Source organism: Litchfieldella anticariensis FP35 = DSM 16096 (genome assembly GCF_000409775.1).
In the GTDB taxonomy this organism is placed as follows: Bacteria; Pseudomonadota; Gammaproteobacteria; order Pseudomonadales; family Halomonadaceae; genus Litchfieldella; species Litchfieldella anticariensis.
The window spans coordinates 230592-287156 of sequence record NZ_KE332394.1; the positions used below are offsets into that span (position 1 = coordinate 230592).

Genomic DNA, 56565 nt, shown 5'->3' on the forward strand with positions numbered 1-56565 from the left:
CCCGCTGACCTACGTTCTATCCACCCACCACGGGGAAAGACTTCCCCGGTGGGGCAGGTGTTTCCCCATGGTTTCCATGTCCAGGAGAAACACCATGTCGTCCACTCATGATATGTCGGCCCTGGCACAACGCCACGGCTGGACCCGTAGCGTGCGGGTCTCCGAGTCACTACTGTCGGATTGTCTGTGTGTTGCCCTCACGGTGGCCACGGATATCCATCCGGTGGACCGACTCGAACACCTGCTGCGGGAGGCCGCCATTCAGTTGGCTGGTTATCCCCCAGGGACGCGTGCCGCGCGGTTCTGTCACTATCGGTTGCCGCCTGACGGCAATCCTTCTGCACCACTGGGCATCATGGTCGATGCCATTGTCATTGATGATGACCCGCAGCGAGGTCCTTACCTCCTGCTGGCCCGTCATGACGATACCTCTGTCGCACTGCCGATAACGGCAGCGTAAGTCGTTACCTACTTTCCCGGCCGGGACTTCTTTCCCGGTGGGAGAGGGGCCCGGCCATTTTCCGGAGGATCCGAAAATGGCTGATATTCAGACCGGTGCCGGCTATGGCACCAATCTACCTGTCGATGCCTCACTGTTCGTTCGCGATACGGGGGGAGGTTATCTGGCGGCATCGCCGGAGCAGATACTTCAAGCTGCACGGAAAGTGATTGACCTTCGCCTGTCGCGTGGCGATAGCTTGACCTCTCCGTCGTTGGCTACGGACTACTTACAGGCAAAGCTGGCTGGCTACGATCATGAGGTGTTCGGGGCAATCTTCCTGGATACCCAGCACCGCATGATCGAGTACAACGAGCTATTCCACGGCACCCTGGACTCGGCCTCGGTCTATCCGCGGGAAGTGGTGAAGGTAGTGCTGCATCATAACGCTGGCGCTGTGATCTTCACGCACAATCACCCCAGTGGTGTACCTGACCCCAGCGAGGCGGACAAGCGGATCACCCAGCGATTGATGGAAGTCCTGGATCTGATCGACGTTCGTGTGCTGGACCACATCATCGTGGCTGGTAATGACACCCTGTCATTTGCGGAGCACGGACTCATATGAGTCCGCGCACCACATCTTACTCAACGACGGGCACGTAAGTACTGCCCAACATGATCACCACCCCAAGGGGAAGCGTCTTCCCCTTGGGGACGGTGCTTCCCCTTTTTCCGTTAGAGGAGAAGCACCATGACTGATATCTACCAGACGGTCACCGACCGCATCATTCAGTCGCTGGAACAGGGCGTGGCGCCCTGGATCAAGCCCTGGGACGAAGCGCGACAGCCAGGGCAACCGGTGATGCCACAAAACGCCATTACAGGACGGCCCTATCACGGCATCAACATCGTCCTGCTGTGGCTGGCTGCCGCGGAGAAGGGCTACCACCAGGATCGTTGGCTGACCTTCAACCAAGCCAGGCAGACCGGCGGCACAGTTAGCAAGGGGGAGACGTCGACCCTGGTCTGTTTCTACAAGCCCATGGTACGCGAAGTGCTCGACGATGATGGCCGTCCCGTTCTCGACGCGGAGGGCAGGCCCGAGGAAAAGCACTTCGCCATCCTCAAGGGCTTCAACCTTTTCAATGTCGTCCAGTGCGAGGGATTGCCGGCAGAGGTATTCCAACCAGGGAAGCCCGATGTCTGGGCAACCTTCGACCCCGTCGACGAGGCCGAACGGCTGATCGCGGCTAGCGGTGCCCGGATCGATCATGTGGCGGGTGAGGACGCCTTCTACTCACCCATCCAGGATCGTATCCAGTTGCCGGCGAGGCATCAGTTTGCCGCGGCGGATCGCTACTACAGCACGGCGTTGCATGAGCTCGTGCACTGGACAGGCCATCGATCGCGGTTGAGTCGCGAGGCGGTCCTAAACGGGGCGGCGTACGGTTCCGAGGAGTATGCCTTCGAGGAGCTGATCGCCGAGATGGGCATGGCCTTTCTCTGTGGTCAGCTGGGCGTGCAGGGCGAATTGCAGCATGAACGCTATATCGCCAGCTGGCTGATGGCGCTGAAGAACGATAAGCGCATGATATTCAAGGCATCGGGCGGTGCCCGTGAAGCGACGGAATTTCTGTTGCAACGGGCAGGCATGATGCCAGAAGGGATGACGCATGTGCAGGCATGTGCCTGACATCTTGACGACACAAAGTGGCCCTCCTTTCGTGAACTGCACCTCATGTTTGACGGTTGGTTCTCTCAGCCGGCGGCCATGGCCTGAGTTCTGTGTTCCACAGGGCTCAGGCCTTTCAGTTTTACCTTAATGCGTTTGTGGTTGTCGTAATGGATGGCTAGCCCATCAACAGGAAGCTGGCCAGCCAGCCACCCACTAACAGCAGTACGAACAGGGTCAGGGCCAGGATGAAAGGCCGGATACCCAGCGCCTTGAGCTTCTCCAACCGCGTCTCGAAGCCCAGCGCCGCCATGGCCATGGTCAGGGCGATCTGGCCGGCCAACACCATCGCCTGGTGCAGTGCGGCAGGTAGGACGACGACGCTGTTGACCCCCACCATGGCCATGAAACCGAAGGCGAACCAGGGAATCACCAGCTTGCCGGCGGCGGGTTCGGCCTCGCCGGCATGACGGCGTAGCCACCACTGTCCGACGATCAGAAGGAAGGGCACCAGCAACAGCACCCGCACTAGCTTGACGATGACCGCATTGGCTAGGGCTTCAGGGCCCACGGCGTCACCAGCGGCGACCACCTGGGCGACCTCGTGCACGGTGGCGCCGATGTAGATGCCATAAAGGCCTTCGGGCATGCCGGAGAGTGGATACAACAGCGGGTAGACCAACATCGCCAGGCTGCCGAAAAGTACCACCGTTGCCACCGCCATCGATGCCGCGGCGGGGCGCGAGCGGATGGTGGTCTCGGTGGCGAGTACCGCGGCGGCGCCGCAGATGGCACTGCCGGCGCTGGTCAACAAGGTCGTCTCACGGTCCATGCCCAACAACCGGGTGCCGATCTGGTAGCCGGCCACCAGTACGGTGCTGATCACCAGCAGGTCAAGCAGCAATACCCGCGGGCCCAAGGCAAAGATCTGCTGCATCGTCAGCGACAGCCCGAACAGTACAATGCCACCGCGCAACAGCCAGCGAGTGGCGAACTTGAGCCCTGGCTGGACCCCGGAAAGGCGGTGAGAAAAGGGGAGATTGCCGACCAAGAGTCCCAGCAGCAGGGCGAAGACTAGTGGACTGATACCGCTCTCTGCCAAACCCGGCAACTGGGTCAGGGCGAAGCCGGTCAGAGTCAGAGTGGTGCAGAGTATCAGGCCTTGCCACATGGCGTTGTACCTCTTGCTGGTGTCTGGCACTAGGCTAGGCACTTATATGCCAAATGGTTATCATGTAATAACAATATGGCTTTTCGGTAGAACCGATATATGACCCCGCACGTGACCTTCCGCCAGCTCCAGATCTTCGTCGCGGTGGCCCGTGACGGCACGGTGAGCGCTGCCGCGCGGCAACTCAGCTTGTCGCAATCCGCTACCAGTCAGGGGCTGTCCGACATGGAGAATCAACTCGGTGTCGCTTTGTTCGAGCGACTGGGGCGACGATTACGGCTCAACGATATGGGGCGCCACCTGTTACCGCACGCCGAACGTCTACTGGATGGTATGGCGGACTTCGTGGCGGCCGCCCAAGAGCCCGAAGGGCGGCTGCGGGGCACGCTCAATGTATCGGCGAGTGCGACCATCGGTACCTATTTGTTACCGCCGTTGGCGGGACGCTTCAGCGAAGATCACCCAGCAGTCGACCTGCGTCTGCGACTGCGCAACACCGGGGAGGTGATCACGGATGTACTGCGTTTTGATGCCGACCTTGGCTTGATCGAAGGCCAGTGTCATGAGCCACGGTTGGTCAGCGAGGCATGGTGTGAGGACCGCATGGTGATTGTCTGTGCGCCACAGCACTCGCTGGCTGCCAAGGGGCGGCTCGAAGATAGCGACCTTCAGCAAGCGCACTGGATCCTGCGTGAACCAGGTTCGGGATCGCGTGAGATTTTCGAGGCCGCATTACTGCATCATGTCGAGCGCTTGCATATACGTATGGAGCTCAGCCAGCACGAAGCCATCAAACAGGCAGTGCGGGCCGGCCTGGGTTTGGGTTGCCTGTCGTGGCTCAGCGTAGCGGGGGAACTCGAACGAGGGGAGCTGGCGCAACTGTCCTGTGGGCTGCATCTGACCCGGACCTTCTCTCTGGTGTGGCATCCCGAGCGTTATCGCAGCCCACTATGGCAAGCCTTCAAGGTGTACCTTCGGGAAAATGAAGGAGCCTCACCGGTGCCTTGGTGAACCTATAACTCATTCAAATAGTAGTGATGCTGCGTTTCGCATCGTGAAACGCGATATTCCAAAGGGTTACCTTGCAGGTCCTTGGCAATGCGGCGAATCTCGAGGAGTGGGGTATTCACTTCAACGCCGAGGTGTTCTTGTTCCTCGGAGCCAGCGGCAATCGCAAAAAGCCGTTCCTCGGCATGGGCAACGCTGACTCCAAACCGTTGTTGATAGAGATGATACAGGGTGTTGGGAAGGGGCTGAGGCTCCTCTTCCAAGCCTGTGAACCGTGTTGCCGAGACGACCACGTCTTCCAGCAGGGCGGGGCGCTCATCCAGTTCGCGGATCCTGCGTATGTGGATCACCTCATCCCCCGGTTCCATCCCTAACGCTTCTGCCTCGATGGCTTCTGCTTTTCGACGTTCCCTGACCAGTACGCGAGAGATGGGCAAACTACGCTCGCCATCCAGCCGTACCAGATGAAAGAACTGGAACAGGGAGCGGTCACTGTCATGGGTGGCCACCACCGTTCCCTTGCCCTGACGACGTATCACCACGTTCTCATTGGCGAGTGCATCCAGTGCCTTACGCAGGGTGCCAACGCTTACCCCGTATTGCTGTGACAACGCCGACTCGCTGGGGATGAAGGTCCCGGGTGGCCATTCTCCCGAAACGATCCGGGAAAGGAGGACCTCCTTGATCTGTTGATATAACGGCCGAAAGTTAGGGGTCACTTGGTCGTTCATGTCTCGGTCCCTGTGCTTACTGGTCATGTCGCGTGATGAGACGCGCCTTATGAAGTCGGTGTTCAGTATACCGTAGTGAAACCTATGGAAGATACTTGACTATCATATATACTATATCATATACATGAGTTGTGGTTGGCAGGAATAACGTCTTCGGAATGCTCTTGTCTTCAGGCAAGCAGCGTGACAAAGCCAATAAACCTCTGAAGAGAGGAGACATCGATGAGTATCGACTTCGTGGTACACGATGCCGACGACAGCGTTGGCGTGGCGGTAGTCGAGGGGATCCAGGCAGGACAGACATTGACCGGCTGGGTAATGCAGCAAGACCAGACGATCACCTTCGAGGTGAGAGACCCGATCCCCATTGGCCACAAGCTGGCAATCCGTGATCTGGCCGAAGGTGACACTGTGATCAAGTACGGCGTCGACATCGGCCGCGTAGTCAAGCCGATCAACAAGGGTGAGCACCTACACGTCCATAACGTCAAAACCAAGAGGTGGTAAGCATGGAACTCAAGGGTCGCAAGTTCATGGGCTATCGTCGCGACAACGGACGTGTCGGAGTCCGCAACCATGTCATCGTGTTACCGGTCGACGATATCTCGAATGCCGCCGCTGAGGCGGTCGCCAACAATATCAAGGGGACTCTCGCGCTGCCCCATCCGTACGGTCGCCTGCAGTTCGGTGCGGACCTTGATCTGCACTTTCGGACCCTGATTGGTACGGGCTGTAATCCCAACGTGGCAGCAGTCGTCGTCATTGGCATAGAGCCGGGCTGGACCCAAAAAGTGGTTGACGGCATCAAGGCCACCGGTAAGCCGGTCGAAGGGTTCTGGATCGAGCAGAATGGTGATCACAACACCATCTGCGCCGCCTCCAAGAAGGCCCGCGAATACGTGCAGTACGCGACCGAATTACAGCGCGAAGAGTGTGATGTAAGCGAGCTATGGGTATCGACGAAGTGTGGGGAATCCGATACCACGTCGGGCTGCGGGGCCAACCCCACTGTCGGTGATGCCTTCGACAAGCTGTACGAGGTGGGGTGTACCCTGGTGTTCGGCGAGACGTCGGAACTGACCGGCGGAGAGCATCTGGTAGCCGAGCGCTGTGCCACACCTGAGGTGCGCGAGCAGTTCCAGGCAATGTTCGATCGCTACAGTGCGATGATCGATCGTCACAAGACCAGCGATCTCTCCGAGTCACAGCCCACCAAGGGGAACATCGAAGGCGGGCTGACGACCATCGAGGAAAAGGCCCTGGGCAACATCCAGAAGATCGGCCATCGCTGCCGTGTCGATGGGGTGCTCGACAAGGCAGAAATGCCTGACAAGCCGGGGCTGTGGTTCATGGATTCTTCTTCGGCAGCGGCGGAGATGGTCACGCTATGTGCTGCCTCGGGGTATGTCGTGCATTTTTTCCCTACCGGCCAGGGCAATGTCATCGGCAACCCGATCCTGCCGGTCATCAAGATTTGTGCCAACCCCAGGACATTGCGAACCATGGGTGAGCATATCGATGTCGATGTGACGGGGCTGCTTAGCCGCGAGATCAACATGAATCAGGCGGGTGACCAACTGCTTGACATGATGTTGCGTACCGCCAACGGACGTAACACCGCAGCCGAGGCTTTGGGCCATCGCGAATTCGTGCTGACCCGTCTTTATGAAAGTGCTTGATAGTTAGCCAGTACACCTCCGCCTGCCGGTGGGGGTGTCGGCTTGTTAGCCCGCTTTCGACACCAGGAGGATCCTTTCGCTTCACCAGGACGTCGGGTGCACGCCGTTCACGACGTCACTATGCATGACAGCTCAGTACGACAACGACAACATCCGGAGGTAAGCCATGCGAGTCTCTCTATCTCACGCCTTGGTAACAGGCATCAGTATCGCCCTCGTCTCTGCATTGTCTACGATGGCGTCGGCGGACGAGTTTCCCTCTCACGATGTACAGTATGTGATTCCTTTCGGGCCTGGCGGTGAGTCCGACATCAGCGCCCGATTGCAACAGAAGTACTTCGAGGAGATCACCGGCGAACAACTGGTTGTCCAGTATATGCCAGGTGGTGGTGGCGCAGTGGGGTGGTCTCAACTCAATGATAAGAGTGCCGATGGCTACACCATCATGGGCTCCAACCTGCCCCACATCATCCTGAAGCCTATGGGTAAGGATGTCGGCTTTCAGACTGATGACCTCAACAACTTTTTCTACTTTCACTATTCCCCTGACGCCATCCTGGTACGTAACGACAGTCCCTTCGAAACCCTCGACGACCTGATTCAGGCGGCGGAAGAAGCGCCTGGCGCGGTAACCCTGTCAGGAAGTGGAACCTACAGCGCGAACGATGTGGCTAACACGCGCTTCCAGCAGTTGGCCGGCGTCACTACGACGTATATTCCCTTCAAGGGTACGGGAGCCGCGGTGACGGCCTTGCTCGGGGGACAGGTCCAGGCTGAGTGGGGCTATACCACCGTAGCCGCCAACCACCAGGACAAGGTGCGCATGCTGGCGGTAGCGACCGAGGAACGCCACCCCCTGTTCCCTGACGTGCCGACTTTCAAGGAGCTTGGCTACGACATGGTGGGCGGCGCCTATCGGGGCATGGCAGTGCCGGAAGGCACTCCCGAGGAGACCCAACAACGGCTTTCCGACATCTTCCAGCAGATCAACGAAAACCCTGACTTCCAGCAAGAGATGCAGGATCTCGGCTTTGTGTTGATGGATGTCCCGCTCGACGAGATGCCGGATTTCATGGCCGAGCAACGCCAGACCTACGAGGCGACTGCACGTGAACTCGGCCTGATCGACTGAGCCGCGGAGGAACCGCATGGATATTCTCACCTATGCGCTTGGCGCCCTGTCTCCGCTAAATCTGGGATTGGCGCTGGTGGGGGTGGCCGCGGGCATTATCATCGGCGCCCTGCCAGGGCTCTCGGCTACCATGGCCGTGGCGGTGCTGGTACCGGTCACCTTTGGCATGTCGCCGGAGTCGGCGTTGATCATGCTTGGAGCCATCTATACGGGGGCCATCTATGGTGGCTCCTACTCCGCCATCCTGGTCAACACGCCGGGGACCCCCTCGGCGATCGCCACCACCTTCGACGGATTTCCGATGGCCAAGCGTGGCGATGGCGACCTGGCGGTAACGCTTTCAACGCTGGCATCGGTGACAGGAGGATTGGTTGGTGTCCTGGCGCTGCTCACCGTGGCGCCGTTGCTGGCCCAGGTGGCCCTGAGTTTCGGGCCGGTGGAGTATTTTTGGCTGGCGGTCTTCGGGCTGACGCTGATATCAGCGCTGTCCGAGGGCTCGACACTCAAGGGCTTCATGGGCGCAGGATTCGGCCTGCTACTGTCGACCATCGGCGTCGCCGTGGTCGGTGGCGACACACGCTACACCTTCGGTTCCCAAGTGCTCTTGGGTGGCATCGAGATAGTCTCCGCGCTCATCGGCCTCTACTGTATCCCGGTACTCATCGATCTGGTGGCGACCCCTGAGGCCCATCTCAAGATCGAGGAGGAGCAGCGAGGCATTCGCCTGCGGGAAGGATTGGGCCTGGCCTGGTTGGGCAAGCTCAACCTATTGCGCTCGGCATCCATCGGCACGCTGGTGGCCATCCTGCCAGGGGCCGGGGGGTCCATCGCCAGCCTGGTATCCTACTCCGAGGCGCGGCGTGCTTCGCATGAGCCCAAGACCTTCGGCAAGGGCAATCCTCAGGGAGTGCTGGCGACCGAGGCTGCCAATAACGCCACCGTGGGTGGTGGTTTCATCCCCACCTTGGTGCTGGGAATCCCCGGCACACCTCCTGATGCCGTGATTCTGGGAGCCCTCCTGGTGCAAGGATTCCGCACCGGGCCGGAGTTATTCACTACCAATGCGAGCATCACCTACACTTTCGTCGCCGGGCTGTTCCTGGCCACCTGCCTGCTGCTGCCGCTTGGTCTGTTGATCGGCCGCTATGCGTTCAAGTCGATCATCACGATACCCAAGGCACTCTTGGTACCGACCATTGCCTTCATGACCGTGATCGGAACCTACGCTATCCGCAACAGCGCCAGCGATGTGGTGATCATGTTAGTTCTCGGGGTAGTCGGGTGGGGGCTCAATCGCTACGGCTTCCGGCCGTCGCCCATTGTCTTGGGCCTGATCCTGGGGCCCATCGCCGAACAGGGCTTCGTCCAGGGCTTTCTTATGGGGCGCGCCAGCGGCTCGCTCTCCATGACGTTCTTCGGTAGTCCTATTTCCATAACCATCATTGCCTTGTCGGTGCTCAGCGTCTTCTATCCGGTGATTAAGGCTCGCTGGGCACAGCGCCGCGGTAGGGTGCAGGGTGACGATTCGCATCAGGAGGCGTCCTCATGAACGATGCAACCCAAAAGCGAGGGGAAATCGAAGCCGCCTGCTCGGCGCATTCCGAGTACCTGCTTCCAATACTATTCATTGCTCTGGGGAGCCTGTTTATCTGGCAGTCCCGGGACATGAGCCAGTTGGGATCGATATTTCCTGTGACAATCGCCGTGGTGACCCTCCTGGCCGCTGTGCTGCGGTTGGGTCAGTTAGTCCTGCACCGGGTTCGAGACAATACCGAGCGTCAGAAGGGGTCGACATCTCGTCGGGTGTTGCTGGTCGTGGCCATGAGCGCCTGGGCTCTGATCATGCCCTGGGTGGGGTTCCTGATAGCGGGAGTGGCAGGGTTCTTCACTCTGATGATGATCGCCCAGTACCAGCCCTGGACAGCGCGCCGATTGCTGGGACACCTGGTGACCGGGGTCGTGCTGGTGGCCGGTTTTTATGGCCTTTTCGCCATGCTGCTTAACGTCCCCCTTCCAGTAGGCAAGTGGTGGATCGGTTGAGGGCATTACCCCCTTCCGCCTGACCAATAACTAACGCCGGGATTTGTCCGGCGAGAGGAGATGCGTTTCGATGCCCAAGATCGTGATTTCTGAGTTCATGGACGAGCGGGTCGTTGCCAACCTGGAGGACGGCTTCGCCGTGGTTTTCGACACCACTCTGGTAGACGACCGGGGCGCCCTTCTTGCAGCGGTAGCCGATGCTGACGGTATCATTGTGCGCAATCGTACCCAGGTAAATGCCGAGCTACTGGATGCTGCCCCAGGCTTGAAGGTGGTGGGGCGTCTCGGCGTGGGGCTCGACAACATCGACCTGGCCGCCTGTGGGGCTAGAGGGGTGACGGTCAAACCGGCCCATGGTGGCAACGCTGGCTCGGTGGCGGAATACGTCCTGACGGGTGCGTTGATACTACGCCGCCAAGCCTTCTTCTCCAGCCAAGCCATGCTGGCGGGAGAGTGGCCTCGCCAGGCACTGATTGGCCGAGAGATAGCCGGCAGTATCCTGGCACTGGTCGGCTTCGGTGCCATCGCTCGGGAAACGGCTCGGCGGGCGATGGCCCTGGGCATGCGGGTGGCGGCTTACGATCCTCATCTCGATCCCGGTGCTCCCGAATGGGCCGGCATCGAGCGTCACGACAGCCTGTTCTCCCTGCTGGCGGTCGCCGACGTGGTCAGCCTCCATGTACCACTGACCGAGGCGACCCGGCATCTCATCGATGGCGATACCTTGGGCCGCTTGAAACCTGATGCCGTGCTGATCAATGCCGCCCGTGGTGGCACTGTCGATGAGACGGCCTTGGCCCACGCCCTGCGTGATGGACGGCTGGCCGGTGCCATGCTGGATGTCTTCGAGCAGGAGCCTTTGCCCGCGGGATCAGTGCTCGAGGGCGTACCGAATCTGATCCTGACACCGCACATCGCCGGTGTCACCGAGGAATCCAACGCCCGTATCAGTCAGATGACAGCCGACAACGTACGCTCAGTACTCGAGCAGCCGGCGGAGGTGCACTCATGAGTGAGACTGTCGAACTGGGTTTCGAGCAGGCACGAGAGTTGGCTCTAGAGGCCATGCACGGGCGGGGCTTCGGTGAGGCAGAGGCGGAGGCTACCGTCGATGCCCTGCTGGCGGCGGAACGTGATGGGCTGCCATCGCATGGGCTGTCGCGGCTACCTTTTTACCTGGACCAGGCAGCAAGCGGCAAGGTGGATGCGGGGGCAGTTCCGAGTGTCGAGATCGACGGCGCCGTGGTGCGGGTTGACGCTGGTTATGGACTTGCCTTTCCGGCCGTTGCCCGTGGCCTGGAAGCTGGCTACGAGTGTGTTGCGCGGCTTGGCGTGGCGGCGGTGTCCATTGCCCGCTCGCACCATTTCGGTGTGGCTGGCGCGCCGGTGGAGGCGGCGGCCCGTCGGGGATATCTGGCCATGGCCTTCAGCAACTCGCCATCGGCCCTGGCGCCCTGGGGCGGAAGTCGGCCGCTGTTTGGCACCAATCCCATTGCTTTCGCCTGCCCGCGCCGGGGCACCGATCCCCTGCTACTGGATCTGTCGCTGTCCAAGGTGGCGCGCGGTAAGGTGATGCTGGCCAAGAAGCGTGGGGAGCCCATCCCCGAAGGATGGGCCCTCGACGTCGAGGGGCAGCCGACCACTGATCCTGATGCGGCCCTGGCAGGCAGCATGGTGCCGGCGGGTGATGCCAAGGGCGCGGCTCTGGCATTGATGGTGGAGCTGCTCACGGCGGGGCTCGCGGGGAGTCATTTCGGCTTTCAAGCCACTTCGTTCTTTGACGCTGAGGGCGACCCCCCTGGCATCGGCCAGCTTATCCTCCTGTTCGACCCGGGACGTTTTACGCCGCAGTTCATCGAGCAAGCAGAGACTCTCTTCGCCGCCATGCAGGATCAGCCGGGCGTGCGACTGCCCGGTGACCGACGGTATCGACTTCGCCGTGAGGGCGGTGATCAACTGACGCTGCCCGCCGCCCTGGTGGCAGAATTGGAGGCCCATGTGGCGGCGGGATGCAGCTAGTCCGTGGGTGCGGGACCGGTCGATTCCCTGAGTACCAACGGGGCATCGAGCAGTCGACGGTGAGGCGTGGTCACGCCGTCGATTCTCGCGATCAGGCCATCGGCGACTTGGCGACCGATCTCTCCTGCGGGCACAGCAACCGTCGTCAGGGGTGGGGACATGAAACGGGCCTGGGGAAGATCATCGAAGCCGGTTATCGAGATCTCCCTGGGGACTTGCAGGCCAGCTCGCTGAGCGGCCAACATCACGCCGAAAGCCAGGGTGTCATTGCCGCAAAGGATTGCGGTGGGTCGCCTGTCCAGCCCCATCAGCGACTCGAAGGCCTCGGCGCCCTCGGCGATCCCGTAATCCACCTTGACGATCCGCTCCGGGGGTAGGGGGCATCCGGCTGCTTCAGCCGCCTGTCGGAAGCCTTCAAGCCGCGCCCGAGCCCGGTCATTGCCGTCGGTGGGAGCGCTGACAACGGCCAAGCGTCGATGGCCTAGCATCAAGAGGTGCTCCGCCAGATGGCGTGCAGGGGCGGTGTTGTCAAAGCCGATGCCGGGCCAGTCGGGGTCATCCTCGGCGTGCCAACAGGTCAGGAAGGGGAGTTGACGTCGCTGCAACAGGGTCAGGGCGGCCGGTCGATGATCATGGCCGACCAACACGACACCATCCACACCTTGTTGGATCAGGGTTCTCAGGGCCTGGAGTTCGTCATCCAGGTCGTAGCGATAGGTGGCGATCAACAAACGACAATCGTGGCGCTTGAGACGTCGTTCCAGGCTGTCGATCATGGCGCTGAAGATGGGATTGTCCAGCGTCGGAACCAGGGCACCAATGGCTCCGATCCGTCTCGAAGCTAGAGCTCGGGCAGTCCCATCGGGGACGTAACCAAGTCGGTCGATGGCCGCCTCGACGCGTTCTCGAAGTCGTTTGCTGACATGAGGAGCCCGGTTGAGGACCCGCGATACCGAGGCTGTCGACACTTCCGCTTCCCGAGCCACATCCTCCAGCAGCGTCCGCTGCATCTCCTTGTTCATGACATCTCTCGCTTCCATTGGTCCCCTACGTAATGCCCGTCATGATGAGGGCATTTTTTTCTGGACAAGTCATATAGAGGAGTCTAGGTTGAAGTCATATTGTTGTAAGCGCTTACAATAGATTTTCTGAGTATAGACCCCAAGAGGCGATAGGCAAGCAGGACATCACACCGTGGGGCGGATGTGAGCATTGCCCCTTCGTCGAGACAACGACAACAACGACACACTGGAGCCACTGATATGTCGGATTCTCCAAACAAGGCAAGCACGCCAAAGACCATGGGCGGCCTGATGTGGCTGGCCCTAGGGCTGTTCATTGCCTTCTTCCTCAATGTCGCCGTGCAACGCTTTCGTCCAGGACTGCTGGATATCTCAGCAGCTCAGGAGGCGATGTTGCTGGTGGCCGCGACTGCCTGTTTTATCTCCGCCTGTCTCAGGCTCGAGTCGCGACAGTCCTCCACGCCATGACTTCCGATCTGGCTGAGGTTCAACAATAATCAAGAGGAGTATGCTGATGTCACTTTTCAAGATCCCTTTCACTCGTGAATCTGATGCTATCGGGGAGCCCAGCCGACCGGAGCGTCGCCGGTTCATGGGGGCTGTGACACGATATGGCTTTACCGCTGCAGTGATTGGCGCCGTGGGAGGTAGCCTATTCTCGGAACGCGCCATGGCAGCGACTTCCCAGGAGGAAAGCGAACGCGAGGCTGCCGCCGAGACCACCCTGGTCATGGCCACCGGCTACACGGCGGGGGCATCGCGTGCCTATCCGATCATGCAGCTCAACTTCAAGGAAAACCTGCAGAACTTCACTGGTGGACGACTCTATGTGAAGCTGGCACCGGGTGGGCAGTTGGGGGCCGGGGGTGCCCTTATCACCAAGGTGCAGAATGGCACCATCGCCATGGCTCAGCACTCCATCTCCAACCTCTCGGCCTTTGCGCCTGAGGTCGATCTCATCAACATCCCTTACTGGTGTGGTGAGAACCAGCGCCTGGTCAACCTGGTCACCTCTCAAGCCTGGCGTGATGTCGTCCATCACAAGGTAGAGGAGCGTGGTTTCAAGGTCCTTACCTATATCTGCATCGATCCGCGGACGGTGGCAGTGCGTAACGGTCTCCTCGATGGCCCCGTACGCACTCCCGATGACATCGCCGGTATCAAGTTCCGGGTGCCGTCCTCACAGATCCTCCAGAAGGTGTATCGCCTGGCCGGTGCCAACCCCACGCCAGTAGCCTGGGGCGAGACCTCCTCGGCCATGAAGCAGGGCGTTGCCGATGCCCTCGACCCCAGCGTTCAGGCGTTACTGGTGTTTGGCTTCACCGACGTGCTGTCGAGCATCTCCACCATCCAGTCGGTACCCGACGCGCAGGTGTACACCTGCAACAAGGAATGGTTCGATGCCCAGCCCGCTGAGATTCAGGAAGGCATCCTCCAGGCCGCCGACGTCACCTTCCGGGAGAACCTGGCCAAGGTGCCAGCGGCACGCGCCTACGCTTACTACGAGATGCGTCAGGCTGGTGTTACGGTGTATTCGCCCACCGAGGACGAGGTTGCCCAGTGGAAGGAACGCTGCGGTCACCAACTGCCGGCCTGGGATGACACCAAGCGCGAACTGGCGGGATCCTTGGAGGCGTTTGACAAGCTGCTGGCGGCTACGGAGGTGTCGAATGGCTACTTCGTCGACAGCAATGCCTAAAAAGAACTCCTGGCGAGCCTTCCGTCTGCGCTGCGACAGTATCGACCGCAAGAGTGAGCGTTGGCTGCTGTTGACCTTCTATGCGTTGATCATCCTGACGGTCGCCATCGAGGTCATCCGCCGCTTCGTGCTGAACTACTCCTCGGTGTGGGGCGAGGAACTGGCCCGTTACTCCTTCATCTATCTCGCCTGGATCGCCGCCGCGGCGGCAGTCCGCGATCGCGCCCACATTCGCATCGATGTCTTGGTCAATCTAGGGGGGCCCGGGATGCGGCGCCTGGCCTGGTGGATCTCGGACATCGCCACTCTGGTGCTGGCCATTTGGGCGCTGTGGCTGTCAATGTCGCCAGTGCTCACATCGTTGCACTTTGGTTCGGTGACCCCAGGCCTGCGTCTGTCCCAGGCACTGTTCCTGGCGGCGATTCCCATCGGCTTCCTGCTGATCGCCTCTCGGGTATTGCAGTCGATGCTGGCGGATATCCGCCGCATGCGACGTGGAGAGCCACCGTTCGACGGACACAAGTTGTTCGACTGAGGAGGTCTGTCATGGAATTCCTGGCTATACAGCAGGCCGCCGCGGATCTGGGCTGGACCTTTTACGTGCCTTTGGCAGTTCTGGTGGGCCTGATCGTGCTGGGTGTGCCGATCTGGGTGGCCATCGGCCTGGGCGCTCTGGGCATGCTGACCCTAACCGAGACGCTGCCACTCTCGGTGTTCGGAGAGTCGTTGTTCGAGGGGATCAACGCCTTTGCCTTGATCGCTGTACCGCTGTTCATCCTCACTGGCGATGCCTTGGTGCGATCCGGGTTGTCGGACAAGCTCCTCGACGTGGCCGAGGCCTCTGTAGGCGGTTTGCGCACCGGACTCGGTAACTCAACCACCCTAGGCTGCGGTTTCTTCGCTTGCATCTCTGGTTCCGATGCCGCGGGTGCGGCGGCGGTAGGGCGGATGACCATCCACCGCCTGGTGGAACGGGGCTATCCCTTGCCGGCGGCCTGTGCGCTGGTAGCTTCAGGAGCCTGTACCGGTATCCTGATTCCGCCATCGATTGCCTATATCGTGATCGGTCTGGTGCTTGGCATGTCGGCTTCGACCCTATTCCTCGCCGCTGCCATTCCCGGCGTGCTGGTGATGCTGTCGGTCATGGTCACCAACATGGTGCTCAACCGGATCCATGGCTTTGAGGGTGACCGTGCCCGTTTTTCCTGGCGACGTTGGGGCGCCACGGTCTGGGATGCCCGGTGGGCGCTGTTCGTGCCGGTGGTAATCCTCGGTGGCATCTACTCGGGCATCTTCACGCCGACCGAAGCGGCTTCCGTCGCGGTGGTGGTGGTAGTGATCATTGGCTTCCATCAAGGACGTCTGACGCTCGGCGACATCCCACGAATGCTGGAGTCATCGGCCAGGGTCTGTGGTGTGATCGTGCCGATCATAGCAGTATCGCTACCCCTGGCGCAGACCCTGGCCAGTCTGGATATTCCCCAGACCCTGGTCAGCGGTATCGGTAGCCTGACCGATTCGCCAACAGTGATCATCCTGTTGATGATCGGCATCCTGGTCCTGGCAGGCTGCGTGATGGAAACCACTCCCAATATCGTGATTCTGTCGCCGCTGCTGCTGCCCCTGGCTCAACAGGTGGGGATGAACGAGTTCCACTTCGCGATCCTGATGGTGACCACTCTGGGACTGGGCTTTATTACGCCACCACTGGGTCTCAACCTCTTCGTGGTCTCGGGACTAACGCGTTGTTCGGTGCTGGCCATTGCTCGCTATGCCTTCCCGTTCGTGCTGGGCATGCTGCTAGTGGTTCTGCTGATTGCATTCGTCCCCTGGCTGTCGACTTGGGGATTAAGTTAAGGCTAGAAGGACTACCCAATGGAGGAAGATTTTCCAAAAAAATTGTAAGCGCTTACAAAATTAGCATGAGAGATTAACAGAAAGCATCCGGCCTCAGGATGTCGTGGCAACGCCCCGACCATACCAGAGAGGTCGGTGGCCCGGATGCTCACTGCTGGTCAATTTTGCGACCGACCGGGCAGGAATAAACCAACGACCTTGCAATAACCACGAGAGGAAAAGCCAGATGGCGATCAGTTACTACAAGAAGGCAGACAAGAACGCATCCACTGGTTACGACCAGACACAGGAGATCGTTTCCCGAATGCTGGCTGAGATCGAAGCCGAAGGAGAGGCCAAGGCCAAGGAGTACTGCCGAACACTGGACGGCTGGGAAGGGGACGTGGTGGTCAGTCGCGAGCAGATCGAGGCTGCCAAGGCCAAGGTGCCCGATCAGCTCAAGCAGGACATCCACTTCGCCTATGAACGGGTCAGTCGTTTCGCCACCGCCCAGCGTGACAGCATTCAGGAGTTCGAGACTGAGCTCTCGCCGGGACTCTTTGCCGGTCAGAAGCTGATCCCCATGGAGACCGCCGGCTGCTACGTCCCGGGTGGGCGCTATGCTCATATCGCCTCGGCGATCATGAGTGTAGCCACGGCCAAGGTAGCTGGGGTCAGGAACGTAGTGGCGTGTTCGGTGCCGCGTGACGAGAAGGGCATCCATCCGGCGATCCTTTACGCCATGGACTTGGCCGGGGCCGACATTATCCTGCAGATGGGCGGTGTCCAGGGCATTGCTTCCATGGCCTTCGGACTCTTCACTGGCAAGCCGGCGGACATCCTGGTTGGCCCGGGGAACCGCTTCGTGGCGGAGGCCAAGCGCCAGCTTTTCGGCCGCTGTGGTATCGATATGTTTGCCGGTCCCACCGAGATCGGCATCATTGCCGACCATACCGCCGATCCCGACATCGTCGCAGCCGACCTGGTAGGGCAGGCCGAGCACGGTCCGGACTCCCCGGCTTGGCTTTTCACCACCTCTCGGGCGTTGGCCGATGCCGTCACCGAGCGCATGCCCGACCTGATCGGTGCACTGCCCGAGACCCAGCGCAAGGCAGCAGATGCGGCCTGGCGCGACTACGGCGAAATCATCCTCTGTGATAGCCGGGAAGAGGTGGTCGAGGTCAGCGACCGCTACGCCTCCGAGCATCTGGAGCTGCAAGCCAAGGATCTCGATTGGTGGATGGACCACCTCTCCAGCTACGGCTCGTTGTTCGTCGGCGAGGAGGCCACCGTGGCATTCGGCGACAAGTGCTCCGGAACCAACCATATCCTGCCCACCAAGGGAGCAGCCCGTTACACAGGCGGGCTGTGTGCCCAGAAATTCCTCAAGATCGTCACCTACCAGCGCCAGAGCCGAGAGGCTACTCGCGGCGTGGCCTCGGCCGCGGCACGCCTGTCCCGTTGCGAGGGGATGGAAGGGCATGCGCGTACCGGTGATGCCCGTCTGGCCAAATACTACCCGGACGAGACTTTCGAGCTGGTCATCACGGAGGAGGTGTGAGATGCAGCCTTCCTTCGATCTCGATGGTCAGGTAGCCCTGGTCACCGGGGGGAGTAGCGGTCTGGGGCGTGCTATGGCACAGGCCCTGGCCAGCGCTGGTGCCCGGGTGGTCGTTGTCGCTCGACGGCGAGGGGCCCTGGAGGAGAGCGTGGCACAGATCGAGGCACAGGGCGGCCGGGCGGCTGCTCTCGTCGCTGATCTCGCCGAACCCAAGGCAGTAGACGACATTGCCAGCCAGGCGGCAAAGCCCTTCGGGTCACTCACCATCCTGGTCAACGCCGCAGGCGTCAACCTCCGTCAGCCCATTGAGGAGGTTGACCAGACCTCATGGCAACTGACTCTGCAGTTGCATCTGGGAACCCCTTTCTTTCTCTCTCGCGCCCTGGTGCCTGGCATGAGATCCAAGGGTTACGGTCGAATCATCAACCTGGCCTCGTTGCAGTCGCAGCGAGCCTTCCCGGACAGTGCGCCATATGGCGCTGGCAAGGGAGGCATCGTGCAGCTTACCCGAGCTATGGCCGAGGCCTGGTCTCGTCATGGAATCAATGTTAACGCCATCGCCCCGGGATTCTTCCCCACCGAACTGACGGCACCAGTTTTCGAGGATCCGACTTCGTCTGATCAACTGGCGAGACGTACCGCCATCGGGCGTAACGGCACCATGGCGGATATCGCCGGACCCACCGTCTTTCTGGCATCTTCGGCGGCTGGCTATGTCACCGGACAGACCCTTTATGTCGACGGCGGCTTTACCGCCAAGTGAATCACGACTCAGGAGATCGAATCATGCAGGCACTCTATTATGTCGGGCCTGAACGGCTCGAAATGCGCGATACCGAGGAGCCGCCACTGGCTGAGGGTGAGTCGCGGGTTCGCATTCAGGCTACCGGGATTTGTGGCTCGGATCTTCACGCTTACCACGGACATGATCCACGCCGTCAGCCCCCCTTGATTCTTGGTCACGAGGCTGCCGGCGAGGTGGTGGAAGGGGCGCTCGCGGGAAAACGGGTGACGATGAATCCTCTGATTGTCTGTGGTCGCTGCGACTACTGTTTGGGAGGGCGGCAGAACTTGTGCAGTCACCGCACCATGATCGGGATGACTCGGCCAGGGTCCTTTGCCGACTTCCTGACCATTCCCGATCACTGCTTGATCGAATTACCGGATACGCTGTCATCGGTAACCGCAGCATTGACCGAACCGGCGGCAACCGCCTTGCATGGGATTCAGCGACTCGAACGAACGTTGCCCCGTCCCTTGGCTGAAGCTGCGGTGCTGGTGATTGGTGCCGGGGCAGTTGGGCTCTTGGTGGGACTCATGCTGCATCAACGAGGGGTTCGTAAACTGCGGCTGGCAGATACGAATCCATTGCGGCGTCAAACGGCACTGGAGTTGGGGCTGGATGTCTTCGATCCCGGTAAGGAAAAGCCCGGCGATGATACTTTCGAAGCCGTGTTCGACTGTGTTGGAGCTGCCGTAACGCGAGACATGGCAATATCAGCCATTCGTCCTGGCGGCGCCATCATGCACCTGGGACTTCAGGATAACAACGGTGGGCTTGATGTCCGTGCCATCACCTTGAAAGAAATCACCTTCCTCGGTGGCTATACCTATACCGCGACAGATCTCCTGGCCACGGTTGACCTATTGGACTCAGGGGCGCTCGGGGATCTGTCCTGGGTGGAAACCCGCAGCCTGGATGAGGGGGCCCAGGCCTTTGCTGATCTTGTGGCTGGCCGCACGGCTGCCGCTAAGGTGATATTGCTACCATCCTGATCACCTCCTGATGGTTGACTGAGATAGAGGAGATCTAGTGGTGCTGTCAAACCTGGAGCTTGGCGTCTTTCCGGGCAAGCTCCAGCAAGGTCATTGAACAATCTTGACAAGCCACAAAGGCAAGCGTTGCTGCCCTCAGGGAGGAAACCGCGACCCTGGTCCGTTTCCACAAGTCCATGGTGTGTGAGGTACTCGATGAAGAGGGCCATCCCATCTTGGACGAAGAGAGCGAAGATCCCCATAGCCACTAGTATTGTCCTTGTGAAGGTCGAGGGAAATATCGTAAAGTCATTTGGAATGACAGTCCTTTTTCCATTGATGGAAGAAGGGCTTTTTTCGTTGATTGGCCAGTGATCGGGTAAGGCATTGATCTGGCACAAGGAGAGTCTCATGCAAACACGCCCTGACATTATCATCAATCGATTGGATGCCGAACGGCTGCAGCACTTGATTGACAATGCCGAGGAAAAGGACATGTCAGTCGCGACAGCCTTGGAAGCTGAGTTACTGCGTGGGGAGATCATCGAACCAGAGGAAATGCCAATGGATGCGGTTAGCATGAATAGCCAAGTGCGTTTTACTGATCTGAGTCGCAATCGTCAGATTGTCCGCACTCTTGTCTATCCCCATGGCCTGTCATCCACACCGGACGCGATCTCGATATTGGCTCCTATTGGTGCGGCCATGCTGGGTCTTCGGACAGGCGACACTATTGACTGGCAATTACCTGATGGCAGCGTATCTCAATTGCGCATTGATGAAATCCTTTGGCAACCGGAGCGAGAAAAGCAGTATCACCGTTAGGGATTCATCCTGTCGCCAGGAATAACGCACAACGATCCAGCGTAAGCCGTGATCTTCCCTCCACTGGCAAACAGCACGCTCTTATCTTTCCGCCGAGCAGGTGAAACCTGACACTGTAGGAAGCATGAATGATTGCCTTGCTCGGCAAGTCCGAAAGTCTATATGAGTAATATAACCTATTGAGATGCAAAGTCATTAGCTAGGCCAATGGCGGCATTTGGACTTGTTATTTGCTCTCTGATTGTTCTATGCCGATAGTCCTTACGACAACATTTCGGTGAAGTCGAATGAAAATTTGGAAACTGATTTTTAGAGTAAAAAAATCTGCGCCCAATGGAGTGATGCCGAGAGGATTGAAGAAAGAGGTAGCGTCCATTTTTAGGGTCAAACAATCCTATGCGGTGAATTTGTCGGGGGTCAGACTGATCGGTCTTGAAATAATGGTGTCGAATGAGGAGTTTTTTCATGTCACCAGAATAATAAGGATTTTAGAAGAGCGATATAAGTTGTCGCTGTTTGAGTTTTCTGAAAAAGAGTCAGCGGATAGTAATGGTATTTCTATCAAGGTGGGCTCCAAGCCAATCTTGCAGGTGGCATAACACAATCAAAGGAGAATAACATGGATATTCCATCTCTTATTAATATTCCCAACGGCGAGAAAGTCGTACCAACTTTTTCTGATGATGAAATGCGGGGGCGACTTGACAAGTTGCGTAGCCACATGGCCGCAAGTGGTGTCGAGGCCGTGGTTCTGACCTCTTATCACAACATCAACTACTTCAGTGACTTCGTGTACTGCAAGTTTGGACGCGATTATGGCCTGGTGGTAACCCAGGACAACTTCACCACTGTAACGGCCAACATCGATGGCGGGCAGCCGTATCGGCGTAATCGCCTAGGCGACAACATCGTCTACACCGACTGGCAGAAGGACAATTTCTTCAAGGCCGTCAAGCAGCTGTGCGAGGGCAAGAAGCGAGTCGGCGTCGAGTTCGACCACCTCACCCTTCAGAATCAGCAGAAGCTGCTCGATGCCCTTGGCGACGTCGAACTGATCGATATCGGCGTGCCGACCATGAAGATGCGCATGATCAAGTCAGCCGAGGAAATCGCCTTGATCCGCCAGGGGGCGCGTATCGCGGACGTGGGGGGTGTTGCGGTGCGTGATGCGATCGCTGTCGGCGTGCCGGAGTACGAGGTGGCACTGGCCGGACAGCGGGCCATGGTCCGTGAGATCGCCAAGACCTACCCCAACAGTGAGTTGATGGATACCTGGGTCTGGTTTCAGTCCGGCATCAACACCGACGGTGCCCATAACCCGGTGACCAGTCGGCGCATGCAGCCGGGAGACATTCTGAGTCTCAACACCTTCCCCATGATATCTGGCTACTACACGGCGCTGGAACGGACCCTGTTCTGTGAATATGCCTCGGATGAACATCTGCGATTGTGGGAAGTGAACTGCAAGGTACACAAGCGGGGGCAGGAGCTGATCAAGCCGGGAACTCGTTGCTGTGACATCGCTCATGAACTCAACGAGATCTTCGCCGAACATGACTTGCTCAAGTATCGGACGTTTGGTTATGGCCACTCCTTCGGCACTCTGAGTCATTACTATGGCCGAGAGGCCGGCCTGGAGCTGCGCGAAGATATCGAAACGGTGCTCGAGCCCAATATGGTGGTCTCCATGGAGCCGATGATCATGGTTCCCGAAGGTCAACCTGGCGCCGGCGGCTACCGCGAGCACGACATCCTGGTAGTCAATGAGCACGGAGCAGAGAACATTACCGGGTTTCCGTATGGACCGGACCACAACATCATCAAGTAGCATCTAAGGGGGCCTAGCCCCCTTTTTGCGTACAAGAATAAATACTATAGGAGTGTTTGGTATGGTTCTTCACTCAGGACCCTTTAGGGGGGTGAATCCACTGGTAACCATGGTGTCAGTACTGGTCATGGTTGCCTTTATATCCCTTGCCATACTCTTCCCCGAGGCAACGACGGGGTTGATCGACAGGGGAAGAACCTATGTGACTTTCTATTTCAATTGGTGGTATGTCGGACTGGCGGCGAGTTTCCTGATCTTTCTTCTGGCCCTGGCATTCAGCAAGTATGGGCGCTTGAAGCTCGGAGAAGAGGATGACAAGCCGGAGTTTGGCTACTTCACTTGGTTCGCGATGCTGTATGCGGCCGGCCAAGGCATTGGCATTATCTTCTGGTCCATTGCCGAGCCGATCATGCATCTCTCGCACGGGACGCCATTCTCGTCGGCGGTAGGCAATGGTGAAGCCGCAGATGTTGCCATGCGTCTCGCCTACTTCCACTGGGGACTCAATGCCTGGGCGATCTACTGCATTGTCGCCCTCGGCCTGGCCTTGATGGCCTATCGATATGGCAAGCCATTGAGCATCCGCTACACGCTCTATCCAATCCTGGGGGAGAAGGTCAATGGGTGGATTGGTAACCTCATCGATATCATTGCTGTCTTTGCCACCCTCTTTGGTATCGCAACCTCTCTGGGGCTGGGTGTTCAGCAAATCAATTCTGGTCTTAATTATCTTTGGGATGTGCCTGTCAATAGCCTGGTGCAGGTGGCACTGATCTGTGTGATAACGGTCCTGGCGCTGATCTCCGTTTTGACGGGGCTCAAGAGGGGGATCAAATATCTTTCTCAGGCCAACATGTGGCTGACCTTCCTGCTGCTGGCCTTCTTCTTCGTCTTCGGTCCCACCCGTTACATCATCGGCGGCTTCCTGGATTCCGTGGGTGACTATGCCAGGTCGGTGATTCCCCTGAGCTTCTATACCGGCAGTAATGTGACCGCAGCGAATGGTGCCGATTCCTGGCAGGATTCCTGGCAGGGCTGGTGGACCGTCTTCTACTGGGGATGGTGGATGTCATGGGCGCCCTTCGTCGGGGTCTTCGTGGCGCGCGTCTCCCGTGGGAGGACCATCCGTGAATTCATCTTCGGTGTAGTGGGCGTTTCCTCCCTGCTTTCCTTCGTCTGGCTGTCGGCCTATGGCGGCACGGCGATCCATGAGGAGCTTTTCGGCAACGGAGGCATCGCCAATGCCGTCGCCAATGATGTCTCCCTGGCACTCTATGCCACCTTCTCGTCCATGGACGTGGGAGTCGTCGGCGTACTTGCAGGATTCTTCGGCACGGTGCTGGTGGCCACCTACTTCATTACCTCGTCCGACTCGGGGACCCTGGTCATTACCACTATCCTCAGCGAGGGGGATCCGCATCCGCTCTCCCGGCATCGTGTGTTCTGGGGCCTTATGGAAGGAGCCATTGCGGCGGTATTGCTGCTGGTGGGAGGCGTCTGGGCGCTATCGACCCTACAGACGGCTGCCATTCTCTCGGCGCTTCCCTTCTCGGTGATCATGGCCCTAATGGCCTACTCGATCTTGCGGGCTGTCCAGCAAGATAGTTACTTTCGCAAGCCACACACGTTGACATCCGCTACGGGAGGACAGGGTCGATGAATAGCGTCAAGATAGCGGAAATGGATTGGATGACGTATCGCGACAAGGTCCAGGACGGAGCGTGCAAGATACTGCTTCCTGTCGGAGCGATTGAGCAGCATGGACCGCATATGTCGTTGAATCCGGATGTACTGATCCCCGAGCATATCGCCTGTCAAGTGGCGGAGAGAAGCGGCGGTATGCTGGTGGCACCCCCGATAGCCTATGGTTACAAGTCACAGGTCAAGTCGGGGGGCGGGAACTTCTTTCCCGGAACCACCTGCGTCAGCGGTCGTTCCCTGGAAGAGTACGCCTATGACGTGATCCTCGCCTTCACGGAGCACGGTAACCGAGAGTTCATCGTGCTCAACGGGCACTATGAGAATTCGATGTTCCTGGTAGAGGCGGCCGACCGTGCCGTGAAGCAGGCAAGGCTGTCCGGTATCGAGATCAAGGTGATTCTCCTCTCCTATTGGGATTTCATCAGTGAAACCACCATCGAGAAGGTGTTTCCCGATGGATTCTCGGGGTGGGCGGTCGAGCACGGAGGCGTGCTGGAGACCTCGATCATGCTGAAGATACATCCTAAGCTGGTGGATATGTCGAAGGTGGTCGATATGCCACCTGCGGAATTTCCGCCCTATGATGTCTTCCCCCCCGATCCAGACTGGGTGTCGAGTTCGGGAACCTTGTCGTCACCGGCGAAGGCGACTGCCGAGAAAGGTAGTTGGATACTCGACGAGTGTATAGAGAAGATTTCCCGGACTTTCTCATGAGAAAAAGGGGCATTGTCAATGCATCAGAGCTGACAATGCCTCCCTCACATATTGGCCAGCCCCGAGCGCAGGAAGTCAAGTACGTGGCGCGATGCAATGTTGAGCTCCCGCTCCTTGTAATATAAACCGATACAGACTCTCTCCAGCTCGGGAAGGCTCTTGGAACTGGCGGCATGCTTCAGGTGTTCGGGAATCACCGATTTGGCCATCGCCGTGATGCCCAGGCCTTCCTCGACGGCGGAGAAAATGCCCAGCAGGCTAGTGCTCGTGTACATGAAACGGAAAGGATGCAGCTGTCCCTGGAGGGACTCCTCCATGAGGGAGCGGTAGACACATCCCTGCGGGTAAGCAATCAGCGGGATGGGGTCATCATAGCCATCGATGAGCCGGCTGTCCTTGTAGACCCACTCGAGGCTTTCCAGCCGATAGTCGCGAGAATCTCTGTCTTCATTCTTCTTGGCACGCTCCATGGCCAGGGCAATGTCATAGTGTCCCTTCTGATAGCGCTGGAGTATCACCTTGCTGATTTCACAGTCGACTTCCACGATGATGTTTGGATAGACGCGTGAAAGATTTCTCAGCGCCTTGGGAAGAAAAGCCAGCTCGAAATCGTTGGGGATGCCTAGCCTGACCTTTCCTGAAACATTGTCACCCCTGACCTTGGCGATGATCTGATCGTTTATCTCCAGAATCTGACGTGCAGCTTCGTAGAGATATTCGCCATCCTCGGTCAGTTCGAGACTCGAGCCTCTCAGGAAAATCTTGGTATTCAGGATCTCTTCCAGTTTCTTTACCTGAAGGCTGATGGCCGGTTGCGATCGGCCAAGAAGTTCGCCTGCGCTGGTGAAGCCTCCCAGATCCTTTATGGTGACAAAGGTTCTCAGAAGATCGGTGGGTATGTTTGTCATTTTCTTGCCATTGTGATGTCCAATGCGGCCATTTGAGATGCAAATTTGTGTGCCGTAAGAGAGTAAAATACCTTGAAGTTGCGCTATGTGACAATGCGCGATTTTCAGGCAATGAATCCATCAATAACAAGAGGATTATTGGATGAATTCTTGGGTGTTGAGTACCTTCCTAGTGCTTACCTTCTACATGCTGATCCATGCCGGTGCAACTTACCTCCGAAAAGAGTTGAAGAGAAAATCCGCCAATGGCTCAATGAGGAAGTGAACATGGATGCATACAAGTTGTTCAACTGGGGACTGCTGATCCTGACTTTCGGCTTGCTGATCTACCTCGGCTATCTCTCGTCACGCTATATGAACAAGAGCGACGAGGGGGGCTTCCTGGTGGCAGGGCGATCACTTGGCGCCTTCGTGGGGGCGGGCACCATCGTCGCGACCGGCTTCAGCGGCTGGGGGTTCATGGGATCACCCGGTGTAACCTACCAGTTCGGCGCCATCGAGGTGCTGGGGAACTTCTTCTTCGCCCCGGCCATGATGATCGCGGTGCTCTACTTCGCGCGTTTCCTGCAGCGACGGGCGATCGAGATGGGCAGCAATACCATTCCCGAGTATATCGCACAGAGCCATGGTGGTGGAGCGATGGGCCGCGTGTTGCAAGGGATGGCAGCCATCATCACCATTCTACTGCTGCTTGTCTTCCTGACCAGCCAAATCAAGGCCGTCGGCCTGCTGGGTGCCAGTTGGCTGGGGATCGAGCTCAACCAGAGCGCTTTCCTGATGGTTTCGGTCATCATCGTCTACACCATGCTCGGGGGGTTGGCCGCCGTCGCCTGGACCGATACGGTCATGGTCTGTGGCATGGCCCTGGCGGCAGTCATCATCCTGGTGCAGATTTTTACCTCGGTGGATCTGGGCACCTGGGAAGCGTCGCTGAACGCCATCGATCCGGAACTGCTCAATCCTACCTCGGGGGCCCACTACGGTGAATCGATCGGCACTGTCTTCCTGGTGCTGCCCTACGCTTTCCTATTCGCCGCCGTATTGCCATACATGGCGGTGCGCTTCCTGGCGATGAAGCCCGACGTCAAGCTGCACAAGGTGGGCGTCTATGTCGCCATCCTGGGAGCGTTGCTGAGTCTGATCCCGATCGTCGGGCTCTATGTGCGCATGCAGGTGCCCAATCTTTCCGATCCCGACATGGCAATGCCGGTCTACCTCGAGCGGTTCATGCATCCGGCCATTCAGGGCATCATCACACTGTTTATTATCTTCGCCATGAAATCCACGGCGAATTCCTTGCTGCATACCGTCGCGTCAGCAACTTCCCATGACCTCCGTCTGTCTCTCCTTGATCGTGTAACGAGTGAGCAACAGGCCCTTTTCATCAACCGTACGGCAGTGGTCGTGTTGGGCGTGCTGGCGTTAATGATGATGCTATATGCACCGCCCTTCATGCTCTCCTGGCTGGGGATTCTGGGCTCGGGCACATTATTGGCGAGTATGATCGGTCCAGTATTTATCTCCACCTTTTGGCAGGGGAGTGGATGGGGAGCACTCAGTGCCATGGTGGTGGGCTTTTTCACCAGCGGTTACATGATGCTCTTTGCCGATGTTGGTTGGTTGATTGGACCGCTGACAGGCTGTGCCGTCTCATCGGTTTGCTATGTCGTTGTCTCACTCATGACGACGCGACCAGTCTTCCGAAAAGCCAGTATCTGAAATCGAGGTCGTCCCCCAGCAGCCGATTAATGATCGGCTGCTGGGTTCATGTAGAGTATGATGATTCGGTATTTCTCATGCATCGAGTTGCTGATATAGCATATCTCTAAATAGCTGAAAGCTTGGTGTGATAAAGGCGCTGTTCCAAGCGGCAATAGTCTCTATGTGATTATCTGGGTGTTTTAGTGGCACAGAGACTAGATCGTCCCGCTTGAATTTGTTGACGCAATCGGAGTAGAACGATATCCCCATGTTGGCAGCTACCAAGCCGAATATTCCGCTGCTGGTGGAGGCCTCCTGAATAATATTTGGAGTGAAACCGGATTTCATGCACAATCGAAAGACGTGAGAGCGGAACTCACTCCATCCCTCTTCTGTTCCTAATATGAATTTTTCGTGTCTCAAGTCGTCAATCGTCACGAATGAGCTATGAGCTAGCCTATGGCGCTTGGGTAAAATCACAACAATATTTTCCACCGCCGCCCGATGAGTCTCCACTCCCTTGATTGATACTGGTCCTATCATGAAACCGGCATCAATGTCGTGATCCAAAACAGCATTATGTTGCTTATGAGAGGGCATATAGATCAAATTGACGATGATATCGGGGTAGGCTTCCTTGAAAGACTCAAGAATTTCAGGGAGAACGCCATTGATTGAAAAATCATTGTAAGCGATGGTGATCCGCCCGATGTCTCCGTTGGAGGCTCGCTGAGCCAATTGCACGCCGCGTTCCAGATGTCTCAATGCTTCCTGGCACTCCTGCAAGAACAGCTTCCCCGAATGCGACAAGGCGACTTGGCGGGTCGTACGCTCGAACAATGCTGTACCGACACAATCCTCTAACCCCTTGATTAACCGGCTCAAAGCAGGCTGGGTGATGCATAACGCATCCGCCGCTTTCTTGAAGTGGAGGGTCTCCGTGACGGCGATGAACGCCCGTAGATGGCGGAGATCGAAGCGGATATTGTTGTTCATATAGACATCAATCAAGAAGAAAAATGAATTAGACGGTATAAGTTATGGGGCATAGGCTGAGACAAGTCAAGTGCAACCAATGAGCTTGATTGCCACCAACAACAATGATGCAAAAGGGGAAATCGCATGAAAGTGATGTTTTCCAAAGCTTTGATCGTCTGTTCATCCTCCTTGGCCTTGTCAGTACTGACAGCTACGGCATATTCGGCTGACAAGGTACTGAAATTTCATAGTGGTTATGCGGAATCCCGGCCAGAAGCAGGCTTCGTGAACGAATTTGCCGAGCTTGTCAGCAAGATGTCCGATGGAGCATTGCAGATTGATGTATACCATGCGGGATCGCTTGGCCTGAAAGAACCGGACATGCTGAGAATTCTGCAGCAGGGGGCGGTCGACATGGCGTTGCTCTATGGCGAGTACTATTCACGGGATGCACCGGAACTCTCAGCAGTCTACGCACAGGGTGCGATCAAGGAAGCCGAAGAACATCTCGAAGTGCTTCCCACTATCCGTGACATCTATGCGCAAGAGTATGCCGATTGGGGTATCAAGACCATCGGGGGTGTCGTTTCGCCGGTGTTCGATGTGGGGGTGCACTGCAAGCAACCTGCGAGTTCCATCGAAGATCTCAAGGAAAGGAAGGTCAGGGTATGGTCGGCGCATTTGGTCGACACGTTTACCCGTCTGGGGGTTTCCGCCCAGGTGATCCCTCAGAATGACATGTACATGGCCCTCCAGACAGGGGTCGTGGACTGTGCCTACTACCTCTCAACGGTTGCAGAAACCGTTTCACTCAATGAAGTCACCGACTTTGAATCATACATCCATCCCTGGGCAGCGGCTCCCGCCATGTTCGGTGTCAGCATGAAAACGTGGGAAACGTTATCCGAGGAACAACAGCAGACACTTCAGGAGGCGGGGCAGGAGATCTGGGAGAAAACGCGTGCTCTCGCGGTCGATCCCCAACGCGAGGCGAAAGCGCGAGAGAACCGGGAATCCTTGGGAATTACCATGCTGGAGCCCTTTTCCGACAGTGATGTTGAGCAATTCCAGTCTGCGGCCTTCCAGGCCTGGGAAACCATCGCCAAACGGGCCGGAGAAGACGGGCTATCCATTTTCAATGAGGTGACACATAAGATTCAGGAAAACAATCAGTAACCGAAGGGCCGGTTCTGGGCCGGCCCTGCTCTTCGAGAGGCCGCGGCGATGAAAACAGCATACAAGATAATAGACAAACTTGTTTACTGGATGTTTTTGGCTGGTGTGGTGTCAGGCATCTTCATGACAGCGCTAGTCTTTGTCAGCACGTTGATGAGATACCTATTTAACAGTCCTGTTCATTTTTCCAATGAACTAGCTGGGCTATTGTTCTTATCAATAACGTTCCTGACTATTCCACATGTATTGAACATCGACCGGCACATAAAGATTGACTTGGTGGTTAAAAAACTTCCCTCGCGAATCAAGAATCCGGTGGGAGTCTTTGCCAGTATGGTCATGATCATATTTTCATTGGTGTTTATCTATGAGTCATGGGGGTTCATGAATTTTTCTCGACTCATATCGTCTCGCTCCGATATTAGCGGAATCTTGCTTTGGCCCTGGATGATACTTATGCCACTCAGTTTTGTCATGTGTGTTGTCGTCAAGATAAAACACGCTTGTCTGTTTCGAGGGGCGGATGAAGTAAACCGCCTCGTTGTGGAGGAAAAGTCATGAGTTGGGCAATTCTGAGCACAGGGCTGCTGTCCCTATTGAGTAGCGGTGCAGTGCTGGGAGCTGCGCTTGGGCTGGTCGGCTTTATCCTGTTGCACTTCCAAGGTGGTGGTGCCACGTCACTGGCTATTAATTCGGCCTGGAACCTGTTGACCGGCTTTTCCCTCACGGCAGTGCCACTGTTCATTTTTCTCGGCGATATCCTGTTATCAAGCGGGGTATCGACCAAGGTGTACAATGGACTGACGCCCTTGTTCCGGCGGATCCCGGGAAAACTGCTACACACAAACATTGCCGTGTGTACACTCTTCAGTGCTGTCAGTGGCTCGAGTTCCGCTACCGCCGCAGCCATCGGCTCGGTGGGGTATCCGGAATTGAGGGGCCGTGGCTACTCACCCAGTATGGTGGTCGGTACCCTGGCAGCAGGGGGGACCCTAGGCCTTCTTATTCCCCCAAGCCTGGCCTTGATCATCTATGGGGCGACTCAGAATGTCTCCATCGGTAAGCTGTTCTTGGCGGGTATCATCCCGGGCATCATGATTTCCGGCGCCTTCTTTGTATGGATCATGGTGAGAGCAAAGGTAGGAGAGAGCGTTACCCCTGAAGACAAGGAAGATATGGACTGGGGAGCTGTATTCAAGGGACTGCTGCAAGTTTGGCCACTGCCTATACTCATTTTCTTCGTGCTGGGAACTATTTACATGGGAGTCGCGACACCTACTGAAGCGGCTTCCCTTGGCGTTACTGCCAGTATCGTCCTGGGATTCGTCTGGGGCAACCTGACACTCTCCAAGCTATGGTCGGCGTTTATCAATGGCACCATCATGTTCAGTGCCATTGCCATGATCATGCTGGGAACGGCAATCCTGTCGCAGGCGGTCAGCCTGCTTGGACTACCGAGGGAGGCGGTGGCTGCCATTGCAGAGCTTGGATTCAACCGTTACGGGATCCTCTTGATGATCGTCCTGGTGTACATCGTTCTTGGCTGTTTTTTCGATGGCATCTCGTTATTGCTGATGACATTGCCCATTACGTTTCCAATGGTGACAAGTCTGGGATTCGACCCGATCTGGTTCGGTGTCATTGTGACCCTGCTCATGGAAGTCGGTATGATAACTCCTCCCGTCGGTCTGAATCTCTTCGTGCTGACGTCGATTACCAAGAACGAAGTCGATGTTACGGAGGCCGCCTGGGCATCGCTACCTTATTGGTTGATTATTCTGGCAGCCGTGTTGGTTTATACCGCATTTCCCTGGTTCGTGACCTGGCTACCCTCCTTTTATTGAGTTGTGACGTGATTATCTGGCTGGCCTACGAGTGGCCAGCCTTTGTATTTGACGATAGCTTTGCCGGAGTCGGGTTCTGACATGGCTTTCTGTGTGATCACTCACATTTGTTCCTTTGACCAAAAGGTCTTATCAGCTAGTTGAACCTGTAACAATGGGTACACCCTCTGCCTATACGAAAAATGCAGGGCTTGCTGTGCCGGTGTGCGTGTCATTTTTATGTGTGATGCATCGCAAGGACGAAGCTGATATGGCACTTTTATTAATGCTCAAAAATGCATCATTCCTCAAAAAAAATGAATTTGTTGTTATGAGTCAGCAAGGCTAGCCTTGATGATGCCGCTAGGCAAAGTTCGTACTAAACGCGATGACGTCCACTGCGTTACATCAAATAATTGCTTTCTGATAAGGATCAAGAAAATGTCACAAGATCTCATGAGTATGCTGGAGCAGGCTTTCGAAGAATCCACCAAGCTTTATCAGGAACGCGGATTCCAGCGCCGTGTCGGCTTCGGCAAGAAACCGGCGCTGGTGAGCGTTGACCTCGCCAATGCCTGGACGCGTCCGGGCAATCCCTTCACCTGCGACCAGGAAAAGATGGATAATGAAATCATTCCCGGTATGCAGAAGCTCCTCAAGGCGTTCCGCGCAGCGAACCTGCCGGTTATCCATGTAACGACGGCCTATGAGATCACCGATCGCAATGCTCCGTTCACCGATATGGGACTGTGGCACAACAAGATTCCCGTCGATGCTGTCGATCTTGCCAATGAAGATCTCTGGGCTATTGATTCGCGCATCGCCCCGATCAAGGGTGAATATACGCTTCTGAAGAAGCGGGCCTCGTCCTTCCATGGCACCGAACTCGCGGGCATCCTGCGTGCCAATAACGTCGACACGATTCTCGTGACCGGTGTCACGGCCTGCGCCTGTGTGCGCCAGACCATCTGTGACGGCATCGCCGACGGTTTCCGTCCCATCGCGGTCAAGGAGTGCATCGGCGACCGGGTGCCGGGAGCCGTGGCCTGGAACCTGTTCGATATCGATGCCAAGTTCGGGGATGTCGAGTCCGTGGACCGTTGTGTGGACTATCTGAATACCGTCGGCAAGAACTGAAGTTATCGCTTTCAGCAAGAGCGAGCTCTCGGGGCTCGCTTTTGTTTTTATGCTTTTCAACTTATTGCCGCATAAGCATTTCAAATTAGTCCTGCTCTGTAGAGACCTATAACTTCTTCGATGAGGCTCTTGCACTCTTATCGAACAATAAGGAGCTACCTATGACTAATGCACGCCTTAATGACTTTGATCCCCAGGTCGTTGTCGCCATCGAGGAAGAGATGGAACGTCAGGAGGCGCACATCGAATTGATCGCCTCCGAGAACTATGCCAGCCGCGCCGTCATGGAAGCGCAGGGCACCCAACTGACCAACAAGTATGCCGAGGGCTATCCGGGCAAGCGCTACTACGGCGGCTGTGAGTTCGTCGACAAGGTCGAGGCCCTGGCCATCGAACGTGCCTGCGACCTGTTCAGTGCCGACTACGCCAACGTCCAGCCGCACTCTGGCGCCCAGGCCAATGCCGCGGTGTTCATGGCGCTGGTTAGCCCGGGTGACACCGTGCTGGGCATGAGCCTGGCGCATGGCGGTCACCTGACCCATGGCGCGGCACCCAACTTCTCCGGCAAGCACTATCACGCCGTGCAGTACGGGCTGAATCCCGCGACCGGCGAGATCGACTACGAAGAGGTCGAGCGCCTGGCGCGCAGCCAAGCCACAAGCCCAAGCTGATCATTGCCGGCTTCTCGGCCTATGCCCGGGTAGTTGACTGGCGCCGCTTCCGCAGCATCGCCGACGCCGTGGGTGCCTGGCTGCTGGTCGACATGGCCCATGTGGCCGGCCTGGTGGCGGCCGATCTGTACCCCAGCCCGCTGCCGCACGCGCACGTGGTGACCACCACCACCCACAAGACCCTGCGCGGCCCGCGCGGCGGCCTGATCCTCTCCGCGAGTGGCGATGAGGCACTGTACAAGAAGCTCAATGGCGCAGTCTTCCCAGGTCAGCAGGGCGGCCCGCTGATGCACGTGATCGCCGCCAAGGCGGTAGCCTTCAAGGAGGCCATGAGCCAGGACTTCGTGCGCTACCAGACCCAGGTGATTGCCAATGCCAAGGCCATGGCCCAGGTGTTCGTCGCACGCGGTTTCGACGTGGTTTCCGGCGGTACCGATGACCACCTGTTCCTGGTCTCGCTGATTCGCCAGGGCGTGACCGGCAAGGATGCGGACGCAGCACTGGGCCGGGCGCATATCACCGTCAACAAGAACACCGTGCCCAATGATCCGCAGAGCCCCTTCGTGACCTCAGGGTTGCGCATCGGCACCCCAGCGGTGACCACCCGAGGCTTCAACGAGGACGACTGCGAGCAACTCGCGGGCTGGATTTGCGACATTCTCGATGTGCTGGCCGAGCAGGGCAGCACCAGTGCCGTGGAGGCCGAGGTGCGCGAGAAGGTAGCCGAGCTGTGCGGGCGTTACCCGGTGTATGGCGACGCCGAGCAGGCGACCGCCGATGAGCGCGAGACAACCATCGCCTGAATCCATCCGTCAGGAGAATCATTATGCAACGTTATTCAGGATTCGGGCTGGTCAAGCATGCGCTGAGCCACCACGAGAACTGGCAGCGCCAGTGGCGCAACCCCACGCCCAAGAAGGCCTACGATGTGATCATCGTCGGCGGCGGCGGCCATGGCCTGGCCACCGCCTACTACCTGGCCAAGGAGCACGGGATCAAGAACGTCGCCGTGATCGAGAAAGGTTGGCTGGGGGGTGGTAACACCGCACGTAACACCACCATCGTACGTTCCAACTATTTATGGGACGAGGCGGCGGCGCTCTACGAGCACTCCATGAAGCTGTGGGAAGGCCTGTCCCAGGATCTCAACTACAATGTCATGTTCTCCCAGCGCGGGGTGATGAACCTGGGGCACACCCTGCAGGACATGCGCGACATCCAACGCCGGGTCAACGCCAACCGCCTCAACGGCATCGACAGTGAGGTGATCACCCCGGAGCGGATCAAGGAACTGGTGCCGGTCATCGACACCTCCAAGAACGCCCGCTACCCGATCTTGGGCGCCTCCTGGCAGTCGCGTGCCGGCGTGGCGCGCCATGATGCCGTGGCGTGGGGCTTTGCCCGTGCCGCCGATGCCCACGGCGTCGACATCCTCCAGCAGACCGAAGTCACTGGCTTCAAGATTCGCGATGGCCGCGCTTACGGGGTACACACCAACCTTGGTGATGTCGAGGCCAAGACCATCGGCTGCGTGGCCGCCGGCAACTCCGGCGTGCTGGCCAAGATGGCCGGCATCAAGCTGCCGCTGGAGTCGCATCCGCTGCAGGCGCTGGTCTCCGAGCCGCTCAAGCCGGTGCTCGACACCGTGGTGATGTCCAACCATGTGCACGGCTATATCAGTCAGTCCGACAAGGGCGACTTGGTGATCGGCGCCGGTATCGACGGCTACAACGGCTACGGTCAGCGCGGCAGCTACTCCACCGTGGAGCACACCCTGCAGGCGATCGTCGAGATGTTCCCGATCTTCTCGCGGGTGCGCATGAACCGACAGTGGGGCGGTATCGTCGACACCTGTCCGGACGCCTGCCCGATCCTCTCCAAGACCAAGGTGAAGGGCCTGTTCTTCAACTGCGGCTGGGGCACCGGCGGCTTCAAGGCCACCCCGGGCTCGGGACACGTGTTCGCCGCCAGCCTGGCCAAGGGTGAGATGCACCCGATTGCCGCGCCGTTCTCCATCGATCGCTTCAATACCGGCGCGCTGGTCGACGAGCACGGTGCCGCTGGCGTGGCACACTGATCTACCGCAGAGGAGAGTCGACATGTTCTATATTCATTGCCCCTACTGCGGCGAACACCGCGAGGAAGAAGAATTTCATCCCAAGGGCCAGGCGCATATCGCAAGACCCGAGGATCCGGCGGCGTGCAGCGACGAGGAGTGGGGCGACTACCTGTTCTTCCGCGACAACCCCCGCGGTATTCACCACGAGTTGTGGGTGCACGCCGTGGGCTGCCGCAAGTTCTTCAACGTCACCCGCAACACCGTGACCTACGAGATCCTCGAGACCTACAAAATGGGCGAGCAGCCGTCGATCACCGCCGAATATTCCGACGGCCGACCCGCCCAGGATGCCGCCGACCAGGCATCGCTTCGTGAAGGAGTCCGCGCATGAGCCAGCCCAATCGTCTCACCCGTGGGGGGCGCATCGACCGTTCCCGCAAGCTGAGCTTCACCTTCAACGGCAAGCCCTATCAGGGCCATGCCGGGGATACCCTGGCCTCGGCGCTGCTCGCCAACGGCGTCGACATCGTCAACCGCAGCTTCAAGTACTCGCGGCCGCGCGGCATCGTCGCCGCTGGCGCCGAGGAGCCCAATGCGGTGGTCCAGCTCGGCAAGTGCGAGGCCGGCCAGGTGCCCAACGTGCGTGCCACTCAGCAGGCCCTGTATGACGGCCTGGAGGCCCGCAGCACCAACGGTTGGCCCAACGTCCAGCGCGACCTGATGAGCGTGATCGGCAAGCTGGGTGGCAAGTTCATGCCGCCGGGCTTCTACTACAAGACCTTCATGGCCCCGGCCTCGATGTGGATGACCTACGAGAAGTACATCCGCAAGAGTGCCGGCCTGGGACGTAGCCCCACCGAGCCCGATCCGGACATCTACGATCACATGAACCAGCACTGCGACGTGCTGGTGATCGGTGCCGGCCCTGCGGGGTTGGCCGCGGCGTTGGCTGCCGCTCGCTCTGGTGCACGAGTGATCGTCGCCGATGAGCAAGAGGAGATGGGCGGCTCGCTACTCGATTCCCGCGAGCTGCTCGACGACCAGCCGGCGGAGCAGTGGGTGGCCGAGGCGCTCCAGGCGCTGGCCGACATGGACAACGTGACGCTGCTGCCGCGCACCACCGCCAACGGCTATCACGACCACAACTTCGTGACCCTGCACGAGCGGCGCACCGAGCACCTGGCGGACACCGCACCGCTCAAGAACGGCCGTCGCCAGGTGCGGGCGCGCATGCACCCGGGCCGGGCGGGTGGTGCTGGCCACCGGCGCCCACGAGCGGCCGCTGGTCTACGGCAACAATGACGTGCCGGGCAACCTACTGGCCGGCGCGGTCTCTACCTATATCCGTCGCTACGGGGTGGTGCCGGGCAAGAAGCTGGTGCTTTCCATCAGCAACGATCACGCCTATCGCGCTGCTCTGGACTGGGCGGAGAGCGGTCGCGAGGTGGTGGCCATCGCCGACGCCCGAGCCAACCCAACCGGCGAGCTGGTCGAGCAGGCCCGCGCCAAGAGTATCCGCATTATCACCGGCAGCGCGGTGATCGAGGCCAAGGGCGATAATCGTGTCAGTGGCGCCCGGGTGGCCAAGATCGACGCCGAGGGCTTCCGCATAGTTGGCGACGTGACCGCCAGCTCCGGCGGCTACAGCCCGGTCATCCATCTGGCCTCGCATACTGGCAGCCGGCCCACCTGGCGTGACGACCTGCTCGGCTTTGTGCCGAACCTGGTAAAGGGCGTTGTCGCCGCCGGGGGTGCCCACGGTGTCTATGCCACTGCCGAGGTGCTGGCCGATGGGGTTGCCGCCGGTGCCCACGCTGCCGAGGAAGTCGACTGCAAGGCGGCTGAGGTGCGCCTGCCCCAGGTCGCCGCGCGCGACGACGGCGAGGCCTGTGCGCTCTATCAGGTGCCCCACGAGAAGCCGACGCTGCGGGCGCCCAAGCAGTTCGTCGACCTGCAGAACGACGTCACCGCGGCGGGCATCGAACTCGCCACCCGTGAAGGCTTCGAGTCGATCGAGCACGTCAAGCGTTATACGGCGATGGGTTTCGGTACCGATCAGGGTAAGCTCGGCAACATCAACGGCATGGCCATCGCCGCGCGCTGCCTGGGACGGACGATTCCCGAAGTGGGTACCACGGTGTTCCGTCCCAACTATACCCCGGTGACCTTCGGTGCCATTGTCGGTCGTCACTGCCGCGAGCTGTTCGACCCCGAACGCTACACCGCCCTGCATCAGTGGCACGTGGAAAACGGCGCTGAGTTCGAGGACGTTGGTCAGTGGAAGCGTCCCTGGTACTACCCGCGCAGCGTCAACGGCAAGGTCGAGACCATGCACGAGGCCGTGGCGCGTGAGTGTCTGGCTGTTCGTCAGAGGGTGGGGATTCTGGACGCCTCGACGTTGGGCAAGATCGATATCCAGGGGCCGGACGCCCGTGAGTTCCTGGGACGTGTCTACACCAACAAGTGGGCCAAACTGGCTGCTGGTCGAGTGCGCTACGGGCTGATGTGCAAGGACGACGGCATGCTGATGGACGATGGCACCACCAGTTGTCTGGGTGACAATCATTTCTTGATGACTACCACCACGGGTGGCGCGGCCGGAGTCATGGAGTGGCTGGAACTGTGGCATCAGACCGAGTGGCCGGAGCTCGAGGTCTACTTCACCTCGGTCACCGACCACTGGGCGACCATGACCGTGACCGGGCCGGATGCCAGGAAGCTGTTGTCGGAAGTCACCGACATCAACCTGGACAAGGACCAGTTCAAGTTTATGGACTGGCGCGAAGGGAAGGTCGCTGGGGTGCCGGCGCGAGTCTTCCGTATCTCTTTCACCGGCGAGCTGGCCTATGAGATTAACGTCCAGGCCAATTACGCCATGCACGTGTGGAAGATGCTCTTCCAGCACGGCGAGAAATACCACCTGACGCCCTATGGCACCGAGACCATGCACGTGCTGCGTGCCGAGAAAGGACTGATTATCGCCGGCCAGGACACCGACGGTTCGGTGACCCCGGAAGACCTGGGCATGCAGTGGGCAGTCGGTTATGACAAGCCGTTCTCATGGATCGGCAAGCGCGCACTGACGCGTCCCGACACCAAGCGCAGCGACCGCAAGCAACTGGTCGGGCTCAAGCCCAAGGATCCCAAGGTGGTCCTGGAAGAGGGCGCGCAGATCGTCTTCGATCCGAGTCATGCGATTCCCATGCCGATGGTCGGCCATGTGACCTCCAGCTATTACAGCGCCATTCTTGGACACGGCATCGCCCTGGCGGTGGTCAAGGGCGGCCATCACAAGATGGGCGAGACCGTCTATCTGCCCATGGCGGATGGACAAGTTCACGAGGCCAAAATCGTTAGTAATGTCTTCTACGATTCCGAGGGAGAGCGCCTGCATGCCTAATTCGGTTGCCCAAAACGTTAGAACCTTCGATACACGCCCTGAAGCAACGGTGGCGATCGAGTCACCACTGGCTTATTCCTATCAGCGCTCAAAGGCCCCGAAACCAAACTCTCACGGAAGGAAGGGGCTTGTAGTGCGTGAGCGACCGCTGCTCGGTCACTTGATCCTGCGTGGCGGTGCCATCGTCCTCGACGAGGCACTGCGCGAGGAACTGGGGATCAACCTGCCCGGTCAGCCCCAGGGGCTGGTTCTCGATGCCAGCGGCGAACGCTCGGTGCAGTGGCTGTCGCCCGATGAGTGGCTGATCATCGTCCCCGGCGGTGAGGAGTTCGAGCTAGAGAATCGCCTGCGTGCGCGTCTCGGCGATGCCCATTACAGCATCGTCAATGTCGGCGGCGGCCAGACCGTACTGGAGCTGTCCGGTGAGAAGGCCCGCGAAGTGCTGATGAAATCGGTGGTCTATGACGTCCACCCCAGCCACTTCCCAGTTGGCAAGGGCGTGACTACGGTTTTCGCCAAGGCCACCGTCATCATTCGTCGTCCGACGGAGGATTGCTGGGAACTGGTGGTGCGTCGCAGCTTCGCCGACTATTGTTATCGCTGGTTGCTGGATGCCGGCGAGGAATACGGCATCGGCGTCGCAAAGTGAGTGTCAGGCCGGGGCATGCCCCGGCCTTTTGCCACATAAGGAGGCGTCTATCATGAGTCCCCCTTCCGATACCTGGATCATTGCTGCCCAGTGTCCCAGCCGTCTGGGCACTGTGGACGTGGTCACTCGTTTCCTGAAGGAGCAGCGCTGTTACATCACCGAACAGCACTCCTTCGATGATCGTCTCGGGGAGCGCTTCTTCATCCGCGCCGAGTTCCGGCCACTAGACGATGACTTCGACGGTGAGGTCTTCCGCAACGCCTTCGCCCCACGAGCAGCGGAATTCGACATGACCTTCGAGTTGATCCCGCCGGGCACGCGGATGCCGGTGGTGATTATGGTCTCCAAGGCCGATCATTGCTTGAACGACCTGTTGTATCGCTATCGCATCGGTCAGTTGCCGATCGAGATTCGTGCTGTGGTATCCAATCACCCGGACCTCGAACCACTGGCGATCTGGCACGACCTGCCGTATTACCACTTCCCGATCACCCCGGATACCAAGGCCGAGCAGGAGGCCAAGGTGTGGGAAGTGATCGAGGAGACCGGTGCCGAACTGGTGATCCTGGCGCGTTACATGCAGGTGCTATCCAGTGAGATGTGCGAGAAACTCGCCGGTCGGGCGATTAATATCCACCACTCGCTGTTGCCTGGCTTCAAGGGCGCCAAGCCTTACCACCAGGCCTACGACAAGGGCGTCAAACTGGTCGGCGCCACCGCTCACTACATCAACGACGATCTCGACGAAGGCCCGATCATCACCCAAGGGGTCGAGCCGGTCAGTCATGCTGACTACCCCGAGGACCTCGTCGCCAAGGGCCGCGATATCGAATGCCTGACGCTGGCGCGGGCCGTGGGGTATCACGTCGAGCGACGGGCATTCCTGCTTGCCAAGCGCACGGTGGTGTTTGCGCGATAGCCAGAGAAAAGGATATCTAGATTATGGCACCATCGGTTATCAGAGATCGAGGTTAGCAGGTATAGAAACCCAGTATTAGGCTAAACCCCTTTCAAACCAGTTAACATTCTCTATCGTCCGCCAAGCTGACCCTCGGTACACCTCAAGGCTGGATCCACTCGTGGGAGTCGACCCATGCCTGCTGACTTTTCCCCAAGGCACCAAACCATACCCTTGAGTCTACTGAGCAGCTTGATGCTCTGTAGGGTGGGATTGACTCACGTCGGGGTAAACGTGTTCACGATATCAGGTGTTCCCGTTATCACCGCACTTCGGATGTTGAGATCCTTGAGCGGGATGCTGCTCGGCATGGCACCAAAATCTCAGTGGATCCAGTGAAATGGCGATAAGGGAGAAGGAGCATGTCAACATCACAATTGTTCAACATTCGTCCCAGCGGGTTTGCGGAGCCATTTGACGAATATATTCCCTGGATTCGTCGAGCCCAACAACACCTGCTTGGTTCCAATATGCAGCATGTTGAGCTTGATATCGTTCCCAGTGATGAAAGGGTAATCGATGTCATGGGCAGTGTGCCAATCCACCCACAGATCAGCAAATTTCTATCCTCTAGGGAGATGAGTGATAGGGTGGAATGCTGGAATATTCTGGGTGCAGGGGTTCATCAGACTGAAGAAGTGATGAACGACGAATTCAAGATTCTGGTGCTGGACACACTATGCCTTGCGGAAATTGAGGTGAACACAGGTGTGGTCGTAAGTGTCAGTCGGTCACTCGATGCCTACTATTTAAGCAAGTTGATCACGCTGAATAAAGCTATTGAGCGGACTTTCATCGCTTATTTTCCGACACGCGTCTACCGAGCCATCACGGCTTGATAAGGGAGAAATTGGATAAGCACAGGGTGGTGGGGATGCCAGCCGGGGTAACACCTCGGTCTAGTTGGCTCAGTTGATCTAATGTCGCCCATATTTTGGGCCCGATTGACTCTGGGTTGTCCACGCGAAAACCAAAGCGTTGCCAGAAATTGATCCTCATGTTGATGTCTCGGGTTCTTCCCGGCTCTTGTGTTGGCGCATCATTGTGACTGATTCGCCCAAAAATGCGTACCTGATGCTTCTCTGGAGAGGTGGTATCCAAGCCATAGAAAAAGTGGATGGTTTGTATGGCAAGATTGACGAGTAAGGTTCCATAGTTCTGGCTATGTATCGGAACGCCTGAATGATTTCCCACTAAATCCACAATACCGATCTTGCCATCAAACCGGTCACAGAGAGTTAGCGACGCATTCGGCAGGGAGCGACTGGTGCTCATGAATAGCTCCAGGTCAATCAATTGATTGATGTTGGAATAGCTGATCCTGATTTCTGCATCTCCACTTTCCCAATGCAAGCCTTCCAGCAATGTTTGTTCATTCTGCGGGTTTGGATCTAATTCACTTTCTGTCATAGCGTCCTCATCAATGGAAGGCGAGATACGATATTCAGTGTTCGGGGAGGGACAGCGGTCTTGGGGTCCTTTTCTTGGTTGATCTTTTGGGGCCTGACCCTTGGAGAATTTCATTTATTTTTCATGGTGATCTCCTAATGCTGGTGCTGGAGAGCCTGGTAGTGGGAGACCGTTGCGTGATGGGAAGTGCATCCTCATTGGTACATGGTCGTCCTCGGCCTTTGAGGGGCGACATCAGACCGAGATTCTCTTCCCTTCGTGTAGCATATCGGGTGCGCGGCAGTTTGCTCGGGTCATTGTGCTCCAGCAGTTCTGGGACAAGGTACTCATCCATATCATCGCTGCCGATGTTAACGCGGAGGCCGTGTTGGGTGAATGGCTCCTCGGGATGGGTCTCCACGATGTTCGACCTTGAACGGTAAGAATGCCCTCGAATCTCGCTTAACGTTTCCCCTTCCACAATGACGCCATTCACGGTGACATCGATGCCAGACGCTAATGACTAGGACTCGCTCATGCGCTGGCGCTGGTTCCCACGCTCGAAAGCTGCTTTCAAGCCCGATTTTGATGACTACCAAGGCCCGTTGTCGAGTAAGGAATTACTGGAGACGCCTCGCCGACAAGCGATGGTGAAGATGTTGTGGGACACGACATCGCTGACCCGGCATGTCTTCGACGAGTACCTTCTGGCGCCGATCGAGCGCTACGCAGAGTTGGTGCAGCTGTTGCCCGCGTCCGAATCCCACCACCATTCTTATGCGGGCGGCATGCTCGAGCATGCCCTCGAGATGGCGTGTTATGGGTTGAGGTTGCGGCAACACCATCTCCTTCCTCCCGGAGCGAAACCCGAAGATCAGAGCTCGGAGGGAGAGCTCTGGAGTGCAGCCGTGATATACGGTGCGCTGATGCATGACGTAGCCAAGGTGCTGGTCGATATGGACATCCACCTGGTGGATGGGCGTTACTGGCGATTATGGCACGGCAATATTCCTGCTCCCTATCGGGTGAGATATCGCCAGGGACGTGATTACCACCTCCACCGCGCCGTGAATCCGTTGCTGTGCCAGCAGGTGCTGGGGCCAAAGGTGCTGGATTGGCTGATGTCGCAACCGAAGCTCTTCTCCCTCCTCATGTACAGCATCGCGGGTCACCAAGAGCGTGGAGGGATCATTGCCGACCTGATCCATCACGCCGATCGAGCCAGCGTTGCGAAAGCCATGGGGGGCAATCCGATGACAGCATTACAGGCGCCCGTGACGTCGATCCAACGCAAGCTGGTGGACGGTCTGCGCCATGTGATCAAGCAACGCATCCGACTCAACGAGAAGGGCGCTCAGGGCTATCTCACCCAGGAGGCACTCTGGATCGTGACGCCTCTGGTACCCCGTGAGCTCAAGGCGCACCTGCTGGCACTCGGCATTGAAGGAATTCCCTCGAGCGATACCCGGCTCTATGACGAGATGCAGGCACATGGACTGATCGAGGCCAATCCTGGAGGCAAGTCAGTATGGAAATGCGATGTGGTCATTGGTGACTGGAAGGCATCGTTCTCTCTGCTGAAGCTCCCGCCAGCTGTCATTTGGGGAAGTGACGAGCGACCGGCAGTGTTTGAGGGAGAGGTAATTGTCACTGGCGCAGCCGAAGGTCACGATACCCCGCCGGAACAGGCGACTGGTGGGCACGGTACCGAGACTGCCTCGCCATCAATAGCACCCGCCAAGCTGCTGACAGAAGGGCTGGAGGGAGAGACAGTCGCCACCGCTTGCGCTACCTCTACCGGCGACTCATTGGAAGATGAGCTAATTGACCTGATAACGGGCAAGGGCACTACAGATGACATTGCCCTATCAGCTGATACCCGCTCATCACCTGGACCAGCCATCACGAAAGCCACCGTAGAGGACGCCGCTCCCTCGGATATGCCACTCGACACCAAGGATGCCGGGATGGAGTTCTGGACGTGGCTCCAACAGTCGCTCGCCAACCACGAATTGATCATCAACGATGCCAAGGCGCATGTACATACCGTGAATGGAACATTCTTCCTGGTGAGCCCGCGCATTTTTAAACGATATTGCAATGCAAGATACGGAAAAGACGATTACTGGAAACATGTTCAAGATAGGTTTCAGAAATTAAAGAAACATCACCGTACGGATGATGGAAAAAACATTTTTCATATTGTGGTAAAGGGACCTAGCCGTGGGCCAAGTATACTGAAGGGGTATCTAATAAAAGAAAGAGAGGAACTAGGGATGTCAAGGATTCCTCTTGATAATCCATTCTTGAAACTGAAGGTAGAACGGGGAAAAGAATATGGATATCGTTGATTTCGACAATCTGGTTCAGCTCTATTTTTCAGACCGATGGCTAAGACCTTACACGCAGCGTTCCTACGAGTGTCCTGTGAGGTTGTTTAGACGATTTATAGGAGAAGAGGTGCTACCCAATGAGGTGACTCGTCATGATGTTATACGCTGGCGATCAGAGATATTGCGAAACGAGCATCATGATGGAATAGCTGAGACTAGCTGGAACAACTATGTTCGTCATCTTAAGGCTATATTCAAGCATGGGATAGATAATGGGTACCTGCCACTGATGGAAAATCCTTTCAGTAAGGTTTCGGTACGTCCGATGCGCAAGCCCAAGAAAACGGTCAGGAAAGAACATATAGCACTGGCGCGGGAAGTAATTGATTTAAGTATAAAATTTGAGGAAATGTCGGATGGTTTGGCATCTCTTCATCCGGCATGGTTCTGGGAAGTCGTTTTTGAAACCTTCTATCATACGGGCATCCGTATGAGTCAATTGTTGAAGGTGAGAGTGAGGGATGTGAGCCTGGAGACAAGGATCCTTATCGCGACATCAGAAGGGGCAAAAAACAATAATGAGCATAGCGTTCCGATTTCTTCTGGGCTGTATCCACACCTGCTGACACTGATGAGTGCTGCCAAGTCGGCCAAATTCAAGCCTGGTGATCAACTCTTTAACGTGAATCGATTTAGCCGACGACATAGACTTGAGCTAATGGACATTAGCCAGGTTGCAGGTTTTTACCGAAAGCTATCCAGGCTCTGTAGTGTGAGGATGACACCGCACCGGTTCCGCCATACGCTTGGTACCGACCTGATGCGAAATCCTGACAGAAACTTGCATATCGTCAAGGCGTTACTGGGGCATATGAATATCAGTACGACGCTCGAGTATATCGAGGCTGACCCGGAAAGCATCCGAAAGCAATTGGACGATCGCTGAGGGCTTTCCCGTGCCTTTATGAACGCGACCACATTGATTTTTTCTTGACATGGCAAGTGGGCTGAGCTTGATTTATGGGTTGATGGCGCGGTGTGCGGCTCGTTGCAATCACTTCACACCGTGGTCATCACCCGAAAGCCTGCTAGCAGCCAAAATGGCAGCCTGACTGTTAATCATTGGGTCGCAGGTTCGAGTCCTGCTCGGGGAGCCAACATTCACGGAACACAGGTAGGTAGCTGATTTAAAGAGATTCCTCGATAGCTCAGTTGGTAGAGCAAGTGACTGTTAATCACTGGGTCGCAGGTTCGAGTCCTGCTCGAGGAGCCATCCTACCCCTGCCTTTCCGCGTTTGCCGGTCGTTCCTCGATAGCTCAGTTGGTAGAGCAAGTGACTGTTAATCACTGGGTCACAGGTTCGAGTCCTGTTCGAGGAGCCAGCTCCGACCAGGCAATCGCCACCCGGTCAGCCCTCTACCCGCCCAATGTCCGCCTGCTCAATGCATTCGTGTCAGAATAGAAGGCAAGCATTTTGCACCATGCATGGCTCATTTCTAGATATGAGGAGTTAGGGGGTGGCAGGTTGGATTTATTTTCTGGATCTGGTGGGGGTAGTGGTGTTCGCGCTGTCAGGCATCACACTTGCCTGCCGCTCCCGAATGGATCCTTTCGGCATGTTGGTGCTGGCGTCGGTCACAGCCATTGGCGGCGGTACCCTGCGTGATGTGTTACTTGGCGTGCGCCCTGTCTTTTGGGTGAGTGACCCTACTTACCTATGGGTCATTATAATCACCGTCGTGCTTGCCATTGTGGCCTTTCGACATATTCACCGTATATCGAAACGTCTGTTACCGGTGTTGGATGCGTTCGGACTGGCGCTTTTCACAGTGATCGGCACCCATAAGGCATTAGCCCTGGGCTATACCAGCATCGTGGCAGTATTGATGGGACTCCTGACGGGTGTCGCCGGTGGCATGATACGTGATGTGCTGGCACGCCGTGTCCCCATGGTGCTTCGACAGGAGATCTATGCTACGGCCTCCATCGCGGGTGGTATCACTTTTGCTGTCATGACGAACCTGGCAATTCATCCCTACATAGCGATCACCTTGGCCATTTCCATCACCTTGGCGATTCGTCTCAGTGCTATCTATTGGCACCTTACACTGCCCGTGTTTGCCTGGGTTTCCGTGCCGATAGACATTCCCAAACGAGTAGGTGAGTCTCGTAGTCGGCAAGATATTGACGAGAAAGAGGTCCAGACGCGTCGCAAGGTCAGAGTACGCATGATTTCGCCTGGTCAAAAACGAAAGCATTGATGGATGACTTCTTCAGGGGCACGGCATGCGCCTATCGTTGACTGATTGGCATGATATAGGAAAACGCTAATCAAGTAGGGTGAGGTGGCTGAGGAGAAACTCAGCTCTTGTGGAGGCTCCGTTCAGGTCTGTTGTTAGCGATCTCTTACAGAAGCTGTCAGCGATTTCGTACATTAGCGATAATCCACCCGTGGTAATGTAACCGGCTCGCTATACGGGAAGCACAGCGCCACGGAGAGAAGTTTGTCTTACCGAGCTGCCGACCAACGATGCCATTCGTTCACACTTTCCCACTGCCAAACCTGTTCACAGAGTTCACGATGCCTGCCCTTGTCGCATGATATCGACGATATTGAGACCTTCGATGGCACGATCCATTTTCATAGGCCGCTGAGAAAGCGGGAGAGCCTGGTTCGTCAGGGCGATCCCTTCACCAGCATTTTCATGGTGCGCTCGGGTAGCCTAAAACAGGTCATCGCTGAAGAGGGTGACACCCAGTTAGCCAATTTCTACTTGCCCGGTGAATTGGTCGGTCTGGATGGTATCCATGATTCCGTCTATCCGGGTTCGCTTATCGCGCTGGAAACCAGCACGGTTTGTGAATTCCCGTTTCATCGGCTTGATGCCTTGACCGTGAATGACGCCAAATTACGCCACTACCTCTATGGTCGCATCAGCAAGGAGCTGAGATCCGAGCACCGCCTGCTAAGGCTGCTGCTGGGGAAGACATCCGATGCGCGCCTGGCCTTCTTCCTCTGTCATCTGTCGGAGCGGTTTCACCGTCTAGGCTTTTCCGCACACCGCTTCCGGCTTCCCATGACTCGGACCGATATTGCTCACTATCTGGGATTGGCGGTGGAAACCATCAGTCGGGCAGTGAGCCGTTTTCAGCGAAAGGGCATGATTTCATTAATAGGTCGAGAAGTTCACATGTTGGATATGCCAGCCCTTGTTGCCTTGGCCACAGGAACGCGTGAGATACCACCTGCCGGCCACCGTGTACATGTCTCTCGATGACCTTGTGGCCCCTTCCTGGATTCCACTCCATACATCATCCGATCCTAGATCCAAGAGGGTACTGCCTACATAACCCAAGCATTCTTGATTATGTCTGATTGTGAAGATAAGTATCAAAATGCGTCTATACTGTGTAGGTGGAGCGGCCTCTGATCTTCGACCTCAGGCATGCCTGGCAGCGCTGCTCATGGCAATGCCAGCTATATGGACAGTGACACCATGACTACGTTGCATAGGAAACGACGTCAAGGCAACAGAATGAGATGACTCAGGAAATGAAGATTATTGTGCACGGCGACCGTCAGGTTCGGTCTTAATGGAAGGGAGTTTATATCATGGCTAACATCATTCGCTTTCCTATTGAACGTACTCGTAGTGTTTGTTTTACGGAGCATCTGCCGATATTTTTGCCACTTACATGGTTGCAATTCGCAATGAGTAGTCACTACTGTTTGTGCTGGGCAAGTGCTTCTCTGGATTGCATGGGGGTCGCTTGTGGGTACTCTGTCCGCAGCTTAGTGGTGCAGCGTGGTGGCGCAAGCAAGCACAGAACCTGACCTGGAAAACGAGAACTCGTTAGGCTTCTTTTCCGACATTTCTAGATCCTCAACACCAAACCGACACTGGTTGCTCCGTAGGTGGTGAAATGCTGGTGAGCGCATGCAGTACAATGGGGATCATTAGAATTGGATGTGAGTCCATGCCTTGTTATTTATCGAAGGAATGATGTTGGTCTAATGTTCGGGAGTATTGTCTGGGGTGTTCATTAAGATATTTTGACGATTCTTTAGCAAATTTTTCCAAGATCATGGATGATGTTTCATCATATTTATGGGCGTTGTTGCCAAAGTTGAGATTGGATTATAAGAATTGTTTGTTGCTTGTTTAGAAAAATCACAATGTGAGAATCGAGTCTCTCATCCCAGAAGAGGGTAATGTTTCATACCTAAGAGGGATTTGCCTGAAATCTTGACTGACATCAACGGTGGCTGGGGCATTCCTATCTATTCTATCATGGTTGCACAGTGCCCCATGGCGCCACTGGCGTTATATAAGGCCATAGCGAGGCGGTGATTACCATGCTTCACTACCATTATAAAAAAGCAAGATTCGTACTGTTGCCGGAGGAGTTGTTCTTTCTGGCCAATGCCCATGAAAACCGAGAAAAGGTGCGCTACGAGCAGTTATCTATATGTTTTCAATCCTTCGATACAGGCTGTACTCGCCTAATGAAGGAATTGGCTCGGGAGTGCGAGGCACGTCTTGACAAGCAGCGAAAAGCATCCCTGCACTTGGGATTGTCATCGGAAGCCACCGCCGAGAGTGCTCCCACGCGCGCTGTCACACCTCATGTGAAGCGCCACATTTTCATCACTCACGATGCCATGGCCATTGAGGTGATCACCAAGGCCATCGCTGCTGCCGAATATTCTCTTCGATTTTCTGAATATCTGAATGAGGCCAACATTACGCCAGAATTAGAGGGGATGCTGGTCACATTCGTCAGGCAGAAGCAGCTCGAATGTCGGATTGTTCAAGAGGCCCTGGATGCATTCAACAGGACGACATGGAAGACTCCACCTGCGGAGATGGATTCGACATCCAACCCACCTCATCGACCGGATCCGCTAAAAGGTATTGATGCATGACGGATGTCTCGCCTTCGTACTGTTCAGTGCTATCGCCATCTTGAGCCTGGCGGGTTGTAGTTACCAGCCGGCGCATATCAGGACAGAGCCCGCCATCGTCATCGATGATGGCTGGTATGGCCATGATCGTGGATGGCGACGTAATTATCGATATTACGATAAGGGTCACGACCATTGGGACTATGATAGGGACCGCTGGGACCGCGACTAGGCTTGCAAGCGCTGGAACCTGTATTGGATTTCAACCACTGCCAGTAGTCCTGGATACTTTCGTGGATATCCGTGTACCTGGGCTGGAAGCCGAATTTCTTATGAGTATGTAAATGCTGGAAACATCACTCACACATGTTCCGGTTAGATGCCGATGTTCTTGTCGTCCCTCTTCCTAGATATTGTGGATATATCCGAGAGTTCGCAGTGACGCACTTTAATGACGAAGACCGTGATGGCTTTCCCTTCACGGCCTTCCATGACGGCACCTTGTGTTGTCCGTCAGCTGCGGCTAGTGATCTCCAGCAAGTGATAGCCGAACTGAGTCTTCACCGGGCCATGCACCTTGTTCAACTCGCCACTGAACACCACCTCGTCGAATTCGCGCACCATTTGACCGGGGCCAAAGGAGCCCAAGTCACCTCCCTGGCGACCAGAGGGACAATTGGAATGCTCCTTGGCCACCTCGGCGAAGTCGCGACCGTTCTCGATCTCAGCCTTCAATTCCTGACACTTTGCTTCGCTATCCACCAGAATGTGGCGTGCGGTTGCCCTTGCCATATCGCTCTCCCGAAGAATGGCGTGATTGCCTGTTGATGGGGCATCCGAGCTTACCATGCATGGCCATTGACCAGTAGGACGTCGCTACTACCTTGGGTGAACGGAAGCGATCATGACCGAAGTTCCAGACAAGGAAAATCAGACACCTGGAATCGAGGAGGCGGGCAGGTGAGAAATAGCGGATGAGTTATTGACCTACATCAACATCGTTAGGCCGTTTCCAGCCTAGCTTTGTTGATGTGGCCGACATACCTGACTGAGCGACTGTCGAGCCGATCTGGCGGGCAAACAAGACCACATGCATTGAATCACACTCATTCGTAACGTTTTAAGACGTTCGATTGCTCGAAAGGAGCGATTGCCATGGCCAAGAAGAATGTGAAGGAAATCAAACCTTCCGCCAGCGAAACTTCCTCAGCTTCGACTTCACAAGAGCTCAGTCCATTCCGTGAGTTCGACCGGATGTTCGATCGCTTTTTCGATCGTGACTGGATGCATCCACTACGTTGGGAGCACCCGCTTCTTGACCGACTCGCTGCAGTCGGACCGCGGGTTCCGAAGGTCGATATCGTCGACCGGGATTCGGAACTGGTCGTACGTGCCGAGATTCCCGGCGTGGCGCGTGAAGATCTGGATGTGTCAGTGACCGACAACAGCGTGACGATCAAGGGCGAAAGCCACAAGGAATCCAAGGAAGAGAGTGGTGAGTACTATCGCTGCGAGATATCACATGGCAGCGTTACACGCACTGTGACATTGCCCTGCGAAGTCGATGCCGACAAGGCGGAGGCCAGCTTCAGCGATGGCATCCTGGAATTGACCCTGCCGAAGATTAAGGAAGCGCATCGGCGCAAGCTCGAGATCAAATAGCCACTTGGGTGATTGGTTGGCGAGCCGGCGTTTTTCGGCTCGCCGTCGAAAGCCATCCGCATCATTGTCACGTCTCATGAGGGAGGCCTTGATGCCATCAGCGATCACCCCTGCTTTGAGCTGCGCGGTGGAGCGCTCGGACTCTCGGTCAGAGCTTGCAGAGCTGGCAGGTCCAAAAATTCGATTTCCTTGCCAGTGACGCTCAGCAAGCCTTGGGTGAGGAAGCGCCGAAACACCCTGCTCGTGGTTTCCGGTGCGAGCCCCAGGTAGTTACCAAGGTCATGGCGCGACATGGGCAAGCGAAAGCGAGTCCGCGACAATCCTCGACGACCGAAGCGCTGGCTTAAATTGAGCAGCAGAATGGCCAGGCGTTGCTCGGCCGAGCGACGTGCCACTACCTGCAATAATTCATGGTCGTCGAAGATTTCCTTGCTCATGATGCGCAGCAACTGATGTTGCAGACCGGGAATTTGTCGGGAAAGCTCTTCCAGTCGAGAGAAAGGAATCTTGCAGACGCTGGTGGTCTCCAGTGCCTCGGTGGTGGAGTGGTGCCTGCCGGCACCGATGGCGTCTAGTCCGACCAGTTCCCCCGGCAGGTGAAAGGCGATGATCTGATCCTCGCCATTCTCACCCTGTGTACTGCTCTTCAGGCTGCCACTGAGAACGGTATAGATGGCAGCAAAGGGTTGTCCAGAGCGACAGAGCTTGTCGCCTTTCCTCAGCGGGTGATCACGCTCGACGATGTGGTCCAGTGCCTCGGTGTCTTCTCGCCCCAGGGCTACGGGAAGGCAAAGTTCGCGCAGGCTGCAGGTACTGCATGCCTTGCGTATGTCATATAGACGGATACGCGGGTAAGCGTCGTCGCCAGGTGTCATAGCTTCCCCAGACTCATTTTATGGAACAACGTAAGTAAGTGTATTCGTACAGTGTAGCCGGTATGGACATGACTTGTTTTTTTCCTACTTTTTCGCAACTTGCGTGGTGCTGTTTGCCTATGGCTCATGATAATGCACCACTAGAAAGTAAGTGATTCACGTCAATGACGCTGTCGATTTTCCAGTATTTTTTCTAGAGCGCTTTTCTATAATTTTTGTGTTCATTCAGCTTTTTCGTGATGGAGTTCCTGCAAGGATGCGCTATTTCTACCCGAGGCAAACCATGGACGCCAACGACAGAAAAGCACGACTGGAAGCGCTTAGAGCGGAGTTGCTGGAGCGCATACAGCTTTACGAGGCCCATCAACGTCGCATGACGGGGGCGCTGGACAAGGACATGGAGGAACAGGCCCAGGAGATCGAGAACGATGAGGTGGTCGACCTGCTTGACGATGAGGCCCGGGAAGAATTGGATCAGATCGACAAGGCGTTGGCCAGGATCACCGCGAACGTCGGCGACCGCTGCGAAATCTGCGGTGAGACGATAGCACCTGGTCGTCTCGTCGCGCTACCGTATACGACGCGCTGCGTGGATTGTGCCATCGAATGAGGCGGGCATTACAGCCCGCCATGCTGTCTTCACGGAAGAGGTAGTCGATGACTGCATCGGCGGAGCGGTGCAGGCTATAGAGGTCAAGGCCATGAAAGCCGACCTGATCGGCGTAAGGGCGACCGGCATTGTAATCCCTCAGCCAGAGAATGAAGTCGCGCACCTGATCGTTTCTCCACATCCATTGCGGAAAGCGTTGGAAGTCGCTAAAGGCATCCATCAGCGTGTCCTGGCTGGTTCCCCTGACGAAACTGTTGAGGCGCAGCGCATCGGGCCAGTCGGCCTCGACCAACACTGCTTCGAATCCGTTTTCCTCGATCAGGCGCCGGGTGATTTCGCCCCGCATGCGGTAGAACTCCGCCGTGCCGTGTGACGCTTCGCCGAGTAGCACGAAGTGCCGTCCAGCGGCCTGTTCCAGGAGGGCATCGTAATCGCTGTCACGCTCGTCGAGACGTATTGCAGCATTGCGAATGCCGGCAAGGGGAGTGACCATGGATTTCTCCAGTTTCCAACCGAGGCTGTCATCCACCAAAGTCTAGATCAGGCCAAGCGGCCCCCGGCGCCTAACGTCGCTGAACTTGCTCTTGAGCAAGGTGCGGCGAATTTCCATGACATTGAGCACCCAGGCCATGGCGTGGGTGTTTGTGCTTCAGGTGGGTCAGGGTTACGCCTGACAGGGGCTTGGATTTGTGTCTGCCGCGCTTCTGCAGTCTCAACGGCCGACACGGACGCCAGCCTCATGGGGTTTCGTCCGGGGAAATGAAGGCATCGCGATGAAAGGCCGCTGCCTCGTTCACCTCCGCCACGCCGACGATCCCGGGTTCGGGAGGCTCGGCGCCGGCTAGCACCTCTAGCACGCTTCTCACACCCCGAGACAGGGACGTCAGGTTGTAGCCGCCTTCGAGCACGAAGGCCAACCGGCCGTGGCAATGTCGTCTGGCCAACCCTTGGAGAATACCAGTCAGGGCCGCGAACCCTTCATAGGACACGTTCAGCGCCAGGTCATTCCAGTGGGGATCGAAGCCGGTGGAGACCAGGATCAGGTCGGGCTGGAACCACTCGGCCGCCGGCACCAGGATGTCCCGGAAGGCCTTGAGGAAGGCGGTATCACCCGCTCCGGCGGGCACCGGCACATTGACGGTGGTGCCTTCTCCCAGCCCGGCGCCGATATCTTCCAGGCGGCCCGACCCCGGAAAGAATGGCGAGGCTCGGTGGATGTCGAAGAACAGCACGTCGGGATCGACCCAAAAGATCTCCTGGGTGCCATTGCCATGATGAGCATCCCAATCGACGATCAGCACTCGCGAGCATCCCAGCGCGGCTCTGGCATGCGCCGCCGCCACGGCGACGTTGTTGAATAGACAGAAGCCGCGCGCCCTGACCGGTTCGGCGTGGTGACCGGGAGGGCGTACCACGGCGAAGGCGCTCTCCGCACGGCCCGAGACGACGGCTTCGACAGCGGCGATGGCCGTGCCGGCGGCGACCTCCGCCGCTTCGACACTGCCTGGCGAAACAGCCGTCGTGTCCACGTCCAGCCAGGCGCTCTCGCCCCGCAAGCGGTAGATCGCCTCCAGATAAGCGGTGGTATGCACGCGGCTGAGTTGTTCCCGGGTGGCTGCCGCCCCGGTCTCGACGCGCACGCCCGGCACCGGGTCGCGCTCGAGTAACTCCATGATGGCGGTGAGACGGCCGGGATGCTCGGGATACTTCCACGCCACCCCCAGTCCTGAGAGGATTTCCCTGAGCCGTTTATCCATGCGCCGCGACAGAAAGGGGGCCTGGGTATCCGGCTGATGGGCCAGCATCCTGTCATCATGGAAGAGTAATACGCTGTTCCGCTTGGTCATGATCTCATCCGGGAGCGACTGTCCATCACGCATCTGCTTGCGCAGCGACCTCATACACTCTCGCCGCTAGCCATCCGTAGCACCTGTAAAAGCGTCATAGCCCGGCAAGAGGTATCACGCTCTTCAGCATAGGACAGTCACACGGGACGGAACACCCAGCCACATTATCGTTCTTCGTCTTTTCCATAGCGCTATCTGTTCATCTCATGCTGCGGTATTTTCCTGGCGGCCTAAGATCTGTCGCACCAGAAAATAACCGGCGCTTGCCATAAGGGCACCCAGGAGGGCTAATGCCATATCCTTCTGGGTATCCCAGATGTCACCCTGCGTCCCCAGATACGCTTGGCCCAATTCTCCTCCAAACATTTCTGCCGCGAACCACTCGATAAGCTCGTAGAGCGCAACATGAGATGTAATGATCAGGACCGGGATCAATCGCCGCAGGAAGGTATCGAGAGGAAACAGCTTTCCCATGAGTTCCGTCACAAGCGGCAGAATTAGCAAGCCATACAGAAAATGCGCCCATCGGTCGTACTGGTTGCGTTCGAAACCAAGGCTTCGATCAAGGGAATATCCGAACAAGGACTGCCACCATCGATCATAAGGCACCTCAGAATAGGTGTAATGAGCACCGATCTCATGGAAAACCAGGAAAAGGAAAATGCATGCCCATGCCAGTCGTGACACGCCCCCCTGATACCAGACCCAGGCCAACACTGGTATAGCCGCAAGGACCAGCATATTCTCCAGCAACCAGTCTGATCGGTACTGGGGTTCAATAGCAAGCCATACCCAAAAGGCCCCGAAGCCTATGAACAGCCAAACTGGATAAGGGTCGAGCTTCGCAAGGCCGAGCCCTGCTTGCCTCATTCTGGACAATGATTCAACTCCTTCGATTCACGTTCAACCATTTAACTCTCTTGCTCGCCACATCAAGATATTTGCGACGTCTAGAACAATCATAACGGCTATCCCTATGCCACCAACCAGTAATATCAAACGGCCAGAGTTATTTAACAAACGAGTAATTAATCATCCGGGACCCTACAACTAACCTCGTCCTTGACCACAACGGTAAAGCGCACCTAGTCATCACCGTCGCGCTCGAATTCCTCGATGTCTTCGGCCTGCATGGAAGAGGTCAGGGCGCCGCTGTCTAGTTTCACCTTGACTTCCGTGCCTCAGGGTTCGATCGTCGCTTTCTCGACCCAGCCGTAGATGGGTTGTCATCTGCGATAGCGGTATCGCTCAACGGGTAGATACAGAAAGCGGCAAACAGCAGGTGGCGCATTGGCTTGTTCATTACGGTTCCATTCATGCCCCGCCTGCTCAATGCGCTCGTGTCAGAATAGAAGGCACGCATTTTTCATCATGAATGGCTCATTTCTAGATCTGAGGAGTTAGAGGGTGACAGGTTGGATTTATTTTCTGGATCTCGCGGGTGTCGTGGTATTTGCGCTGTCAGGCATCACACTTGCCTGCCGTTCCCGAATGGATCCTTTCGGCATGTTGGTGCTGGCATCGGTCACAGCCATTGGCGGCGGTACCCTGCGTGATGTGTTACTTGGCGTGCGCCCTGTCTTTTGGGTAAGCGATCCTACCTATCTCTGGGTCATTATCACTACCGTCGTGCTTGCCATTGTGGCCTTCCGACATATTCACCGTATATCGAAGCGTCTCCTACCGGTGCTGGATGCGTTTGGACTGGCGCTTTTCACTGTGATCGGCGCCCATAAGGCATTGAGCCTGGACTATACCAGCATTGTAGCAGTATTGATGGGCCTTCTAACCGGTGTCGCGGGTGGCATGGTACGTGATGTGCTGGCGCGTCGTGTTCCCATGGTGCTTCGACAGGAAATCTACGCTACGGCCTCCATGGCGGGTGGTATCATTTTCGTTGTGATGACGAACCTGGCCATTCATCCCTATATAGCGATCGCCTTGGCCATTTTCATCACCTTGGCGATTCGTCTCAGTGCTATCTATTGGCACCTTACGCTGCCGGTGTTCGCCTGGGTTTCCATACCGGTAGACATTCCCGAGCGAGCTGATGGGATTGCCAATCGACAAGATAACGCGAAGATAGAGTTCCAGCCGCGTCGCAAGGTCAGAGTGCGCATGATTTCGTCTAGCCAAAGACGAAAGCGTTGATAATCGACTTCTTACGGGGCACGGTCACTTTTGTCGCCCTTGTATTGCCCTATCAGTAATTCGTGCCCCTGAAGTCCGGAAGTCAACTGCTGGGCACTCCGTATCGCCAGAGCCTGATCAAGGTGATGTGAGACATTGGACTCGTTCTCAATGATGTACTTCATGTTCCTCTAGATCAGCAGCTGCCGCATTGGCTTCTTCGCGAGTCTTGTGCACCGAAACGATGTCATTGCGATGTAAATCTACGACCTCCCAATCCTGTGGATGGGACTTGTCCGGATACGTGTAGACGGCGCGTACTTCATATCGCTGTATCATGGCTCCCTCCTGATGTTGGATGGGTGTCTACCAGTTTAGCGTGATATGGCGCTGTACGAGGGGCTAGGGCGTGATGTCAGGAAATCGTGATCACGCTCCATCTCGATATGACCTTTGTGGTCATGAGATATAGTTAATCCGGATGTCCGAATGGTGGGAGTCACAGAGTGGCGGGATTC

The 56565-nt window shown here is 57.0% G+C and carries 54 protein-coding genes, 2 tRNA genes and 4 pseudogenes; 46 read left to right on the plus strand and 14 right to left on the minus strand.

Annotation, left to right across the window (positions count from 1 at the left end):
- Nucleotides 1–94: 94 nt before the first annotated feature.
- From L861_RS20995 to L861_RS21005, 3 genes are all read left to right on the plus strand, one after another.
- Nucleotides 95–460, plus strand: coding sequence for a hypothetical protein (locus L861_RS20995; protein ID WP_016418674.1), 366 nt, complete (start codon nt 95–97; stop codon nt 458–460).
- 76 nt (nt 461–536) lie between these two features.
- Complete coding sequence (gene radC, locus L861_RS21000; protein WP_016418675.1) at nt 537–1067, plus strand: RadC family protein; 531 nt, start codon at nt 537–539, stop codon at nt 1065–1067.
- Nucleotides 1068–1193: 126 nt separating this feature from the next.
- A complete protein-coding gene (locus L861_RS21005; protein WP_016418676.1) occupies nt 1194–2135 on the plus strand; it encodes an ArdC family protein in 942 nt (313 codons plus the stop codon).
- Between the two features lie 65 nt (nt 2136–2200).
- Here L861_RS21005 and L861_RS24635 read toward each other — a convergent pair.
- A pseudogene (locus L861_RS24635) lies at nt 2201–2290 on the minus strand (IS3 family transposase); the annotation flags it as partial.
- A gap of 2 nt (nt 2291–2292) precedes the next feature.
- On the minus strand, nt 2293–3285 hold the full coding sequence (locus L861_RS21010; protein WP_016418677.1) for a YeiH family protein: 993 nt from the start codon (nt 3283–3285) through the stop codon (nt 2293–2295).
- 99 nt (nt 3286–3384) lie between these two features.
- Here L861_RS21010 and L861_RS21015 point away from each other — a divergent pair, with 99 nt between their 5' ends.
- Nucleotides 3385–4296: a LysR substrate-binding domain-containing protein gene (locus L861_RS21015; protein ID WP_016418678.1), complete on the plus strand. Its 912-nt coding sequence runs from the start codon at nt 3385–3387 to the stop codon at nt 4294–4296.
- Nucleotides 4297–4298: 2 nt separating this feature from the next.
- Here the strand turns inward: L861_RS21015 and L861_RS21020 are convergent, their stop codons facing one another.
- Nucleotides 4299–5024 (minus strand): GntR family transcriptional regulator, encoded by a 726-nt coding sequence (locus tag L861_RS21020; protein ID WP_016418679.1) that lies wholly within the window; start codon nt 5022–5024, stop codon nt 4299–4301.
- Nucleotides 5025–5246: 222 nt separating this feature from the next.
- Here L861_RS21020 and L861_RS21025 point away from each other — a divergent pair, with 222 nt between their 5' ends.
- The 7 genes from L861_RS21025 to L861_RS21055 all read left to right on the plus strand — a co-directional run bounded on the left by L861_RS21025 (nt 5247) and on the right by L861_RS21055 (nt 11894).
- On the plus strand, nt 5247–5531 hold the full coding sequence (locus L861_RS21025) for a UxaA family hydrolase (protein WP_016418680.1): 285 nt from the start codon (nt 5247–5249) through the stop codon (nt 5529–5531).
- Nucleotides 5532–5533: 2 nt separating this feature from the next.
- Nucleotides 5534–6703 (plus strand): UxaA family hydrolase, encoded by a 1170-nt coding sequence (locus tag L861_RS21030; RefSeq protein ID WP_016418681.1) that lies wholly within the window; start codon nt 5534–5536, stop codon nt 6701–6703.
- Nucleotides 6704–6869: 166 nt separating this feature from the next.
- The gene (locus L861_RS21035) at nt 6870–7835 is read left to right on the plus strand and encodes a tripartite tricarboxylate transporter substrate binding protein (protein WP_016418682.1); all 966 of its coding nucleotides are present in this window, start codon (nt 6870–6872) and stop codon (nt 7833–7835) included.
- A 16-nt stretch (nt 7836–7851) separates the two neighbouring features.
- Entirely contained in the window at nt 7852–9384 is a 1533-nt protein-coding gene (locus tag L861_RS21040; protein ID WP_016418683.1) for a tripartite tricarboxylate transporter permease, read from the plus strand.
- Nucleotides 9381–9875 (plus strand): tripartite tricarboxylate transporter TctB family protein, encoded by a 495-nt coding sequence (locus L861_RS21045; RefSeq protein ID WP_016418684.1) that lies wholly within the window; start codon nt 9381–9383, stop codon nt 9873–9875. The genes L861_RS21040 and L861_RS21045 overlap by 4 nt, the downstream gene beginning before the upstream one ends.
- A 70-nt stretch (nt 9876–9945) precedes the next feature.
- Complete coding sequence (locus L861_RS21050) at nt 9946–10887, plus strand: hydroxyacid dehydrogenase (protein WP_016418685.1); 942 nt, start codon at nt 9946–9948, stop codon at nt 10885–10887.
- A complete protein-coding gene (locus tag L861_RS21055; RefSeq protein ID WP_016418686.1) occupies nt 10884–11894 on the plus strand; it encodes an Ldh family oxidoreductase in 1011 nt (336 codons plus the stop codon). The genes L861_RS21050 and L861_RS21055 overlap by 4 nt, the downstream gene beginning before the upstream one ends.
- Here the strand turns inward: L861_RS21055 and L861_RS21060 are convergent.
- Complete coding sequence (locus L861_RS21060; protein WP_016418687.1) at nt 11891–12916, minus strand: LacI family DNA-binding transcriptional regulator; 1026 nt, start codon at nt 12914–12916, stop codon at nt 11891–11893. The two genes, L861_RS21055 and L861_RS21060, sit on opposite strands and share 4 nt — an antisense overlap.
- A gap of 240 nt (nt 12917–13156) precedes the next feature.
- On the opposite strand from L861_RS21060, the gene L861_RS21065 reads away from it, so the two are divergent.
- The 12 genes from L861_RS21065 (at nt 13157) to L861_RS21120 (ending at nt 24835) form a co-directional block, all read left to right on the plus strand.
- The gene (locus tag L861_RS21065) at nt 13157–13384 is read left to right on the plus strand and encodes a hypothetical protein (protein ID WP_016418688.1); all 228 of its coding nucleotides are present in this window, start codon (nt 13157–13159) and stop codon (nt 13382–13384) included.
- Nucleotides 13385–13430: 46 nt separating this feature from the next.
- Entirely contained in the window at nt 13431–14615 is a 1185-nt protein-coding gene (locus L861_RS21070) for a TRAP transporter substrate-binding protein (protein WP_016418689.1), read from the plus strand.
- The gene (locus L861_RS21075) at nt 14587–15150 is read left to right on the plus strand and encodes a TRAP transporter small permease (RefSeq protein ID WP_201766448.1); all 564 of its coding nucleotides are present in this window, start codon (nt 14587–14589) and stop codon (nt 15148–15150) included. The genes L861_RS21070 and L861_RS21075 overlap by 29 nt, the downstream gene beginning before the upstream one ends.
- An 11-nt stretch (nt 15151–15161) precedes the next feature.
- Nucleotides 15162–16472, plus strand: coding sequence for a TRAP transporter large permease (locus L861_RS21080; protein WP_016418691.1), 1311 nt, complete (start codon nt 15162–15164; stop codon nt 16470–16472).
- Nucleotides 16473–16698: 226 nt separating this feature from the next.
- Complete coding sequence (gene hisD / locus L861_RS21085) at nt 16699–18012, plus strand: histidinol dehydrogenase (RefSeq protein WP_016418692.1); 1314 nt, start codon at nt 16699–16701, stop codon at nt 18010–18012.
- 1 nt (nt 18013) lies between these two features.
- Nucleotides 18014–18775, plus strand: a complete 762-nt coding sequence (locus L861_RS21090; protein ID WP_016418693.1) for an SDR family NAD(P)-dependent oxidoreductase — start codon at nt 18014–18016, stop codon at nt 18773–18775.
- 23 nt (nt 18776–18798) lie between these two features.
- On the plus strand, nt 18799–19788 hold the full coding sequence (locus L861_RS21095) for an alcohol dehydrogenase catalytic domain-containing protein (RefSeq protein ID WP_016418694.1): 990 nt from the start codon (nt 18799–18801) through the stop codon (nt 19786–19788).
- A gap of 390 nt (nt 19789–20178) precedes the next feature.
- The gene (gene rnk / locus L861_RS21100; protein ID WP_016418696.1) at nt 20179–20592 is read left to right on the plus strand and encodes a nucleoside diphosphate kinase regulator; all 414 of its coding nucleotides are present in this window, start codon (nt 20179–20181) and stop codon (nt 20590–20592) included.
- Nucleotides 20593–20879: 287 nt separating this feature from the next.
- Nucleotides 20880–21191: a hypothetical protein gene (locus tag L861_RS21105; protein WP_144063091.1), complete on the plus strand. Its 312-nt coding sequence runs from the start codon at nt 20880–20882 to the stop codon at nt 21189–21191.
- 20 nt (nt 21192–21211) lie between these two features.
- Nucleotides 21212–22420 carry a M24 family metallopeptidase gene (locus tag L861_RS21110; RefSeq protein ID WP_016418698.1) on the plus strand — a complete coding sequence of 403 codons (1209 nt, stop codon included), beginning with the start codon at nt 21212–21214 and terminating at the stop codon, nt 22418–22420.
- A 91-nt stretch (nt 22421–22511) separates the two neighbouring features.
- Nucleotides 22512–24080, plus strand: coding sequence for a BCCT family transporter (locus L861_RS21115; RefSeq protein WP_016418699.1), 1569 nt, complete (start codon nt 22512–22514; stop codon nt 24078–24080).
- Entirely contained in the window at nt 24077–24835 is a 759-nt protein-coding gene (locus L861_RS21120; RefSeq protein ID WP_016418700.1) for a creatininase, read from the plus strand. The genes L861_RS21115 and L861_RS21120 overlap by 4 nt, the downstream gene beginning before the upstream one ends.
- A gap of 44 nt (nt 24836–24879) precedes the next feature.
- Here the strand turns inward: L861_RS21120 and L861_RS21125 are convergent, their stop codons facing one another.
- On the minus strand, nt 24880–25743 hold the full coding sequence (locus tag L861_RS21125; protein ID WP_016418701.1) for a LysR family transcriptional regulator: 864 nt from the start codon (nt 25741–25743) through the stop codon (nt 24880–24882).
- Nucleotides 25744–26010: 267 nt separating this feature from the next.
- Between L861_RS21125 and L861_RS21130 the strand changes: the two genes are divergently transcribed.
- A complete protein-coding gene (locus L861_RS21130) occupies nt 26011–27462 on the plus strand; it encodes a sodium:solute symporter family protein (protein ID WP_016418703.1) in 1452 nt (483 codons plus the stop codon).
- 75 nt (nt 27463–27537) lie between these two features.
- Here L861_RS21130 and L861_RS21135 read toward each other — a convergent pair whose 3' ends face one another.
- Nucleotides 27538–28440, minus strand: a complete 903-nt coding sequence (locus L861_RS21135) for a LysR family transcriptional regulator (protein WP_016418704.1) — start codon at nt 28438–28440, stop codon at nt 27538–27540.
- Between the two features lie 126 nt (nt 28441–28566).
- Between L861_RS21135 and L861_RS21140 the strand changes: the two genes are divergently transcribed.
- The 12 genes and pseudogenes from L861_RS21140 to L861_RS21190 all read left to right on the plus strand — a co-directional run bounded on the left by L861_RS21140 (nt 28567) and on the right by L861_RS21190 (nt 41134).
- Nucleotides 28567–29598, plus strand: a complete 1032-nt coding sequence (locus tag L861_RS21140; RefSeq protein WP_016418705.1) for a TRAP transporter substrate-binding protein — start codon at nt 28567–28569, stop codon at nt 29596–29598.
- 123 nt (nt 29599–29721) lie between these two features.
- Entirely contained in the window at nt 29722–30159 is a 438-nt protein-coding gene (locus L861_RS21145) for a TRAP transporter small permease (protein ID WP_269078966.1), read from the plus strand.
- Nucleotides 30156–31442 carry a TRAP transporter large permease gene (locus L861_RS21150; RefSeq protein WP_016418707.1) on the plus strand — a complete coding sequence of 429 codons (1287 nt, stop codon included), beginning with the start codon at nt 30156–30158 and terminating at the stop codon, nt 31440–31442. Before L861_RS21145 ends, L861_RS21150 begins: the two co-directional genes overlap by 4 nt.
- Nucleotides 31443–31596: 154 nt before the next feature.
- Nucleotides 31597–31770, plus strand: a complete 174-nt coding sequence (locus L861_RS24740) for a hypothetical protein (protein WP_154658843.1) — start codon at nt 31597–31599, stop codon at nt 31768–31770.
- Between the two features lie 92 nt (nt 31771–31862).
- Nucleotides 31863–32558, plus strand: a complete 696-nt coding sequence (locus tag L861_RS21155; RefSeq protein WP_016418708.1) for an isochorismatase family protein — start codon at nt 31863–31865, stop codon at nt 32556–32558.
- Between the two features lie 161 nt (nt 32559–32719).
- Nucleotides 32720–34032, plus strand: a pseudogene (gene glyA / locus L861_RS21160) (serine hydroxymethyltransferase).
- Nucleotides 34033–34055: 23 nt separating this feature from the next.
- Nucleotides 34056–35306 (plus strand): sarcosine oxidase subunit beta family protein, encoded by a 1251-nt coding sequence (locus L861_RS21165; RefSeq protein WP_016418709.1) that lies wholly within the window; start codon nt 34056–34058, stop codon nt 35304–35306.
- A gap of 22 nt (nt 35307–35328) precedes the next feature.
- The gene (locus L861_RS21170) at nt 35329–35679 is read left to right on the plus strand and encodes a sarcosine oxidase subunit delta (protein WP_016418710.1); all 351 of its coding nucleotides are present in this window, start codon (nt 35329–35331) and stop codon (nt 35677–35679) included.
- Nucleotides 35676–38688: pseudogene (locus tag L861_RS21175) on the plus strand (sarcosine oxidase subunit alpha family protein). The gene L861_RS21170 and the pseudogene L861_RS21175 overlap by 4 nt, the downstream one beginning before the upstream one ends.
- A complete protein-coding gene (locus tag L861_RS21180; RefSeq protein ID WP_021029257.1) occupies nt 38681–39337 on the plus strand; it encodes a sarcosine oxidase subunit gamma in 657 nt (218 codons plus the stop codon). Before L861_RS21175 ends, L861_RS21180 begins: the two are co-directional and overlap by 8 nt.
- A 52-nt stretch (nt 39338–39389) precedes the next feature.
- Entirely contained in the window at nt 39390–40256 is an 867-nt protein-coding gene (gene purU / locus L861_RS21185; protein WP_016418712.1) for a formyltetrahydrofolate deformylase, read from the plus strand.
- 401 nt (nt 40257–40657) lie between these two features.
- On the plus strand, nt 40658–41134 hold the full coding sequence (locus tag L861_RS21190; protein WP_016418713.1) for a hypothetical protein: 477 nt from the start codon (nt 40658–40660) through the stop codon (nt 41132–41134).
- On the opposite strand, the gene L861_RS21195 is transcribed toward L861_RS21190, so the two are convergent.
- The gene (locus L861_RS21195) at nt 41124–41819 is read right to left on the minus strand and encodes a hypothetical protein (RefSeq protein WP_144063092.1); all 696 of its coding nucleotides are present in this window, start codon (nt 41817–41819) and stop codon (nt 41124–41126) included. The two genes, L861_RS21190 and L861_RS21195, sit on opposite strands and share 11 nt — an antisense overlap.
- 401 nt (nt 41820–42220) lie before the next feature.
- Here L861_RS21195 and mobH point away from each other — a divergent pair, with 401 nt between their 5' ends.
- The 7 genes from mobH to L861_RS21235 all read left to right on the plus strand — a co-directional run bounded on the left by mobH (nt 42221) and on the right by L861_RS21235 (nt 48944).
- Entirely contained in the window at nt 42221–44035 is a 1815-nt protein-coding gene (gene mobH, locus L861_RS21205; RefSeq protein WP_016418716.1) for a MobH family relaxase, read from the plus strand.
- On the plus strand, nt 44022–44963 hold the full coding sequence (locus tag L861_RS21210; RefSeq protein ID WP_016418717.1) for a tyrosine-type recombinase/integrase: 942 nt from the start codon (nt 44022–44024) through the stop codon (nt 44961–44963). The genes mobH and L861_RS21210 overlap by 14 nt, the downstream gene beginning before the upstream one ends.
- 251 nt (nt 44964–45214) lie before the next feature.
- Nucleotides 45215–45290, plus strand: a tRNA-Asn gene (locus L861_RS21215).
- A gap of 33 nt (nt 45291–45323) precedes the next feature.
- Nucleotides 45324–45399 (plus strand) — tRNA-Asn (locus L861_RS21220).
- A 135-nt stretch (nt 45400–45534) separates the two neighbouring features.
- Entirely contained in the window at nt 45535–46278 is a 744-nt protein-coding gene (locus tag L861_RS21225; protein WP_016418718.1) for a trimeric intracellular cation channel family protein, read from the plus strand.
- 330 nt (nt 46279–46608) lie between these two features.
- Entirely contained in the window at nt 46609–47295 is a 687-nt protein-coding gene (locus L861_RS21230) for a helix-turn-helix domain-containing protein (RefSeq protein ID WP_016418719.1), read from the plus strand.
- Nucleotides 47296–48374: 1079 nt separating this feature from the next.
- Complete coding sequence (locus tag L861_RS21235; RefSeq protein ID WP_016418720.1) at nt 48375–48944, plus strand: hypothetical protein; 570 nt, start codon at nt 48375–48377, stop codon at nt 48942–48944.
- A 492-nt stretch (nt 48945–49436) separates the two neighbouring features.
- Here the strand turns inward: L861_RS21235 and L861_RS21245 are convergent, their stop codons facing one another.
- Nucleotides 49437–49715 carry a peptidylprolyl isomerase gene (locus L861_RS21245; protein ID WP_016418723.1) on the minus strand — a complete coding sequence of 93 codons (279 nt, stop codon included), beginning with the start codon at nt 49713–49715 and terminating at the stop codon, nt 49437–49439.
- 363 nt (nt 49716–50078) lie between these two features.
- Here L861_RS21245 and L861_RS21250 point away from each other — a divergent pair, with 363 nt between their 5' ends.
- Nucleotides 50079–50585: an Hsp20/alpha crystallin family protein gene (locus tag L861_RS21250; RefSeq protein WP_016418724.1), complete on the plus strand. Its 507-nt coding sequence runs from the start codon at nt 50079–50081 to the stop codon at nt 50583–50585.
- 104 nt (nt 50586–50689) lie between these two features.
- Here the strand turns inward: L861_RS21250 and fnr are convergent, their stop codons facing one another.
- Nucleotides 50690–51460: a fumarate/nitrate reduction transcriptional regulator Fnr gene (gene fnr, locus L861_RS21255; protein WP_016418725.1), complete on the minus strand. Its 771-nt coding sequence runs from the start codon at nt 51458–51460 to the stop codon at nt 50690–50692.
- Nucleotides 51461–51743: 283 nt separating this feature from the next.
- Here fnr and L861_RS24355 point away from each other — a divergent pair, with 283 nt between their 5' ends.
- Nucleotides 51744–52070 carry a TraR/DksA family transcriptional regulator gene (locus tag L861_RS24355; protein ID WP_081645930.1) on the plus strand — a complete coding sequence of 109 codons (327 nt, stop codon included), beginning with the start codon at nt 51744–51746 and terminating at the stop codon, nt 52068–52070.
- Here L861_RS24355 and L861_RS21260 read toward each other — a convergent pair.
- The 4 genes and pseudogenes from L861_RS21260 to L861_RS25340 all read right to left on the minus strand — a co-directional run.
- Nucleotides 51961–52563 carry an erythromycin esterase family protein gene (locus tag L861_RS21260; protein WP_016418726.1) on the minus strand — a complete coding sequence of 201 codons (603 nt, stop codon included), beginning with the start codon at nt 52561–52563 and terminating at the stop codon, nt 51961–51963. The genes L861_RS24355 and L861_RS21260 overlap by 110 nt on opposite strands.
- Before the next feature lie 244 nt (nt 52564–52807).
- Nucleotides 52808–53917 (minus strand): histone deacetylase family protein, encoded by a 1110-nt coding sequence (locus tag L861_RS21265; protein ID WP_027948019.1) that lies wholly within the window; start codon nt 53915–53917, stop codon nt 52808–52810.
- A 204-nt stretch (nt 53918–54121) separates the two neighbouring features.
- On the minus strand, nt 54122–54787 hold the full coding sequence (locus L861_RS21270; RefSeq protein WP_016418728.1) for a DUF2238 domain-containing protein: 666 nt from the start codon (nt 54785–54787) through the stop codon (nt 54122–54124).
- 218 nt (nt 54788–55005) lie between these two features.
- Nucleotides 55006–55137 (minus strand): annotated as a pseudogene (locus L861_RS25340) (putative ATP-dependent zinc protease); the annotation flags it as partial.
- 187 nt (nt 55138–55324) lie between these two features.
- On the opposite strand from L861_RS25340, the gene L861_RS21280 reads away from it, so the two are divergent.
- Nucleotides 55325–56068 carry a trimeric intracellular cation channel family protein gene (locus L861_RS21280; protein WP_016418729.1) on the plus strand — a complete coding sequence of 248 codons (744 nt, stop codon included), beginning with the start codon at nt 55325–55327 and terminating at the stop codon, nt 56066–56068.
- Between the two features lie 147 nt (nt 56069–56215).
- Here L861_RS21280 and L861_RS24745 read toward each other — a convergent pair whose 3' ends face one another.
- The gene (locus L861_RS24745; RefSeq protein ID WP_016418730.1) at nt 56216–56386 is read right to left on the minus strand and encodes a hypothetical protein; all 171 of its coding nucleotides are present in this window, start codon (nt 56384–56386) and stop codon (nt 56216–56218) included.
- Nucleotides 56387–56565: the final 179 nt, after the last annotated feature.

Excerpts from the sequence above, each read along its gene's own strand:
- L861_RS20995 (WP_016418674.1), top strand. The coding sequence starts at position 95 with ATGTCGTCCACTCATGATATGTCGGCCCTGGCACAACGCCACGGCTGG.
- radC (WP_016418675.1), top strand. The coding sequence starts at position 537 with ATGGCTGATATTCAGACCGGTGCCGGCTATGGCACCAATCTACCTGTC.
- L861_RS21005 (WP_016418676.1), top strand. The coding sequence starts at position 1,194 with ATGACTGATATCTACCAGACGGTCACCGACCGCATCATTCAGTCGCTG.
- L861_RS21010 (WP_016418677.1), bottom strand. The coding sequence starts at position 3,285 with ATGTGGCAAGGCCTGATACTCTGCACCACTCTGACTCTGACCGGCTTC.
- L861_RS21015 (WP_016418678.1), top strand. The coding sequence starts at position 3,385 with ATGACCCCGCACGTGACCTTCCGCCAGCTCCAGATCTTCGTCGCGGTG.
- L861_RS21020 (WP_016418679.1), bottom strand. The coding sequence starts at position 5,024 with ATGAACGACCAAGTGACCCCTAACTTTCGGCCGTTATATCAACAGATC.
- L861_RS21025 (WP_016418680.1), top strand. The coding sequence starts at position 5,247 with ATGAGTATCGACTTCGTGGTACACGATGCCGACGACAGCGTTGGCGTG.
- L861_RS21030 (WP_016418681.1), top strand. The coding sequence starts at position 5,534 with ATGGAACTCAAGGGTCGCAAGTTCATGGGCTATCGTCGCGACAACGGA.
- L861_RS21035 (WP_016418682.1), top strand. The coding sequence starts at position 6,870 with ATGCGAGTCTCTCTATCTCACGCCTTGGTAACAGGCATCAGTATCGCC.
- L861_RS21040 (WP_016418683.1), top strand. The coding sequence starts at position 7,852 with ATGGATATTCTCACCTATGCGCTTGGCGCCCTGTCTCCGCTAAATCTG.
- L861_RS21045 (WP_016418684.1), top strand. The coding sequence starts at position 9,381 with ATGAACGATGCAACCCAAAAGCGAGGGGAAATCGAAGCCGCCTGCTCG.
- L861_RS21050 (WP_016418685.1), top strand. The coding sequence starts at position 9,946 with ATGCCCAAGATCGTGATTTCTGAGTTCATGGACGAGCGGGTCGTTGCC.
- L861_RS21055 (WP_016418686.1), top strand. The coding sequence starts at position 10,884 with ATGAGTGAGACTGTCGAACTGGGTTTCGAGCAGGCACGAGAGTTGGCT.
- L861_RS21060 (WP_016418687.1), bottom strand. The coding sequence starts at position 12,916 with ATGAACAAGGAGATGCAGCGGACGCTGCTGGAGGATGTGGCTCGGGAA.
- L861_RS21065 (WP_016418688.1), top strand. The coding sequence starts at position 13,157 with ATGTCGGATTCTCCAAACAAGGCAAGCACGCCAAAGACCATGGGCGGC.
- L861_RS21070 (WP_016418689.1), top strand. The coding sequence starts at position 13,431 with ATGTCACTTTTCAAGATCCCTTTCACTCGTGAATCTGATGCTATCGGG.
- L861_RS21075 (WP_201766448.1), top strand. The coding sequence starts at position 14,587 with ATGGCTACTTCGTCGACAGCAATGCCTAAAAAGAACTCCTGGCGAGCC.
- L861_RS21080 (WP_016418691.1), top strand. The coding sequence starts at position 15,162 with ATGGAATTCCTGGCTATACAGCAGGCCGCCGCGGATCTGGGCTGGACC.
- hisD (WP_016418692.1), top strand. The coding sequence starts at position 16,699 with ATGGCGATCAGTTACTACAAGAAGGCAGACAAGAACGCATCCACTGGT.
- L861_RS21090 (WP_016418693.1), top strand. The coding sequence starts at position 18,014 with ATGCAGCCTTCCTTCGATCTCGATGGTCAGGTAGCCCTGGTCACCGGG.
- L861_RS21095 (WP_016418694.1), top strand. The coding sequence starts at position 18,799 with ATGCAGGCACTCTATTATGTCGGGCCTGAACGGCTCGAAATGCGCGAT.
- rnk (WP_016418696.1), top strand. The coding sequence starts at position 20,179 with ATGCAAACACGCCCTGACATTATCATCAATCGATTGGATGCCGAACGG.
- L861_RS21105 (WP_144063091.1), top strand. The coding sequence starts at position 20,880 with ATGAAAATTTGGAAACTGATTTTTAGAGTAAAAAAATCTGCGCCCAAT.
- L861_RS21110 (WP_016418698.1), top strand. The coding sequence starts at position 21,212 with ATGGATATTCCATCTCTTATTAATATTCCCAACGGCGAGAAAGTCGTA.
- L861_RS21120 (WP_016418700.1), top strand. The coding sequence starts at position 24,077 with ATGAATAGCGTCAAGATAGCGGAAATGGATTGGATGACGTATCGCGAC.
- L861_RS21125 (WP_016418701.1), bottom strand. The coding sequence starts at position 25,743 with ATGACAAACATACCCACCGATCTTCTGAGAACCTTTGTCACCATAAAG.
- L861_RS21130 (WP_016418703.1), top strand. The coding sequence starts at position 26,011 with ATGGATGCATACAAGTTGTTCAACTGGGGACTGCTGATCCTGACTTTC.
- L861_RS21135 (WP_016418704.1), bottom strand. The coding sequence starts at position 28,440 with ATGAACAACAATATCCGCTTCGATCTCCGCCATCTACGGGCGTTCATC.
- L861_RS21140 (WP_016418705.1), top strand. The coding sequence starts at position 28,567 with ATGAAAGTGATGTTTTCCAAAGCTTTGATCGTCTGTTCATCCTCCTTG.
- L861_RS21145 (WP_269078966.1), top strand. The coding sequence starts at position 29,722 with ATGACAGCGCTAGTCTTTGTCAGCACGTTGATGAGATACCTATTTAAC.
- L861_RS21150 (WP_016418707.1), top strand. The coding sequence starts at position 30,156 with ATGAGTTGGGCAATTCTGAGCACAGGGCTGCTGTCCCTATTGAGTAGC.
- L861_RS24740 (WP_154658843.1), top strand. The coding sequence starts at position 31,597 with ATGGGTACACCCTCTGCCTATACGAAAAATGCAGGGCTTGCTGTGCCG.
- L861_RS21155 (WP_016418708.1), top strand. The coding sequence starts at position 31,863 with ATGTCACAAGATCTCATGAGTATGCTGGAGCAGGCTTTCGAAGAATCC.
- L861_RS21165 (WP_016418709.1), top strand. The coding sequence starts at position 34,056 with ATGCAACGTTATTCAGGATTCGGGCTGGTCAAGCATGCGCTGAGCCAC.
- L861_RS21170 (WP_016418710.1), top strand. The coding sequence starts at position 35,329 with ATGTTCTATATTCATTGCCCCTACTGCGGCGAACACCGCGAGGAAGAA.
- L861_RS21180 (WP_021029257.1), top strand. The coding sequence starts at position 38,681 with ATGCCTAATTCGGTTGCCCAAAACGTTAGAACCTTCGATACACGCCCT.
- purU (WP_016418712.1), top strand. The coding sequence starts at position 39,390 with ATGAGTCCCCCTTCCGATACCTGGATCATTGCTGCCCAGTGTCCCAGC.
- L861_RS21190 (WP_016418713.1), top strand. The coding sequence starts at position 40,658 with ATGTCAACATCACAATTGTTCAACATTCGTCCCAGCGGGTTTGCGGAG.
- L861_RS21195 (WP_144063092.1), bottom strand. The coding sequence starts at position 41,819 with ATGAAATTCTCCAAGGGTCAGGCCCCAAAAGATCAACCAAGAAAAGGA.
- mobH (WP_016418716.1), top strand. The coding sequence starts at position 42,221 with ATGCGCTGGCGCTGGTTCCCACGCTCGAAAGCTGCTTTCAAGCCCGAT.
- L861_RS21210 (WP_016418717.1), top strand. The coding sequence starts at position 44,022 with ATGGATATCGTTGATTTCGACAATCTGGTTCAGCTCTATTTTTCAGAC.
- L861_RS21235 (WP_016418720.1), top strand. The coding sequence starts at position 48,375 with ATGCTTCACTACCATTATAAAAAAGCAAGATTCGTACTGTTGCCGGAG.
- L861_RS21245 (WP_016418723.1), bottom strand. The coding sequence starts at position 49,715 with ATGGCAAGGGCAACCGCACGCCACATTCTGGTGGATAGCGAAGCAAAG.
- L861_RS21250 (WP_016418724.1), top strand. The coding sequence starts at position 50,079 with ATGGCCAAGAAGAATGTGAAGGAAATCAAACCTTCCGCCAGCGAAACT.
- fnr (WP_016418725.1), bottom strand. The coding sequence starts at position 51,460 with ATGACACCTGGCGACGACGCTTACCCGCGTATCCGTCTATATGACATA.
- L861_RS24355 (WP_081645930.1), top strand. The coding sequence starts at position 51,744 with ATGGACGCCAACGACAGAAAAGCACGACTGGAAGCGCTTAGAGCGGAG.
- L861_RS21260 (WP_016418726.1), bottom strand. The coding sequence starts at position 52,563 with ATGGTCACTCCCCTTGCCGGCATTCGCAATGCTGCAATACGTCTCGAC.
- L861_RS21265 (WP_027948019.1), bottom strand. The coding sequence starts at position 53,917 with ATGACCAAGCGGAACAGCGTATTACTCTTCCATGATGACAGGATGCTG.
- L861_RS21270 (WP_016418728.1), bottom strand. The coding sequence starts at position 54,787 with ATGAGGCAAGCAGGGCTCGGCCTTGCGAAGCTCGACCCTTATCCAGTT.
- L861_RS24745 (WP_016418730.1), bottom strand. The coding sequence starts at position 56,386 with ATGATACAGCGATATGAAGTACGCGCCGTCTACACGTATCCGGACAAG.